Raw genomic sequence first — 57671 nt, 5'->3', positions numbered from 1 at the left:
TCTCTTCAGTCTTTCCGGTCTCGGGATCAAGTATCCCGAGAATCCCCGAATCCTGGTAGATGACAGAAAAGACAGCAGCATCCCGCACGTTTGCAACAAACCGCGATTGTGTTGACTCGGGAACTGTCCGTGGTATTCCTGTCTTCAGATCCAGGTATGTGAATGTCTTTCCCTCGCGATTGAGGATCTCTCCATAGGTATTGCGAACAGCGATAACATCTCCCCGTTGCAGTTTAGGGAGACGGACTGCGTAGGTGATCCGGTAGAGTTTCTGGCCGTTCTTCTCACCAATGAGTGTGGGATGGAGTGAGAATCTTCCACCGATCCGTCTTGTGATCTCACGTGAGATCTGCTCACCAATTGCCTGGGACCCAACTACTATGTCGAGACCTTCACGTCCCTCATCAAATCGCGTGATGAATGAGAGACGTTCTCCATCGTTCTGCATCTCGGTCTCGACCTGCACAGCGATCCGCTGGGACTCTTCCTGCTCCTCAACGGTTGCCTTTCTCCCTTCAGCCCGGATCTGGACTACTCCTTCGTAGTAGTTTCCATGTTGGCGGTTGCACCTGTCACAGGATTCATTCTGCCAGACGACCTCAAGTGAACAGTACCCTTTGAGTTCTTCATCGTACAGGGTGCCGTTAATCTCAAGATCGGCATAGGTACGGTTGATGCTGAGATGATCAAGTTTGACCAGAATGTTCGGTTTTTTTACATCCTGATGGAGTTTTACCGCTGATATTGCAGCATCCTCTTCAAGATCCTCCCGTTCCCGAGTACAGTCTCCCCATCCGGCTGATGTTTTGAGTGAGCCGCAGCCACCACACCTGACGATAAATACCCTGGGTTCACAGACAAACCAGGGTATCTCCCCGGTGAGACATTTTCCACAGAGGCTTCCGTCTTTTGAGGGACCTCCGCATTTTGGACATATTGCGTCGTGTAGATCCATAGTTCTAAAAAGAAATTAAAGAATAATTGCGTGGGGAACGCCGGCTATCATCCGGCACGATTCCCTCTCAACAAATCCGTGCCTGACTGCAAGGTCTATGCACCGCTCACCAAACATATTGATATTTCCACAATCATGAAGTGCTGCAAGAATTTCCTCTTCGGTTGCAAGGTGCTCACCGAAGAATGATGGACTGATTACCATGTTCAGGTCTCCTTCAGCCAGTGTGGTGCCAAGTAACTCCTGGTCGCAGATTCCTACGACCTCCTGACAGCCGGCTGACCGGTGAATCCTGATATACATCTGATATATATGAACCGGCTGATGACGTAAAGTCATTCCCTACCGGGACTTGATGGTTTCGTCTCCCGACAAAAAAGCATTCAAACGTACTGATACGTATATAACTGCAGATCTCACATGAGAGAGACAGCAGATCTCAAAACAATCTGGTGATGATACTATGGAAAATGTGGGTTTGGCTTTTATACAGAGTCGTCGTGAGAAGATTCTCTCAATTGCCTTCCTCCATGGCGCACATAACCTCCGGATATTCGGATCCTATGCTCGAGGCGATCAGAGATCAGATAGTGATCTTGATATTCTGGCGGATATCGATCCTGACCGAAGTCTGCTTGATCAGGCAGCTCTGATTCGGGAGTTACAGGAACTCCTGAATATGAATGTCGATCTAGTAGAACCTGCATGCCTTCATACGTTCATCAGAGAGTCAGTCCTTTCTGAGGCGATCCCTCTGTGAAAGATGATCGGTATTATCTTACCCTGATAGGGGAGTATATCGAAAAGATTAATGAATATACACAGGAGGGGCATGACCACTTTCTTCAGGATGAGAAAACTCAGGATGCCGTCATCAGAAAATTACAGATTCTAACCGAAACAACTCAGCGGCTATCTGATGATATTAAATCGATGGAACCTGCGATTCCCTGGCAGGATATTGCAGGATTGAGGAATATTCTGGTGCATCAGTACACTGATGTCAACGTTTCAAGGATCTGGTTGATCCTCAGGAACGATCTTCCCCGTTTATCTGAATTTGTAGATTGTGCTCTGGATATGCTGAACAAGGAATAAGAGAATACGGATCCAAGTCAGATCCTGATCTCAACCCCGTACACTTCTTCAGGGGTTTTCTGGTGTATCCTGAAAATATCCTCTTCAGAGATCTTCCCTGCCTGCAGGAGACTTGTTGTCTGTCTGGGAACCGAACGTGGTCCCATCACTGCTCCCGGGCGTTCATTCTCATCCATGTAGTCACTCTCCATGGTAAACTTCCTCTTCTGCTGACAGAGTTCAGGAATACTCTCATGTTTTGCGACCAGAGATGGCATGAGCGGGGTTTCTGGAGAACCAAAATGCTTGACAATTCGTGTGGCATCCATTCCCGCTGATCCTGCCATCTCAACAACGTCATCACATGGCCCGGTCTCCGCATGGATCTGTACGGCACACCCGAGTTCTCCACCAAGTGTGAGGGCATGGAAGAGGATCTGATTTGATGCATTCAGTATCTCGGGTGAGGTCTCATAGTGTGGCCTTCCGCTCTTCAGCCCCACTGCTCTTCCATCTTTCACATATGCTGCTGCGCAGTCGAGACCCTCTTTCATCACCAACGTTGCCTCCTCTAATGTGAGGCGGGGAGTCAGTGCCGTGATCTCGGCGGGATGAACACCGAGAAGTGGAAAGACAACGATTCCTTCTTCCTCGATCAGTTTTGCTATTGCCAGTGTCTCATCGAATACAGCAGCAAAATCCTCGCCTGAAGATGGATGAACATCGAGCGACCAGGACGGTTTAGTAACAAGGCAGATATGGGTCCCGCCTGATCGTTTGAAGTCCTTTATAGCATCAATCCCACGACCGTTTCTTGGATCGATGTGGATATGATCATCAAGAACTGGAAACTTCGGACTCTTCATCAATCCACTCTATCCGCATCATCGGATATTCACCTTCCCGTGAGAGCGATACATGGCAGGCAGCCTGGTTTACCCTGACCGTCATCTCCACATCAAGCATTAACCCTGCAAGTTCACTGTACCCGAACGAGTTCGGGATCATCGCTTCACGATCAAGACCCACCGTGATCTCGGTGACATACGGCTGCTGGATATGGGCATTCTCGATAGCCCGCTCAAGGGAACCGGCTGATTCACGTGAGACCGGTGTCCCCACCCACTGGTGATAGAGGGCTCCGAGCTTAATGCCAGCCTCGAACGCTGCACGCTCACGATCAGATATCATAAGGCCTCGCTGAACACCTGACCACAGGATTGATATTGAAAATCATGACCAACACTCAGTAATTGTTTCGATCATAACGATTGTATTCTCCGGTATATAACAAAGGATGACATGGCTGATGCCTGTCTGACCCGTCGGCCATCTGCATCAGTCTTTCTTAAATGAGTTTGATGACTCCCTGTTTGGGCTCCATCGCCTCTCCTGATCTGAGCATCGCCCTGATCTGCTTGTCAACATCATCCTTGTCAAAGCCCTGGCTCCGCACCCGCTCGATTACATCCTCAATGTGGGCACGACCGTTATCATCAGCAGTATCCCTGATAACCTGTTTGATGGTTCTGATCAGATCCCTCTTCCCCTTTGAAACCCCGGTTGCTACCATATCGATATCAAAAGAGCCGCTTGAAGGATCATAGGCTACCTGGCGCAGACAGGTGTCGATGATCCTGATCGTGCGGTCTGAATCGCTCTTTTCAATGACCGGTGATAGCCTGATCTTCGCACTCGATTCTGCAAGTCTGATGATGGCCTCAAGCTGACGGGCAGTGACCGGTACCGGCTTATTCGCATCTGCAAGGTCACGCAGTTTCATGTAATACTCGATCAACGCCTCTCTGGCCTCTGTCCCAAGCCTTGGGAAGCAGTTTCGCTTCGCATATGCCACATATTTTCTGAAGAGCGTGGGATCGATCTCTGGTGTGACCGGTTTTAACTGTTCAGCGATGTACTCGTCGGTCACGCCGTCGATCGGTGTCCGGCTGTGTTGTGCAATCAGTTCTCCCACGCTGTGGGCCTTGATCATATGCTCTGCGATAGCAAGGTCACGTTCATGTTCCGGCTTATCTGCGAGGACAAAGATCAGGTCAAAACGTGAGAGCAGAGATGGTGGCATGTTGATCTGCTCACCGATAGGTGCGAAGTCATCAAAACGCCCGTACTTCGGGTTTGCTGCACCGAGCAGAGCACACCGGGACTTGAGTGTGGCGGTGATGCCTGCCTTTGCGATCGAAATGGACTGCTGCTCCATAGCCTCGTGAAGGGCAGAGCGATCGTTCTTGTCCATCTTGTCCATCTCATCCACACAGGCTACACCCATATCTGCCAGCACGAGTGCTCCTGCTTCAAGTGTCCACCGACCATCACCGAACTCGTCCTTGACAGCCGTTGCAGTAAGGCCCGCAGCAGTCGATGACTGACCTGATGTGTAGATAGCACGGGGAGAGAGTTTTACCACGTACCTGAGCATCTGCGACTTTGCGATACCAGGATCACCGATGAGGAGGACGTGGATATCACCCCTGAGCCTCGTACCATCAGGCATCTCCTTGGCTATACCGCCAAAGAGCTGAAGAGCGATCGCCTCTTTCACATCATCCACGCCAAAGATTGTGGGAGCTATTGAGTGGGCGATCTTCCGGTAGATCATCGGGTCCTGAGAGAGTGCGATGATCTGTTTCTCATCCTCTTCGCTGATGTTGACCTCTTCAAACTCTTTCTCAGCAACCTCGATGGAATTGCACTCGATGTAGATATCAAAGATTGTGGATTTTGTTCCGTATGAGTTGCGCTGAATGGATCTGAGAATCCCATTAATCACAATTCTGTCCCCTGCCGTGACGATTCCGGTGATATCATCCACAGCATCAACATCGATCGTCTGAGGCTGCTCGCCTCCTCGAAGCCCTTCGGGCGACTCCTGGATACGAAGTTTCTGTGAATCAACGAATCGGGAGAAGCGTGGAATCAGTTCCAGTTTCTTCTGAGTACAGCCGTCTGCAGTACAGCCTTCAGGTTCGATGAACGGTCCATACCCCTGTGCCTTTACGGTCCTGTGCCCTGACGGGCACCTGAAGACAGCGAGTGTGATCCTGGGTCTGACTTCGGTGGTCTTGCGCAGGATGCCTTCAACGCTTATCATCTGTCCGATATGATCAGACCTGATCTCCCTGATTGCGATCTTGCGGGGAAGTGAGAGGAACCTGATATTGGCATCGGCGGGGTCCTTCTCCTTTTTTACTTTTATTAACCGGTGATTCTTAATTGCATCCCTGATATCGCCAATAACCTTGCCCGGGTTCTCCAGGAGTTCATCAGCCATCTGGGTCCCGGTTTTTCCGAAACTCTCGATATCGTGATAGTTAATATAGAGAGAGCGTCGGAAGGGGTACTCACGTGATATCTCGTCAAGTTCTTTCTTGTATCTGCTTTTCAGGAATTTATGCCAGTCAGCATCCCGGTCAGTTATCTCGATCTCGTCACTATTGTCTGCAGGGGTCATGATTGATGAAGGGTCCTATACTATTCGCTTGCATGGATGATAGTTGTTCATTGCTATGAAACAGCCAAAAGAGCGGTCTGTAAGATAATCAGGCAGGGATTATGCGGAACGCATCGGTGGGGATTATCAGTTCAAAGCATGCACCCTCTCCTTCTCTGCCGATCTCGGTTATTGATATATCAGTGATCGAGAGGATCTCACGTACCAGAAAGAGGCCAAGCCCTGTGTTTTTTCCATACCCCCGCATGAATATCTGTTCTTTCTCTTCGTCAGTAACTCCTGACCCATTATCGTTTACACACACTCGCAGGTTGTCTCCATCAGGCTCTGCAGAGAGGCTTATGCAGGTTACACCGCCGCCATGCCTGACTGAATTTTCAAAGAGGTTGTAGAATACCTTCTCGATCAGCGGATCTGCAAAGATCTCATATTTGAGAGCTTCCGGGGTGATGGTAAGATCGATTGCCTGTGACTTAGGAAAGACGATACCCTTCACCATGCTGAGGGGAGTCCAGACAGCTCCATAGGTCCCGAGTTCTTCATAGAGTTTTGTGAACTCGATCTGGTTAGCAAGTTTGGCAAAGAGATCCGTCTCCTTGTCAAGATACGTTTTAAACGCTGGATCAGGATTACCTATTATCGAAAGGTCGTGATACCCCCGAATCGCCATGAGGATATTCTTCATGTCATGCCGTGTGATAGAGGAGAGGAGGTTGAGCTTGGAATTTGCCTGTGAGAGTGCACCCTCAATTCGTTTTCGCTCGGTGATCTCATAACTCAGATCATCATTGGCTTTCTGAAGCGTATCATTGGTCTCGCTCAACTGCTCGATCTGTGCAGCAAGCCTGTCCTTGGTCTCTGCCAGTTCGTTGTTCTTCTGAATTGCTATCTCGTAGGTTGAGAGAAGTATGTTGAGAATCTGAAGACGGTTGGATGTTATAAAATGACGTTTCCCTGCAAAGTACACCTCGATACCGATGTTCATCGTCTCGCTCTGCTGAAGGAACCGGTTTGCGATGATGATCTCGATGCGGGAGAGAAGATACTGATTTTCGTACGGCTTGATGATAAAATTGTCAGCGCCGCATTCAAGACCCTGAATAACATCCTGGGGATCATAAAGCTGGGTCACCAGAATTACCGGGATGGATGATGTTCTTGGATCACTCTTTATCGCAAGACATAGGTCGTATCCGCTCATCCCTGGCATCACGATGTCGGTCAGGATGAGCGAGGGGCGTTGCCCGGCAAGGATCTGTAGTGCTTCCTCACCGTTATTTGCAACAAGGGCCAGGTATCCGGCAGACTCAAGCAGGTGCTGGAGCATTGTTGCCTGTGTTTTGCTATCTTCAACGATGAGGATAGAGACATCTGAGTGAGGGATGGATTCCATCAGTGTTTCTCCATTTACTGAATCACCGTCTTGGGAAGACGAACCTGAAATGTCGTTCCCATGCCTTTTCCAGGGCTTGAAACCGTAATACTTCCACCATAAAACATGACAATACGCTGGACAATCGAGAGACCGAGACCATGTGATGAGTGATCATGTCGTGAGGGATCAGCCTTGTAAAACTCCTCAAATACCCTGTTTGCCTCATCCTGTGTCAGTCCGATCCCGGTATCTGCGATTGTAACCGCCCAGAATTCGCCTTCATCAAAGACCCTGCAGGTAATGGTTCCCCCCCTGATATTGTACTTGATGGCATTGGAGATCAGGTTGTCAAAGATGGTTGTGACATGAAACGGAGAGATGTGAGCGATACATTCGGATGGGATGTGATTGTGAACAAGGAGATTAAACTGTTTTATAGAGAAGGCATACCCGTCTATCACTTCGTGAACAACACGGCTGAGTGAGATATCAGTCGTTTCCATGGAGAACGATTCCTGGTTGAGATGGGAGAGTTTGAGAATCTGTTCAACCAGCCCTTTCAGTACATTCACATCATTGACAAGAACATCCAGGATCTCTTTCAGTTCTGAGTCCTGTTCATGCTTCAGAACGTGGGGTAAAAGTGCAACCAGGGGAGTGAGCGGAGTCTTTAGATCATGCCCGATCTTGGTGATAAGTTCGTTCTTCTGCATGAGCAGATGTTCAACTGTGTCAGTTGTTCGTTGCAGTGCCATTGTCCGGTCAACGACAAGTTCTTCAAGGCTGCCGGTCAGCACATTCATCCGGTCTGTCGCCTGTTCAAGTTCCACATTCTTGGTGACCGCTGTTCCGTAGATCGAGAGAAGAATATTCAGGATGTCATTCCTGTCAGATCTTACTGTGTACTGATTCCCTTTGTACTGTATGTTGATACTACCGTTCTCATCTGCAGGAGTCTTCCGCGGATGAAGAACCGCATCGATACCGGCAAGTAGGCCGGTTGAGTCATATGGCTTTATGATAAAGTTGTTGGCTCCGCAGCTGATGCCCCGAATCACGTCCTCAGGGTCGTAGAGTTGTGTGACGAGGATCACTGGCAGGTGGGAAATGGCAGGATCAGAACGTATGGCCGAGCAGAGTTCGTACCCGTCCATCCCTGGCATTACGATATCGGTAAGGATCAGATCAGGCATCCGCTGTCTGACTGCAACGAGGGCAGCGGTTCCGCTCTCAACAACACCGGTCTCGTACCCAGCCTGGTTGAGCAGATAGCAGAGCATATCAGCCTGAGTTCTGCTGTCCTCTGCAATCAGAATATATCTCCTTGTATCGTTCATCTCTTCTCACCGCTATCCGGCCAGTACTCGGAGTTCCTGTGCGATCTCTTCAGGAGAGAGGACAAGCGATGCAGCACCGATCCGCATGGCCTCTCCCGGCATTCCGTACACTATAGAACTGGCGCGATCCTGAATAAGGGTTATTGCACCTCTCTTTCTCATCCCAAGCAGTTCCTGTGATCCATCTGTTCCCATACCTGTCAGAAGCACTCCCACTGCTGCAGGTCCGATGTTTCCTGCAACAGATCTGAACAGGTATGAGACTGAAGGGCGGAGATTATGTTCAGGCGGAGCATCTGCCTGGAGAATTCGCAGATCGCTTGACACCCCTGTCTGGATATTGTCAGGCGCCACGTATAAGACTCCAGGGAGAAGTTTCTCATTCTCCTCTGGAACTTTCACTCTGAACCCTGTTGATTCGGAGAGCCATTCTGCAAATCCATGGATGAATCCCGGTGACATATGCTGAACCAGAACCAGAGGCAGAGGAAACTTTGGATCCAGCAGGCGCAGTATCGTCTGGATCACCGGCGGGCCACCGGTAGAGGCACCGATAGCGATCAACCTCGGGGGAACGCCCTTCGGAATTATTGTAAGGTCTGGGATATTGTGTTTCTGGCGATGAGTTCTGGCTCTCCTGATCACCTTGATCTCAACATATGTTCTGATCGCGTTGATGATCTCCTGAGATTTAACAGGGAACTCCTGACTTGTCGGATGTGGAGGTTTTGGGAGGATCGCCAGTGCACCGGCTTCCATGACCCTGAATGAGGCTGCTATCTCGGCGAGATTATCAACACCGCTTATGATAATGATCGGGACCGGCGACTCCTCCATGATCTGCCTGGCAGCCTCAAACCCGTCCATTCCCGGCATGTTGATGTCCATCGTTATGATATCGGGAGTCAGGATCTTTGCAAGTCTGACTGCTTCTGTGCCATTAGAAGCTGTTCCGATCACTGATATGTCGGGTTCTGATTCGAGAATACCAGAAAGAAGATCGCGTGAGACCTTCGAGTCATCAACAACAAGGACGTGAATCATGGGGATGCTTCTACAGGATATGTCTGCTGATCACTTCAAGCAGGTTACTTTGATCAAAACTGCTTTTAACTAAGTACGCTGTAGCCCCGACCGTGATCCCGTGCTCACGGTCTTCTCTGGAGTCGAGTGACGTGACGAGAATAACCGGGATCTCTGCAAATGCAGGATCAGCCTTGATCTTCTCGGTAAGGACAAACCCATTCATCCGTGGCATGTCCACATCAGAGACAACGAGATCAACCGGCTTTTGTTTTAATTTGATGAGTGCATCAACTCCGTCAACCGCTGTCTCGACAAGGTATCCCGCCCCTTCCAGGATATTTTTAAGAAGCATACGAGATGTTATTGAATCCTCTGTCACCAGGATGCTCCGCTGCCCGGTTTGTTCCTCCTGTATCAGGGGTGGCTGGGGCAGATGTGGCATACCCATAATTGTAGCAGCCAGGTCTTCGCAGTTGATGACCGGAATAACGACTCCGTCACCGGTTATGGAAGCGCCACTGATATGCCTGATACGTTTCAACTGAGGGCCGAGATTCTTTACTACGATCTCCTGTGCTCCTGTCACCTCATCAACAAGTAGGCCGAACCTGACTCCGGCTGCGGATGTGACCATCAGGTGGAGTGGTTTTTCTTTAGAGATCCCTGAATCTGGAAGTCCGAGTATCTGGGCCAGGCTTACCACCGCCAAAGGTTCATCACCGGTCTCCACTACTGTCCTGTTCTCGATTGTCTTCAGATCATCAGACACAATTCGCATAGCCCGTTCAATTGAGCGGAGTGGAAGAAAGTACTGATGACGGCTTGTTGTAACTCCGATTCCCCTGAAGGTAGCGAGTGACAGCGGCAAGGTCAGCACGAATGATGTCCCGCCAGGCCCTGACTCAACCCTGACATTGCCACCGATCTGTTCTGTTTTTTCAAGCACAATAGCCAGGCCGAGTCCGCGGCCTGATACAGTTGAGACAGTTCTGCTTGTAGAAAGGCCTGATCTGAAGATCAGTCGGTTGATCTGATCAGGGAGGAGATCATCTGCCTCTTCCTTTGTGATGATCCCCCTGGAGATGGCAGTCGAGAGAATGGTCTTTTGCTCAAGTCCTCCTCCGTCGTCAGAGATGCGGATCTCAGCCTGGTGACCCCGGAGGTGGGAGACCGTAATCCTGATCTCTCCCCGGTCCGGTTTTCCCTTTTCTCTTCTTGCATCCGGCGATTCGATCCCGTGATCAATGCTGTTCCTGATGATATGGAGGATCGGGTCTTTGAGTTCTTCGAGTATTCTCCGGTCGATCTCTATATCAGCACCAGAAATGGTGACATCAACATTCTTCCCGTGTTCCCGTGCCAGGTCGCGTGCCGCACGGGGGTACATCTCAAGGATTGAAGAGGCTGGTACAAGGATGACCTGTTTTATCTCATCGATAAGTTCTGTGGTTGCGGTATCAAGGAGATAATGATCTCGTGCCGCTGCCCTGGATATTGAGGTCAGTTCCTTCTCAAGATTCTGGATGAACCCATGATTATAATCCAGAAATTCAGCGATGTGTTCGGATTCTGCTAACTGAAATCCTGACGCTTCAGCATCGGTACGCAGATGCTCGATATCGGTTGTGATCTGTGTCCATGCCCATCTCCATGCAAGAAAACTCTGAAGCAGATCACGGATGGAAGTTGAGCGCTGGCTGACTGCCAGGCGTGCACCCATCAGATCATCTGCCCTTGCAAAGAGTGTTTCAAGGCGATCTGATGAGATCTTGATAGTAGGACCTACCCTTAGCCCCCCGGATGGCTGGGCCTTTTCAGATACAGGTATCTTCTGCTCAAGTTCTGTGGCAGGTCTCACCTGTGTTGGTTCGATCGGACGAATAGTGGCATGGGGGATCGCAGGAGTTTTCTCTCCGGACTGCCCTGACTGATGATCTGTTCTGAATGGTTCAGCGGGTTTTTCGGGAGAAAGGGTATGGGATTTTGGATATTCCTGTCCTGATATCCCGGGGGAAGAGATCGGCCGGGCAGGTGCTGGTTCTGTCGAAGTACCTGCTGAAATACCTTTCAACTTTTTGATCAGATCAGCGGTCTTGACTCCTTTCTCCTGGGCCAGCAGTTGCTCAACTGCATGAATGACCTCATGAAAAAGATCGAACGAGTCTGGCGAGAGAGTGAGACTTCCTTTCTTCACCGCAGAGAAGACACTCTCCTGCTGCTGGCAGAGGGTCTCGATCTCCCTGAGCCCGACCGCCCTGGCAGCACCTTTCAGACTGTGAGTCTCCCTGAAGACCTGTTCTATAACCCGATCATACTCATCGCGAGGGGTTCCGCTCTGTTCTAGCAAAAGCAGACCTGAAGCTATGGCTTCCAGGTGCTCCTGAGCCTCTCCCCGGAATGTCTCAAGCAGCTGGGCCAGAAACTCGTCCCCGTTCAGAGCCATGCCAGCCTCATCAGAGTTTGAACCGCTCGGTGATCTGCTTCAGGGTAATCCCAAGGTCATGGAGATCCTTGGCAGTCTTCTCAACCTGTCTGGTCACTTCGAGGTTGTTCTGCGCAGCCATCCTGATGCTCTCCATGGCTGAGGAGATCTGATCCATTCCGACGACCTGCTCCTGGCTTGAGGCCGTGATCTGGATTGCAGCTTTTGCTGCCTCATTGACATTTTGTGCAAGGGCTGCGATAGCATCTCGTGCCTCACTACTCAGTTTCAGACCGGTTGCCACAGTCTTGGTTCCCTGTTCGGTAGAGATCACAGTCGAGCTGATCCCTCGCTGGATATCTGTGAGTATAGTTCTGATGTGGGTGGTTGCAAGTTTTGACTGCTCGGCAAGACTCTTGATTTCCTGTGCGACAACCCCAAATCCCCGTCCGTAATCTCCTGCCTTTGCTGCTTCTATCGATGCATTCACGGCGAGGAGATTGGACTGTTCTGCAATGTCAGTCACTGTCGCGATGATCTCGCCGATGGCCTGGCTCTGTTCACTGAGTTTGACAACGCTTCCTGCAATTGATTCCATCTGCTGCTGGATGTGGGTCATGCCTGCAAGGATCTCGTCTACCGACTCCTGACCTGCCTGGGCAACCTGACTCACTGCAACAGACTTATCTGATACGTTTCTTGCCTTTGCATTGGTAATCTCGGTGGTCTTTCTGACCTCCTCAACGGTGGCTGAGGTCTCGTTGACTGAAGTTGCTGTCTGAGCGGTACCTGATGAGAGTTCTGCAGTGACCGAGAGGATCTCACTTGAAGCTGCCGAGAGGACGTTGACTGATTCAAAGAGTTCCTCATTGATCATCTTCATCATGCGTGAGAGCTCGATTCCGATCTCATTGAGTGCGTTTTTGAACTCAACGAAGTCTCCCTTCACATCAAGAGTCTCGTTCATCCTGGCACTGAAGTTACCTGATGCAAACTCCTGGGAGACACGCATCGCTTCGTGGAGAGGCTCGACAACCGCATCAAGTGTTGAGTTCATTCCCTCCACTATCTTCCGGTAATCACCTGTATGACGTCCGGGATCAGCCCGTGCCAGAAGTTCTCCCCGCACTGCCATGTCGTTTAGGGAGCCGATATCGTCTATAAGAAGATTGATCGCCTCGATACATGTGTTCAGGTTATTCTTGAGTTCATTGAAGTCACCGCTGTATGGGTCGGTTATCAATGATGGGATCTCACCTTTGGCAATCCGGTCTATGTACTCGGCCGTGACATTGAGCGGTCCTATTACAGCATCAAGGGTGGCATTCACACCTTCTACGATCTTTCTAAAGTCTCCCCGGTGTTTTGATGCATCTGCCCTGATGCTGAGTTCTCCCCTGATGGCTGCCTCGCTCTGCATGCGGGAGTCTTCTATCAGAAGATTGATGGCAGTGACGCAGGTATTCAGGTTGTTTTTGAGTTCATTGAAGTCCCCGTTATATGATTCGGTGATGATTGGGGGCATATCTCCTTTGGCTATCCTGTCTACGTACTCGGCTGCGATGTTGAGCGGTCCTATGACTGCATCGAGGGTGGCATTGAATTCTGATATTATAACCCTGAAATCTCCTTCATGCTGGGCAGGGTCTGCCCGGACAGAAAGTTCGCCGTTCAGAGCCGTCCTAGTGAGAGTCCGGGTGTCGGTGATCATAGCAGTGATGGACTCTCCCATCCGGTTTAGTGCACTTCCCAGTGTTCCGATCTCATCTTCACGTCTGAATGAGACCCGTGCAGAACAGGTTCCCCTGCCGATCTGTTCTGCAACAGAGACTGCTTCTTCGAGTGGTGTGGTAATGCTCCGGGAGAGGTAAAGTCCGAATCCGAGTGAACCAACTGCTACGAAAAGAGTGACGATGATGAACACAATTGCCGAAAAAGTGGCAGTCGCGTTGCTGCTCATCCTGATGTTATCTGCCTCTCTGACTGAATTGTCGATCCTGGCATCGATGATACTAAGGATCTCGTTGCGAATCATAACCGGTCTCCCTGATGAAGAGAAAGTCTGTACTGCCTCACTCTGCTTCCCGGCATCAGCGGCCTGGATTGCTGGCTGGTAGGACTGATTCAGATCCTTAATGAGTCCTGATAATCTGTCGATATCTGCACTATTTGTGGGGTCTGTGTAATTTGCTTTGTAACTATTGATGGTGGTCTCCAGAAGTGTAAATGAACTTGAAAGGTTCTCTTTCAGTGCAGCCCGTTCTTCTGGGAAAAGAGTGTATCTGAGTATATTTGTCCTGATGGTTCCTATCTGGACATCGACCTGATCCAATGTATGAACTGGCAGAAGAGCCTGCTCATACATGATATCGTTATTTTTGGCGATGTCCTGCATGTTTACAACTCCGAAGATTGCAATGGCAACCATTATCAGGCAGACTGCCAGAAATCCTCCGACCAGTTTATACCCTATCCGGGTGTTATCAAACAATTTCATAGAAATTCACAGATTTTTCCGAATTTTTTCAGTCATCGGTGTTCATTCATCTCCTACCACCATCGCGGGGTCAGAGAGCAGGACGTTAGCATCTATGATCATCAGGGGTCCAGGTAGAACCCCTGTCAGATATACTGCTCCGGGTCCGCTGATCGTGGGAGGCGGCCTGCTTACCTGATCTGTATGTATCATCCTGGTTCTTACGATTGCATCTGCCAGTACTCCGAATGTCATCTCATCTCCTGATAGGACGATGATGCGGTTAAAGTCAGTCAGTCCCTTGGGAGGCATGCCGAGGACTGTTCTGAGATCAATGATCGAGAGTATTGATCCATGAAGGCTGATGATGCCAAGGATGAACGGGGGAGCTCCCGGAAGATACGTGATCTCTTTCAGTAGGGCAACCTCCCTGATATGCTCCATACCTATTGCATAGTGCTCGCCTGAGAGGAGGAACTCCAGTACTTCAACCCCGGATTCGTCTTCACGCTCCTCACTGATCGGAGCTGCAAGTTCACGTGCCCTCTGCACCAGGATCTCTGCGGCAGAAAGAGTGGAGACGATTTCACCTGAAGAGACAGGGTCGGAGTCGGTATTTTCATTCATCAGGGTGTCACCCCTGCAAGTAGTGTCCGGACCATCTCACGGACACGGACTGCCGGCATCCCATCGGTCTCATCCACCGGTGCATCATCTGTCATAGATGAGAGGAGATCAAGTGCAATCTGAAAATGTCGTCTTGCCTCGGGTTGCCTCCCCTGCGACCGCAGGGCCGTCCCGAGCATCAGGTGTGCAGGAATGTAATCTGGTTCAGCATAGAGTGCCTGCCTGAGTGACTGGATGGCTGCAGGGAGATCGCCCTGATCCTGTTGGATCACTGCACGTAGGTGATACGCTCCGGCATAGAGAGGATCGACTGAAAGGATTCTGTCGCACCATCCGAGTGCATGGTCTGGGTCACCCTGATCCGCATAGATCTTTGCCAGCATTCCCATTGTTGTAATAATCTTTGGGGATGGGGAATCTTCATCCAGAAGTAAGAGTTCAGCCTCGTTCAGTCTGCCTGCCTGGATCAACAGATCAGGGTTCACGTCTTCTGTCGTAGGGTTCCTGCTTGCGAGTGGGGTCTGCAGTTTTTGAGATCGTATTACTACAGGATTCAGGGGTTGAAGGGGGCTGCCGAGATCTTGGATTGAAGACTTCTTTTTATGTAGCGATTTTGCTCTGACAGAATCCGGGATACCCTCTCCGGGCATCTCGTCCTGATCAATTTCAATCCCGGTAACCGGAGGGGTTAGGATTGTGTGGGGAGTATCTTTCTTCTCATCCTCAGTTCCTTTTCTGAAGAGAAAGACAGAACTACGTTTTACCTGAATGAAGTGCGGGTGCTGTGCATAACTGATCTCCTGGGGACTGACAACAAGCCATCCTCCCTCAATGAGTGCGGAGTTAAGCCGGTCAACAACCCCGGAAGCAAGTTCTGATGAGAAGTACATCAGCACATTACGGCAGAGGATCAGGTCCATCGTCATAGTACCGGTCAGGGGAGAGGGATACCGGTCATTGATGAGATTCAGCCTGCTGAACCTGACCATCCTTCTTATCTGATCTGAAACCTGGAATCTGCCATCGATGGAGGGGAGGACATACCGATCGATCGGAACTGGTGACTCTTCCCTGAAAGACCACCGTGAGTATATTCCTTTCTCTGCCGCATGGAGGGAACTGGGATTTATATCTGACGCAAGGATTGTGACCTCCCAGTCATTGATGTCAGGGAGCAGGTAACTGATAAGGATAGCGAGTGAGTACGGCTCTTCTCCTGTACTACACGCGGCAGACCAGATACGCAGGTATTTTCCTGATACCCGGCGTGTTCTGATAAGGTTCGGGAGAAGGTTATCCCGAAGCTGCTGAAAGAGAAATTTATCCCTGAAGAAGTAGGTCTCGCCGATCGTGAGTTTTTTTATGAGTGCCTCTTCAACAGCAGAAGCCCGGGCTGGATCATTGAGTGCCTGAATACACGAGGCAGGATCAATGAGTCCGAGATCCTGGCATGCTGTAAAAAAACCCCTTTCAAGATCTGACATCCGGTCCGGTGCGTACGCAAATCCGATCCGCTCGTTGACAAACCTGTACACTCTCTGAAGATCATCTGAAGGAAGTGTTTCAGGCATCAGGCTTTGCCCCCTGTCTGCCTGTTGAGTACTGTCGATAGTGTTTCTTCTTCATCGGGAAGAAGAAATTGGTCCGGGTCAGTGATCAGAATCATTCCCTCAGCGGTCTTTACCAGTCCATGGACACCGGTCATTCCCGGGAGTACTGAGTCGGCGTCTATAAAATCTTCAGAAATATCCGATACTCCGATCACCTGATCCGCGATCAGGGCTGCCTTTCTCCTGGTGGTTGATGTAACAATGAGCAGGTCAGCAGGATCAGGAGATCTGTCAGGAAGCAGAAACCGGGCACGGAGAGAGAAGACAGGGATGATCGTCCCATGATAATTGATGATACCTGCTACTGCCTCCGGAGCTGCAGACACCCCGGTGATCTCAACCATCCTCACCACATGATCAGCAACCGGCACTGGAATGCCAAATTGCCTGCCAGCAACCATGAAGATGAGGAACTCTGCCATTTCTATCTATTGTGGTGTTTTTTCCTCCACATATAGATATATGGTACCGGTACGATGAATCGTCAGATCTCTTTACCGCAGATCACAAACTTTGCGATCAGGGACTGCATCTGTATATCACTTGATGCACCTTCCGAGAGTCTGAAGTCTGTCTCTCCCAGGTGATCGATCATCTTAACCTTCACACCCTCGGGAAGATCCCGTTTAATGAGGGCCCGGTAGAGCTGGCCGATGAGTTCCTGTGGAGAGATCCCCCTGTCATGAAGTAACTGATCCAGAACCCTGCCTGCACCCTCAAAATTACCAGACAGGCAGAGGAGAATAAGGTCCTCGATCTCATCCGGCCGTGCGGTTGCCGTAATCGCGTAGATCATGACAGGTTCGATCGCCCTCTCCAGGATTGCTGCACCCTGTAATGCGTTGATCGCTTTGCGCATATCACCCTGGGCAACATAAAAGATCGCGTCCACAACTTCAGAACTTACTTCAAGATTCTGGTCCGCAGAGATCCGCGAGACCATCTCGGTGATCGCAGCCTTCGAGAGAGGTCGGAACCGGTAGATGGCACATCTGCTCTGTATCGGATCGATTATTTTTGAGGAGTAGTTACAGGAGAGTATGAACCTGCAGGTCTGGGCGTAGGTCTCCATCGTTCTGCGCAGGGCAGACTGGGCATCATTGGTCAGGGCGTCAGCTTCGTCGAGGAAGAGGATCTTAAAGGAAGAATTGCCGAAGGGAGAGGTTCGTGCAAACTGCTTGATCTGGGTACGCACCACATCGATACCACGCTCATCTGACGCATTGAGCTCCCTGAAGTTCATCTGCCAGTCATCGCCGAAGAACTCCCGTGCCAGGGCAACAGCAGCGGTTGTCTTCCCTACACCCGCAGTTCCTGTGAACAGAAGGTGTGGCATCTCGCCCTTACTGACATAGGATCTCAGCCGCTCGATGATCTCGGGCTGACCAACAATATCAGCCAGTTTTCGCGGCCGGTATTTTTCTATCCATATTGCATGAGTCTCATCCATATCTGCGATCCTTTGGTTGTACTATTCAACGTCCTTCATAATAGAATCTCGATTTTTCACAATGATATGAGGCGCCGTCTCTTCACCTTTCAGAATCCTCATACATGACTCTCTGCTCAGGTACGAGTCTCCGTCTTCAGGGTCAAGGTCCATTGCACGTTCGAAACACTGTATAGCCTCAACATGATCTCCTGCATCACGGAGAGTGTGACCCCGCATATTCCAGACCTCTGCATTTTCAGAATCTGCCTCCAGAGAGAGGGCATAGAACTCATCGGCACGTGAGAACTCGGTCAGGTCAGCCCAGGCATTCCCAAGTGCAAACAATGCCCGTGGATCCTGATGACTGAACGCTTCAGATCGCTCAAGACAGATCCGTGCCTCATCCTCTCTATCAATATCCATCAGAACCATTCCCTTTCCGTAGAGATCCCAGAAGTTATCACCTTTCAGGGAGAGGGCGGTATCATACTCTCTGATCGCTGCATCCCATTCCCCAAGAAAGAGAAGTGCATGGATCTTTCCTTCCCTGGCAGCATGGTCAGAATTGTCAAGTGCAAGTGCCTTATCGTATGCGATACAGGCAGCCCGTCCCTCCCGGTCAGATTCTAAAGCATCACCAAGCAGACGCCAGCATTCAGGGTTGTCAGGTTCTATCCCGGTTGCCCGGGTCAGGCTTCGGGATGCATCATGAAACCTGGAGCATTCGATCTCTGATCGCCCCTGAATAATCCATGCATCATACCTGTCTTCAGTGAGGGATGTTGCCTGTCGTGATGCGATCAGTGCATCATCTGCATTACCAATATCCAGAAGGATCCTCGCACGTGACAGCCAGAGTTCTGCATCATCAGGTCTGATTATCAAAGCAGAGGTGTACCGCTCAAGTGCTTTTTCAGGATCGCCGAGGGTTTCGTATGCTTCCCCTGTAAGGCGGAGTATATGGATGTCATCTGGTCTCAACTGGTGAATCTGTTCAAGGAACCCTGCGGCATCTTCATGGAGTCCACGTTCAGCAGAGAGTCTGGCAAGACGATACAGGCATGAAACTCTTCCGGAATCACGGGTAAGTGCATCCTGCAGGATCGTGAAGGCAATATCCTGCCTGCCGGTTTCAACAGCCAGATCTGCATGAGCGAGATCCAGGTGGTCATCATCGGGGATAATCGACCTGCCTTTTTCAAGTAGTGCAATGGCTTCATCAGGCTTACCAGTGTGCCAGCCTTTTACTTTTGCTTCGAAGAGGTACCACACATGGTTTTTGGGATCCCTGAGGCGACATTCTGAACAGATGCTACAGATCTCTTCCCACTCTTCGAGTTGAAAGAGAGCCCTGACTTTCCCATCATATGCCTCAAGCGAGTCAGGTTTCACCTCAAGTACCTGGTTGAACGCTTCTATCGCTTCCTGCGGCCGGTCAGAAGATCCGAGTGCCCTCCCTAGATGAAGGGCAATGTCAGATTCAGATGGTGCAAGTCTGTGTGCCTCACGGAGACACACAATTGCCTCCTCAAATTCTCCCTGGATCGCCAGGACCAGTCCTTTAAGAAGGAATGGCATATGTCCCGGGTTCTCGAGTTTTGCAGCGACTGAGAAACAGCTGAGCGATCGCTCGTACTTTTCGGCTACCATCAGGGCCAGGCCCTTTTTGAGCCAGGGATATACGGCCTCCGGACTGATCCTGATCAGTTCATCATAGCAGGCTATCTCCCCGGTTCGATCACCCATCTGCTCAAGAACCCGGGCTCGATGATAGAGTACCTGCTGATCTTCAGGGCTGATCTCTAGAGCCCGGTCAAAGGATCTGAGTGCCTCTTTAAGTTCACCTTCCCGCTGGCAGCAGAGACCTATCTGATCCCAAATTGCAGGATTTTCAGGATCAAAAACTGAGCCATGCTGCAGTGCTTCTTTCGCTTCCCTGAACCGGCCCAGTCCGAACATCGTAACCCCGAGTTCAAACCAGGCTTCAGAAGAGAAGGGGTGAAGCCGGGTGGCCTGAGTAAATAACGTGAGAGCCCGGGTAAGTTCACCGGCCTGGGCCGCGATCATACCGAGCTGGAGATGCACCCCTGGCGTGTGGGGTGAGATCTGTATAAGTCTGTTGAAAACTGTTCGTGCTTCCTCCTGACGCCCTGCCATGCGGAGGGTGAACCCCTTGTTGAACAGAGCAAGTGGATCATCCTGTTCTTCTTCAAGGATCTGATCGATACATGAGATCGACTGCTCATACTCAGAACGTCTGGCATGTTCGACTGCCCGGAGCATTATCAGGTCTTTTTCCTGCTCATCCATAAACGAACCTGTTCTTTGATATCGGCGATCTGGCTGATTGCCGGGAATGGCAGGTCTCTGTAATTCAGCCTTCTCTGCTGAGAAAACAGTGTACTGCTGGTGTATTATGGTTGGACACAAAAAGAGAAAAAAGGTTAGTTCAGAGAACTGGTTGTGTTCCTCTTTTATGAGGAATTAAATTCTGACTGAGCTCGGGTCGGTGTAGCTCCTACCGACTGTGTTATGTTCAGACTTTCATCAGATGTGGAATTGAATTTCTCTGATGGAGTTGTGTTGTCCGCAGAACCACCAGCCTTGCTGGTGATCTGCTCTTTGAGCTGTTGTGCAACTTCGTAGGTTGAATCAAGTTCAAGGGCTTTTTCTACTGCTGTCATAGCCTCATCGTACTTGCCGAGGTTATATAATGCTCCGGCCTTGTTGTACCAGAGAACAGCCAGTGACTCGTCGAGTTTCAGACCAGCGTCAAATGCCTCTAATGCCTTGTCATCCTGTCCGATTTTCATCAGAGCCATACCTTTGGACATGTAGACACGTGGCTGCGGATCGATTGCGATCGCCTCGTCATATGCCTTGACTGCATCCTCGGTCTGGTTCAGGTTTCTGAGAATGGCTCCCTTGTTGTAGTAGTATTCAGAGGTATCCTTGTCAATCGAGATCGCCTGATCTACTGCCTTGAGTGCCTCATCGTACTTCTTGAGGTCATTGAGTGAGATACCGTATGCATTCCAGCCTGCACTGTTTGATGCGTTGAGTGCGACTGACTGGTTGAATGATGTTGCTGCAGCTTCAGAGTCTCCGTTCTGCGTATTGATCATACCAAGAATCCACCAGCCATTTGCCTGCATTTCTGGTGTGAAGGTGGCTGAGGTGAGGTTCAGGGCACGCTCAAGTGAGTTCTTTGTATCATCGAGTTTGAGCAGTTGATATTCATCGAGCCCTTTAAAGTACCAGGCATCTGCGAACTCCGGAGATATTTCAGTGAGTCTGGTGAATGATGCGACTGCATCCTCGAAAGATCCTGTGTCTCCCTGAACTCCTCCAAGATAATACCATGCATCGGTGAGATTGCTGTCGATGGTGGTTGCATTCTTGAGTCCTTCAATTGCAACATCATACTGCCTGTCCTTCAGGTCAACACGTGCCTTCCAGTATACTGCGCTTGCAAACTGACTCTTTAGGGATAGTGCCTTGTCAAGGGAGGTTCGTGCACCAGCAAGATCATTCTGATCAAACTGGATACGTCCTTTGTAGTACCAGGCGTTGTGGTTGGTGGGGTCTAGTTCGACGGCCTTGTCAAAATCCTTTGCAGCCTCTTCAAGGTTGCCGTTGTTATACTGGATAACTCCAAGCCGGTAGTAGACTTCAGCATCATTTGCAGTGGTGGTCTTGAACGGTTCTGCATAATCGCCCTTGATGCCAAGCAGCGTGTTGAAGGATGTCTCAGAGTCGTTTACTTTTCCAAGGTATCCTTCTACATCACCCTTTGCAAACCAGGCGTCTTTATAGTCAGGTCTTAGTTCGACTGCCTTGCTGTATGCTTCGAGTCCTTCCTCTAACTTAGCGTTGTCAGATTTCGAGATACCTAGCCAGTACCAGGCACGTTCATTCTTGGGGTCAGCCTGGGTGATCTCTTCAAATGTTTGTGCTGCGCCTTCGCTGTTTCCGGTGAGGAGATTTGCGATACCGTAGTTGATCTTGACTCCCACATCATCCTTGAGAGAAGACTGTGCCTTTTCTAGTGCAGTCAGAGCACCTGCTGCATCTGGTGGGACCATTGCGTACAGAAGTGTGTATCCGATCATTGCCCATGCGTCTGCATAGTTGGGGTTGACCGTGGTTGCATTCTGGTATGCATCATAGGCGTTTGAAAAGTTGCCGTTCTGCAGATATGAGCCACCCAGTTTGAACCATGCAGTGGCATCCTTAGGATCGAGTTCAACAACCTGTTTGAATGCGGAGATTGCATCTCCGTATTTCTCCTGTTGCAGGGACTGGTTACCCTTCTCAAACAACTCGGTTGTTGAGGTATTTTCGGCAGCGGAGACCCCTGCAGTGAAACAAAGCAGGAGCGCCAGTGCCATGATCGACGCTATTCCGCGGATCTTCATGCCTTATATGTCACCTGTCCAGTGCAGATATACTTTCTTATTACAGGGAACCAGGCAGGAAGGCGAAGGAATCAGGAGTTGTCAGAGGTCAAGATTCCATGCGGGTGAAAGACTGGATATGAGCTGATCGCACAGGTCAGGATCACCGTCCTGAAGGAGGTAGATCATAACTTTCTGGTTCTTTTTTGATGCTTCGAGGATACGGTGGTTAACCAGACAGTTCTCAGGTTCTGAACCTTCATAACATTTTCGCGGTGATATGGTACCATAATGTTGATTCATCCGCTGGACAAGGTTCTGACACCATCCAATGAACACGATCTTTCCACCTGCCACAAGAATGTAGATGCCTGATCGATCCCTGAATCTTCCCGGCATCCTGAACCTGCAGAAAGGACCTTCACCCCACTCGTGAACCATCAGACCATTTCTATTAGGAAACCGGTCCCATGGATTATACTCGGTGATCCCTCCCCGGGAGTTGCGATCAGGATCGATGGTCCAGACAAGTTCCGGATTCAGATGAAATTCATGTGATAGATCCTGCAGCGTCGGTTCATGTCCTGAGGCCATTACTTATCCATGGCGGGTGTCTGCTAAAGTTGTTTTCCTGTTGTAATATTTTATTGTGGATTTATCATGGAAACATAAACTAAACCTTCAGTGGTTGACAGGATTTATCAGGACAAACGGAGAATACTGTGTCAGGTGAGATAGTATGTGCTCTGTCGGCGGCCCAATGGACATGGAACTTGAAGAAAGGCTGAACGCAAAAACCTACAGGTGTAAGGATTGCCAGGGAACATTCAAGGGAATTGGAAAGAACATTATCTGCCCTTCCTGTGGTTCTGATAACGTTACAGAATCTTCATGATTGTACCTGTTTCAGGTGCCGGTCTCCTGATTCAGGCTTCAACATCTTTTCTTCTTATTGGGACTGTTAGTGAACCGTTCACGCTCTTTATCGAGACAAATTCTGACGAGTACTGTCAGTACCTGAAGACTGGTGATCTTGTTGTGATCTCGGCTCCAGAAGGTGGTGAACTTCGACAGGCCCGGATCCTGCTGGAACTGGTAGTTGCCTGGCATGTACCTCTGGTAGTACTCCCCTCCGGACATCCCGGTTCATGTCGGCTCAGGATGGTTGTATCTGCAGGTGATCAGATCGTGATGAGTTGTCGCATTGAACGGGGGACTCATCCGGAGCAGACCGTGATCTGTTCATCAGAAGAACTTGCAGGAATGGAACTCAGATCCCATCCTGAAGGTATAGAGATCCTTGGACTTCCCACCAATGTCCAACTTTTCACAGTCTCTCCTGATGGAATTCAGAACCTGATTGAGATGATTGAATCATGAGCAACTTCATAAAAATCGCATCGATGAGGAATATGAGATGAACGTTTACTCTCTGATTACTGTTTGTATAATTGTGTGTATTAGTATGGGCGCTGTTCTTGTATCAGCCGGTTCACCCTTGAATGGGACAGATCTACAAGGAAACGGATCGCCAGGTGATACCTCTGAATTTTCAGAGTCTGCCGGCATGAACGTCACTCTGAATCAGGTGTCAGCCGGTGTGATACCAAACGAGACATCTGTTATCGGTACGAAGTCTCCCAGGTCAAACCTGACCTTCTCCTCCATTATGAACTCCACCTCAAATATCACTGGTACCAATACGTCATCAGATCAGGTTTCAGAAGGGCAGGAGAACCAGAGTAGTAATCTCTCTGCAAATGCATCTCTCTCAAAGTATGATTCACTTGGTGATATCATCAGAGCAAAAGACTGGAAAGCTCTGGGTGAGTACCAGTGCAAAATAAAAGCTGAAAACTCAGCGTCGCTCGCTGAGTCAGGTATCAATACCGGCGATCAGGAGTCAAAATGGAACGGCTATTTCAACTACCGTGAACCGGTGGCGGTCTCATATCCCTGTTGTGGGTAAAAAAATCACTTTTTTTGAAATATAATTAGATTCTGGTCCTGGTTTATTCTACGGTTTCACGTTGGTACCAGACAAGGGTGGCTGCGATTACGTCATGAAGCCCCTGATGGTACCTGGTATATCCGATACATATGAATCCGGCAAATACTATTATCCCTGATATAAATTTAGAAAAATGCCGCAGGGTTGCACGTGCAAATGTAAGCGGTTTTCCATGCAGGTCTGATACAACCACCCGGCATGCTATCTTGCCGAGTGTTGCCTGATTTCGTGATGATTCAAGGGCTGCAAAGTAGATCCAGGGGATCAGAATAAAAACCACTAGGATGAATGTGGCAGCAGGCATCGGAATGAGTGAGTGTATTGATGCTCCATCATCTGTTACAACAGCTTGTCTGCGGATTATCATCAGAAGCATCCTCCATCCTTCGCCAAGTCCCAGGTATGCCGCGGCTATGGCACTGATTATACAGAGAATAAGCAGATCAATTATCGCAGCAGCGAGACGACGCCAGAATCCTGCAAGTTCCCTGCCTTGAGAACTGCCTCTGATAAGCTCTGCCCAGCCTGATGATGAGTATGTATCAGCCACGATAACGTATATGAGATAAATCAGGCATCAACCTATCGAAAAAAGAAGTGTCTTCTGATGAACTGTTACGTCTCTGATGACCTTCTTGTGAGTGAACGGATCATCAACGTCAGTATTACGCAGAAGCAGACAAAGATGAGAAGAACCGGCCAGAAGAGTGGGGCAGGGGAATCAGAGGCGAGTTGGGCAATAATATTGAGTGGGTTTCCTGGAAATGCCAGCGTGAGCAGAAGAAGGATTACTGCTGCGGTTGAGAAGATGAACTGTGCCTTTGTACGGTCCCGGTAATACATTGCAAAGACGGCTGCGACCAGGATAAGTGCAGATGATACAAAGATCACCTGAAGCAGGATCTCTGGAAGTGAACCTATCCTGATCCGATTTAGAACAAGCAACACAAGCCACAGGCCAGATTCTGCGGGGACAAGAACAATACAGGCAGCGATCTTTCCCCAGACGATCTCGTTCATTGAAGCCGGGGTGGTACGCAGGGTATCGATCGTCTGTTGCTGGTACTCTTCGGTGATGAGATCGATAACCAGGCCTGCTGATATGATCGCAGGCATGAAGAGAAGGAGCGGTATCAGCAGAGCATAGATGAACTCGTAGAAAGTATTCGTGTTGACCGCTCTGGCGGAGGTGAGGGTGACTGGATGCTTTGTTATACGATCACTTCTGATATCACGAAGGATATCTTCGTACTTCAGAAAAACTTCCTTGAGTTTTACTTCGATGACAGCAGACTGAATATCATTTTTTATTGTATACAAAGTCAGGCTGACAGGGTCTTTACTCTCCGGTAGGATTTCTGATGTCCAGATTACTGCAGCGAGTTTTCGTTCTTTCAGTGCACCAAGTGCTACAGAGAGGTTCATCGGGTAGGGTCTGAATGAAGGATTTTCATCAATCAGCCTGGTCAGGATCGTATCATTGCCTACCACTCCTACTCCGAATTTGACTCCTGAAACGCTTCCGTATAACGATGGATCGTACATCGCAGAGAGACCGACCATCAGGAATGAGGAGAAGAGCGCAATAAAGAGCTGCAGAAGGATAGCAAGAAGGATAGTCTTCTCGTTTGCTAGTCCGCGTAGTTCCTTTTTGGTAATTGCCCAGGTCCTTTGCAGGTTCACCATACCCACCCCCTGAGCATATAGAGATTATAGATCAGATGAACAGCTGTTGCAAGAGCCAGTCCGAATGGCAATGCTTTTGGTCCCTTGTACAGAACCGAGGCCCCGGTGATACAGACTCCTGCCATATGGAGCAGGAACGGCATCCAGAGCATACCAATACTCAGAAACAGGGCTGCCCCGAATACAGAGTCTGATATCTGTGAGATGGTGACAAATAGCAGCAATTTTTCTCCGAATAAAAATCCCAGTGCGATGAGGGCAGAAGCTATTACCAGTATACGGGCATTCAGAAACCCTGGCATCGCTGTGATCAATGCAATGATACCTGCTCCTTTTGCCATCTCTTCGGTCCAGGCTGCAAGCAGCATGATCAGAATCAGTGAGAAGGGCATCGGGAGGTTGAAGAAGAGTACCAGGTACATCATCTGTGCCATGAGGACGAAGGGTATACTGATCAGGCCGATGAGAAAAAGGGAGAACCACCAGTGACGCGGCTGCACTAGTCCGGCAAGGTAGAGTCTGATTTTTGATATCATACCGGACTCTGTAAAGAGCTGCTCCTCCCTGAAGTTCCTGATACATATGAGAAAGAGGATGAGACTTGTCAGGTAGTACAGAGAGGTTGCGTACAGGTAATCCATCAGTGTGTACCCTGTTCCCTGCAGCACGTACACAACAAGAGTGACCGGAGAGAGAAGGCTCACAATATGGACATTTGCAAACAGGCTCGGGAAGAAGAGATAGGATGTGGCGATGGTTGAGAAGAAGATCGAGATAAACGAGAGTTCTTTATAACTGCGTGCAACCATCCCGATGAAGAGGGCAAATGCAAGGAAGAAGAGAATTACCGGGATGAGCGGCAGGATGGCCATGATGTCTGCCTGTACTGCAAGCAGGATTGCAGAGGCCAGCAACACCATGCCGATAGCATAAGGCAGCATCTTTCCGAATATGAGGACTGCCGGTTTTATCGGTGCAGCGACAAGCGCTTCTCCCTGCCTGAGGGTCCTCTCGTTCATGATACTCATCATGAAGAACTGGGATGTGAAGTAGAGCGGAAATATAAAGACAAAGATGAAGATGATGGTGTCGAACGGGAGGGGCGGAGAGAGCAGGGAGGGAACTTTGTATGGTATCTGGGTTGAGTCACTCTTTGAAAAAATCCCTGTGTACCTGCTCACCTGCTCCTGGTCTTTGCTCATCTGGTTGGCGAGAGTTAACCTAAGGTCTTCAGAGTCTGCGGGAACAGATAAGACAGGAGGAGCCACATCCTCTACCGGGAGATCAGGTTCAGGAGGCTCATTCTGTGCCTGCCCGGGAACACCTATCTGCTGGCCGCTCTGGGTTGCGAGAAAGTTCAGTTCGCTCGGTACATATTCGTTCTGAATCCAGAGAGGATACGCAGCGAAGAGATCATCCTGCTGCTGATATATCCTGTCAGAGTAGGCCTGATAATCGCGTTCAAAACTCTTCTGTGCAGCTCTGCCTTTCTCTCCTGATGATCGCAAAATTGTGCCGGTCTGGATCTTGAGATCAAGGCCGATGTTCTGTGGGGGGACTCCCTGAAACCCGCTTGTATCATGTACCGTGTATCTGGGATCTCCTCCGATGATCTCAAGGTATGCCGGACTGTCAATTCCGATCCGGTACAGTCCGTCCTGCAGATGCATCCCGTGTTGTGCAGTAAATCCACTCACCAGGACCAGAAGAATCACGAGTATCACCGATATCGGGAGCAGATCCCTGCTCATCGTGGTGAAGAAACGTCTGACCTCCCAGCATGAGAGAGTTACGAGCTGATGCAGCATCTGCATAGTGGTGAGTGATTGAACGCCACGATATATCAATCATCAGTCAGTGTGGTCGTGTATCTTTTATGGTATGCAGGGTACAGGAGAAAGAAGCATGATCGAGGCGTCACATCTCTCCAGGAGATACGGTGAGGTTACTGTTCTTCATGATGTATCCTTCACCTGTGAAGAGGGGCAGATCCTGGGAATTATCGGGCATAATGGAGCAGGTAAGACCACCCTGCTTAAGATCCTCTCTGGCCTGATAATGCCGGATTCGGGGAGCCTCACCATTGGCGGGGTTGATGTTCTTGCAGATCCCATGCAGATCAAGTGTCAGCTCGGGTATCTGCCTGAAGAGTCACGCCTGTATGAGACGATGCTGGTTCCTGATTATCTCCGTTTTTTTGGTGAGATCTACGGACTTGACCGGGTAACCATCGACGCCAGAGCAGGGATATTGCTTACCCAGTTGTCATTAAATCCTGATGGCAAACGGATCGGCAATCTCTCCAAGGGAATGAAACGCAAGGTTGCGATCGCCCGGACACTTATCCATGATCCTGCCATCCTCATCTATGATGAACCAGGATCAGGTCTTGACCCGATGACCAGTCGGTTCATAATAGAATATCTGAAAGAACTGCGCAAGCAGGGGAAGACGATCATCCTCTCTGCCCACAACCTCAATCAGGTTGAGGAGATATGCGACATGGTGATGATATTAAAACGGGGAGATGTGGTTATCAGGGGAACAATGCCTGAGCTCCGTGAGCAGTTCGGTTCTATCAGATATGAAGTCTGGTATCTCCTTCCTGACGAAAGTTCCATGATACTACCTGAAGGAACTGAAAAGAGTGGAAATCTCTGGGTGTCAACGGTTCGATCAGTTCCAGATCTCAATGTCCTGACCTCGGAGATCACCGGACATGACGGTGTCGTCCAACGTATCGAGTCCAAGTATCCATCCCTTGAAGAGATATTGATGAAGATCGGAAAATAGGAAGAAAAATTAGGTTATCAAAAAGTCCTTTGCGGATATTTTTGACAAAAAGAGGTTACCTGGAGTTTATTTTTTCTCGTATATTTTCACAGCATCTTCAACCGATGCATCCTGCACCGTGATTGCGTAGATGGCATTACACATCCGTACAGCTTCATCGAGGCTTTTCTGGTGAATGTTGCGACCTGTTGCGTTTCCTGCACATCCGCCGATATGGATCTGTTCCCAGAGTTGCTTCAGGAATATTTCTCCATCAACGCTGGAACCTCCTGCGCAGACAACCCTGGTTCTTCCCGCTGCCATTGTTGCCTCTTTCATCAGTTCGACAGATGAGGCCCCCTCTTTCTTTGGTGGGTTGACCTTGACAAAATCAGAACCCAGGCATGCTGCAATTCCCGCTGCCCCTGCGATCAGGTGCGGATCCTTCTCATCCTTGACTGCCTTTCCTCTGGGGTATATCCAGAGTACAGTGACAAGACCGTTCTGGTGTGCTTCAAAGACTGCATTTGCAGCTGCCGTAAGCATCTCTGTTTCAGCCTCAGATCCAAGATATATTGTGTATCCGATTCCGACGATCTTCAGACCGCTGGTTTTTCTGAATCTGACCACCTGCTCAATAGTGGTCAAAAGGCCTGATGATGGCTCCTGCTGAGAAGTTCCGACAAGGTTTGTCTTTGAGTTCAGTTTTACAAGATATGGAACATCGGGATAGTCTGCCCCATATCGCGCAATGAGACCGAGCTGGGTGGCAAAACATCCGATCTTTGCTTTTGCAGCAATACGGAAGAGGTGCTCGGGATCGTTGTCGTCCTCGTGAATCCCCTCACCATAAAAGTCTGCGTTCAGGTGTTCAATCTTCTGATCCCCGGCAAAGAGCATGAGCCTGCCTGTATCATGAGTAATAGTTTTAAAATTGCTGGTATAGGTTTTCTGTTGATCTTTTGGTACATCCAGAGGTACAGAAACGGATTTACTCATGCAATCTCACTCACAGTTGATGCAGATAAATTTTCCCAAACGTTATGGCTTGACACGGTTCTCAAAAGAGAAGATGTTGAAATTCGAATCGTGTCAGGCCTAAGGCATATTGGCTTTATTTACCTGACCTGAATCACTTTCTCTTCGCTGTTTCGCAGACGGGTCCGCATCCAGGTGACAGCATCCATCCGGTTCTTGAAGGCTGCAATATTTATCTGCTCCCCATCTTTCATCAGAGCTTTCAGTACAGCCTTCTCCACGATAACCTGACCCTTTACCTCCCGGGTCATCTCCACAACCTGGAATTTTGCGATAAAATCCAGGTTAAGCAGTTGCGATCCGGTATCCAACCATTTGGGCATGTATGTATTATGAAAGCCTGCAGACCGCAGTTCGCATCGTGTTATTTCACTCTTTGCGCTTCTGATCGAGAACCCCGGAGATGTATTCGGTTGCCTTTCTGGCAGTCTCCTCAAGCGTTCCCATGATCTCTGCACCTGCCTGATCCATACTTCTGCCGATATGTTTCCGGCCTTCCTCTGTGGTCAGCAGGTCACGACCCACAGCAAGGAGATCATCAAGGCCTCTCCCAAATGAAGCCTTTGCTACTGCCAGTCTTTCGGTGAGATCATCCCCTGATACAGAAGCAGATGCCTGCCCGGAAGGTTCTTCCACCCATCGCCCCTTCTCAAAACGGCCCCCCATCATTATGTAGTATTCTTTTCTTCATGGATTTATCAACTCTTTTGTTTCTCCTCCGGGATCTGATGGCCTGTTGCGCACCCGCGGTTAGAGAACCATAACCTCAATAATTATATAAATGGCTTCTTCCTGCTCATGATGAGCAGATCTTCTCCGGAACGGTATTTGATATTATATAAGGAATGATATTACTCAATGAACACCCTGCTGATATTTTTTATCATCATCATCCTGATCTCTGTGATTGGGATAAAATTCCGTGTACCTCCATTTATCACCCTTGTTGGTGGTGCGGTGGCATTCGGGTTTGCAGTCGGGGGTGATCCGGATGCGGTGTTTACCCAGGTTGCAATGGGTTGTGCCAGTGTTTTTAATAGTCTGGGTATTCCTATCCTTGCCGGTTCAGTCATTGCAAAATACCTTGTTGAACAGGGATACATTCAGCAGATTGTATCTGATATACGGAAAGTACTGAAAAGCCCGTTGTCACTATCAGGGTTTGCCGGATATATTATTGGAATCCCATCAACATGCCCAATCACGGCTTTTATGATCCTCTCTCCCGTGCTCTCCCATCTTGCGCCTGATAAGAGGCGCCAGAACAGCCTTATGTATCTGGTAGCTCTTGGGAGTGCACTTGGGGTTGCCTTTGTGTATCCAACCCCGGTGACGTTCCCTCTCTTTGATACATTCGGGCCAAAACATCTGTCTCCGCTGACTTTTGATATGGTTACAATTACGCTCTCGGTATTTTTCCTGGTTCTGTTTATCTGGTGGACAAGATGGAGAACCCCGAAAGCGACTGAAGAAATGTCTGCGGTGCAGAACAACCATGAAACACCTTACACATCCGGAGAAACGTCCGAAACAGATGAGGTAACCAAATCTGAAGGTGCTGAATGGGGGCTTGAAGGAAGTGGGTATTCTGATCAACAGCACCTGCAGCCTGGATGTGAGACTGATTCGGGTCTCTGTAGTGGAAGATTCCACCCCAAGGCATGGGCACCGTTTCTGGTGATCTTTGCTGCGATCCCGGTTGGTCTATTCCTTCTCCATCTCTCGCACTTCACGCTGGTTCAGTTCATCATGTTTGCAGGGATGATAACAGCGGTGATGGTAGCTCTTCCTGAAAACAGGTGGACCGGATTTGTGTCAGGAGCAAAGCATGCAGGAGTTGTAATCTTTGATATCTGTGGGGCCGGAGCACTCGGATATGTGATAACGCAGAGCACCTTTGCCCAGGATTCACTGCAAGTATTAGCAAGCCATGTACCCCTGATTCTAATCCCGTTTATTATGGCTGCTCTTATCCAGACTGCACAGGGGTCGCGTATCGTTACCTCAATACTTACCGCGCAGATAATTGCAACCACTGGTATTCCTCCGATGATGAACCCGCTGGCACTCTTCCTGATGATCATCGCCGGTGCAGGGGTCATCTGTTTTGTAACAGATCCATACTTCTGGCTGCTTCACCGGACAACCGGGGATGATGTGAAGACCGTCTTCAAGAGATATACCGTTCCCCAGGCGGTCTTCGGGATCTGTACATACATGGTTGCGTTTGCGATTCAGTACTTCTATTCCTGATTTTTTTTGGAAGGATAGCGGTTTTTTATTCTGAAAAAAACTGTTCCAGTGTACACTGCTTCGGATCATGGTACACAAGGCCGGAGAGCCTGATCCCAATCAGCCGTACCGGCTTTCCGGTCCAGAACTCTTCTGTCAAAGACCTAACTGCTTTTTTTATCACCATAAGATTGTCATCAGCATGTGGTAGTGAGACTGATCTGGTGCAGGTGATAAACCCGGTGTACCGTATGCGAATCCCGACAGTTTTCGTCCTGGCATGTGCCCTGAGAAGTTCGGCATGAAGTGAACATGCAAGAGTCTCAAGAGTTTCTGATATCAGGTCAGGATCATCGGTATCCTCTGCAAAGGTTGTCTCCCTTCCGATAGACTGACGCGGCCCCTGATCTTTGAGTCCGAATGTATCGAGGCCTGATGCGATCTCCCGAACCCGTACTGCCCATCCCCCGAATATCTCCTGAAGGATCTGAATATCGGCTTCTGCCAGATCGCGGAATGTGGTCATTCCCTGAGATTCAAGATGTGCAAATGACTTTCGGCCTATCCCTGGTATCTTTGCAACCGAAAGGGGAAGGATAACCTGTTTCAGTTCTTCAGGATGAATGACAGTCAGCCCGTCAGGTTTCTGCAGGTCTGATGCTATCTTCGCGTATGACCGGGCCGGTGCGATACCTATTGAACAACCCAGCCCCTCACGTTCCCGCAGGACATTTTTGATGTTCCTTGCCTTCTCTTCAGCCAGATCATAAGAACCACAGTCAGAAAAGTCAAGATACGCCTCATCGATGCTCACCTGCTCGAGGCGAGGGGTACACTCCTGCAGGATCTCCATAATCCTGGCTGAAACAATACTGTATTTTCCACTTGGGCGGATGTATACCGCATGGGGGCAAAGGTGCCATGCCTGTGATATTGGCATTCCAGAATGGAGTCCGTATCGTCGTGCTTCATACGAACATGTACTGATGACTCCGCGACCTCTTCCTTCCTGAGGATCAGACCCGACTACAACCGGTTTGCCAGCCAGAGAGGGATCATCGCGAACCTCAACTGAGGCATAGAATGAGTCCATGTCAAGATGGGCGATGATCTGATTATGCATGAGGTTGTCTGATCATATCACCGGGTGATACCCGATTATCTTTCCGGCAGAAAATCAGTGATCACCCATCATGATTTCTGGAAGATTTCCTTCTGGTGAAAGTGAACTGATTATTAAAATTCGCATCAGAATGCATGAAGTGCTGTTTCTATTACGTTAACCCTTTATTTTTATATCTTAATAAAATTAGGAAATACTTTCGCCCTGTTTCTTAAAGGTTCATATGTCACTCTTGATGAGATATATGTGTGCAACGCCACAGGCCGGGCGCACACGTCACCAGAATCAGCACTCCAAACCCCCCCACGAAATATTTCTGATCCATCCTGAACCCGGCTGCAGGCTGCACACAAAACCCCCCTTCTTTTCTTGATACATTCTTACCCGATGTAGCATTAGTATCAGATTACCTCTTCAGCATTCAGAGCAAACATGTATTAAATCGCTTTGTTAAGGCTTCGTTTTAATAACCAGTTAATGCAGGTGACTATTATGGAACAGGCAGAACATTCCGGGTGTGCCCCGGACAAATGTGAATCATGTACCGGTTGCGGTGGCAGTATTGAGTCGATCACTCTCAAGGTTGAATGGCGTCACAAGGATACTCCTGAAGAGAAGGTGCACGAAATTGAGGAGATCATTTATGCACTTGCAAGGGACCTTGCAGTCTCCGGAGTTGAACTGGTCTTCTTCAACAATACATTCAGTCCCGAAATTGTATCAGGCTCATCTGAATTTTTTATCAACACAAAGCCTCTTGCAAGTCTTACCCCTGTATCTGCTGACACACCAGTTTCAAGGGAAGTACTCAGGAAAGGGATCTTTCAGGCTCTTCTTCAGAATATCTGAACCTCTGTTTTTCACAACGCTTATCTGATCGGGTTGCCTATGGAGAGACATACGCAGGAGATATTATGGACAGGCGGCTGATCACTGAAAAGGATGGGTACGAACTGCTCACCAGGTACGGTATACCGGTTCCGGCATACCGGTTTGTGACCACCCATGAGGAGGCAGCAGTTGCTGCTGCAAGTATCGGTTTCCCCGTTGTTGTAAAGGTTGTCTCAGAACAGATTGTCCATAAAACTGATGCAGGAGGCGTTGTCCTGCATATCTCCTGTCCTGAAGCCCTTCAGGAGGCTCTTTTAGGAATTGATCAGAAGGTTGCTGCATACGACTCCCTTGCCGTAATCAGCGGATATCTTATTGAACAGGAGATGAAACCCGGGACAGAACTCCTCATCGGAGGAAAAACAGATCCTGCATTCGGAAAGGTGCTCACTGTCGGAATGGGTGGCATTCTCGTTGAACTTCTTCATGACTTTTCAATGAGGGTTCTGCCTGTTGATACTGTTGAATACAGACGAATGATTCATGAGATGACTGGATACCGGCTCATATCCGGGTACCGTGGGCACCGCCCGCTAGACGAGCAGGCACTTCTGGATATAGTTGAAAAGGTCGGCAGGCTCTTTCTTGAGGATGAGAGGATCATAGAATTTGATATCAATCCTCTCATACTCTGGGAAGGTGGGGCCTGTGCGGTTGATGCCCGATTTTTTATTAAAACAGCACCTGTTGAGCCCAGAACTGCCGCACAGATCCTGCCTCCAGTTCCTGATCTTCTTCATCCGTCATCTATTGCGGTGGTGGGAGCTTCCCGGACCCCGGGAAAAGTCGGGTATGCTGTCTTTCGAAATCTTCTGAACTTCCAGGGCGAACTCTACCCGGTCAATCCAAGCGCCGAGGATATTCTTGGCAAGAAAGTATACCCCACCATCAGTTCCATCCCTGGTCCGGTTGAGATGGTGGTTATTGCAACACCAGCCGAGTATGTTCCCGGTATCGTCAAGGAATCGGGGGAGAAGGGTGTCAAGTCTGCAGTAATCCTGACAGCAGGATTTAAAGAGACCGGGGATGCTGGCAGGATCCTGGAAGACGAACTCCTGAAGGTTGCCAGGGAGACCGGGATCAGAATCGTGGGCCCGAACTGCCTGGGTATCATCATTCCCCCACTTGATCTGAACGCAACTTTTGATGTCCAGTCCCCTCTTTCAGGACAGATCGGATTTATATCTCAAAGTGGTGCGATCATCACAACTGTTCTTGACTGGTCAATATCCCGCCGCATCGGTTTCTCATCGGTAATCAGCGTAGGTAACCAGACCGACATGGGATTTCTAGAGTATCTGCAGGTACTTGACCAGGATCCTCATACCTATGCCGTCATCTTGTATGTCGAAGAGATCCGGGATGGGCAGGCATTTCTACAGTATGCCGAAAGTATGCGGGGAAGAAAGCCGGTCATCGCACTGAAGTCAGGCTCCTCGGTAAGGGGTCGGGAGGCTGCCTCATCGCACACAGGTTCTCTTGCCGGGAGTTATGAAACATACATTGCAGCCTTTAAACAGAGCGGGGTGATCCCGGCATATTCACTTGCTGAAGCTTTTGATGTTGCCCGCCTTGTGGTATCTGAAGGATATCCGAAGGGGCGGAGAACGATCATTCTTACTAATGCAGGAGGGTTTGGTGTTCTTGCCTCAGACTATGCAGAAAAAAGCAGTATGGAGATGATCAATCTGCCTGAGCAGGTCGTTGAAGAACTGAATAAAATTCTGCCTGAGTCATGGTCTCATAAAAACCCGGTGGATCTACTTGGGGATAGCAATGCCTCCCGTTTCGCCAGGGTTTTTGATGTGATGATCAAGTACCAGCAGCTCTGGGATATTGCTGTGGTAATTACGGCACCGGTAGCTATGATGGATCCAAAGAACCTTGCCCATGAGATGATCAGGCTCTCCCGGTTCACCCATAGCATGGTGGTGGGCTGCCTTCTCGGCGGTGATTCGATGAAGTCTGCAATTGACATGCTGGGCGAGGCTCATATTCCAAATTATCAGGATCTTCAGGATGCGTTCAGGACTGTCGGAGCGATCCTGGAGTCATGTAATCTAGATGATATGAAAGAATCATCTCCATAATATTCAACAAAAGTACCAAAAAAGTCTGACCAGAATTCAGAATCAGGTAGTTATGCCCATCTTCTGGGCAAGTTCATCATACTCGCTCTTTATTTTTGTCCTGAATGCCTGAAAATCTTCAGGGCCGTATGATTCAGGATCCTGTTCACCTGATGATGTTCCATACCGATCCTCAAGAAGACGCATTAGTCTTGCAGATACATCATTGGCTCGATGAAGGGTGATGAAGCGATCAATCTCGCTTTCGCTATATCCGGCAGTCCGTGCTGTATCTATAACTGACTGGATTGAATTCAATTTTTCAAGGATCTCATTAATAAAACCGACACACCGTTTCGGGGTGATTGGTTTCATGATATAATCCTCGATATAATAAGAGAACTGTTCTGCCTCTTTGAATGTCAGGTTTTTTCCGGTCTGCATAATAACCGGAATTTTGCGGAAGTCCTGGTCTGCCTTGATGTGATGGAGGGTTTCCCACCCGTCCATCGGTTCCATCATCATATCAAGAAGAATGAGGTCAGGTCTGTATGCATCCTTCAGTAGATCCAGACATTCTCTGCCTCCGAGTACACCTTCAGTAGAAAATCCGTACTTTTTGAGGCCGATAACAAAAAGCTCGTTGAGAGCAGGTTCATCATCAACAATCAGGATTGCTACCGACATGGTTTCCTCTTCGATCAATCTTATTTGGCCTTGCCCCTTGATTAAATCTGTGGGATCAGGGGTATGAGAATATCAGATCCGTGATTGAAGACACTGCTCAAATCTACTTAGGATCTCGGGCATATTCCGTCTTCCATAGCCAATCCTGAAATGAGGAGTTTCTACATGGAACACCGATCCCGGAAGCAGAAGAACCCCCTGATCATCACGCACCTTGTCACAGAAAGATTCGATTGATGCATCTGTCGCAAGTCTGGGAAATGCTGTGGACCCGGCAGTCGGAGCAGACCAGGTTATCTGATCGGCATATGTTTTGAAAAAGGTGTGAAGAATGCTCATATTGTCATGGATGATCGCAAGGTTTCTTCTGATGATCTGTTCCTTCTGCCTCAGTGCAACTGTTGCAAGATATTCTGAAGGACCGCTGTTACAGATTGTTGTATAATCTTTGAATGCCTGGAATTTCTTCCTGAACTCATCATTCCGGGATGCTGCCCAGCCTATTCGCAGACCTGCAAGGCCGAGCGATTTGGACATAACACCTATTGAGAGGGCTGATTCATTAAGATCTGCCATCGGTTTGAGCCCCTTACTCGTATCATGTTCAATCCCCCTGTATACCTCATCTGATACGATGAATATCGAGTGATCGGCGCAGATCTCTTCTATAGCGTGCCAATCTGATTTTGAAAACTGGTATCCGGTTGGGTTGTGGGGCGAATTTATCACCAGTGCCTTTGTCTTCGGGGTGATATGTTCATGAAGGGCTTCGATATCAAGATGCCATGCTCCGTTCTTCTCTGCCATCTGCCAGGGAGATACGTGGCAACCCAGAGATTTTGGGATTTCGTGAAGAGATTGATAGGAAGGCATCTGAACAATGACATGGTCTCCTGGTTTGAGCAGAGTGTGCATTGTAATGAAGATCGTCTCTTCAGCGCCAGATGTGACGATTACTTCATCGTCATCTACTAATTCATACCATGCCGAAATCTCTTCACGAAGTTCAGGAGATCCAGGGGCCTCTGTGTAGCCTAGTTTAAAGGTTTGAAACTCTTGTGCAGATCCTTCTTCGAGTGCAAACAGTTCCTGAACTGAAAGTGTTTCACAGTCAGAGGAGCAGAGCAGGTATGGCGCGGAAAATTCATATTGTGCCATGTACCGCTCGAGTCTGAAATCCCTGATATCCATAAGAGATATTTGATATCAGGGTGTAAATCGATTCTGGAATTAATTAGAGTTACGCTGATGTTTGGTGCTCTCTTCTATGTCTGAACATTCTTGTAATACTGGTAACAAGCACGGCAACTGCAAGGCCATTATAAAAAACCCTGATTATGGGACTCTGGAATGTCGAGCCGATAAGATTTGCATGAATGATGGCGAGGAGAAGAGCCGGGTACACAAGCCGGTGAATAATCTTCCACCTGGTGCCAATTTTTATCCTGAAGAGTCCTGCAAAAAAGGCAGCATAGATGATGATGAGTGCAACCCTTCCTCCATTTACAAAGAAGAGATATGGTGACGAGAGATCGGGGATAAGGGTTGAAGGATCTGTAGAGAGGATCAGGAATAGTATTGGATGCAGAGTTATGAGCAGGAGTCCTGATAATGCAAAAAGATGGTGGACTGGTAAAAATGGTTGTCCCAACAGTTTCCTGAGTTCAGGTTTGAAGAGGTTCATTATCACTGAACATGATAACGAGAGAAACCCCCATAGTCCGGCTATGCGAAGAATTGTATAGAGAAGCTCTCCCCCCTTATCAGCATCGATCACGATCAATGCGATGCATATGTAGATTGCTACACATGAAAAGTACAGCAGAATCCTGGTTGGAACCCTCATAGCAGAAGATATGAATCAGGGAGATATGAGGGTTATGCCAGGTCCTGAATTATCTCCAGATCTGTCTCCCGGTTGACAATTTGATCAGTTTGCCCTTACCCGCCTGATATCACTGGTTGAACTCTGATACCCTTCATCTCCACCAAAGTATGTCTTGACTTTGTACTCTCCGCGGTCATAAGGAGTAAAGGAGATAGAATATTTTCCAGACGAATCAGTTGTCGCGGTTCCGTATGTCTCCCAGATCAGGTAATCAGAGTCCTCCTCTTCTGAGCAGAAGTCGCAGCCATATGGCGGTATTGCGACCAGGTATTTTATCTGCCTCTCTGGAACACCTTTCCCTTTTGAGTCACGCAAAAAACCAAAGAGGTTAACATCTTCACCCACACTCACCGGTGCACCATATGAGTTCAGGGTGTTGCTTGTTGAAAGCGAGATAGCACGGGGTGAAACTACAATGTCAGATGATGCACTGATCTCATCACTGTACCTGACTGATATAGTCCACGTACCGGTAACATCGGTCGGAATCGAATACGTGAATGTTCCATCATCTTTTACCGGTACCTGCGTGAATGCATCAAACTTGCTCTTTTGTGGTGCTTTTAAGATAAGTATGGCAGAACCTGGATTCAATCCCAGAATAGCTTTGTCAACCGTTGCGTGCAGAATGATTGGATCGCCTACTTCTATACTTGCTGACTCCGGAATTAGTGAAATATAGGGAGATCCAATCTGATTATTCTGGGTATTATTGATAGCAGTATTTACCACCGTATTTACGGTTCCGGTTGTACTGACATTTGCTGCCGAACTGACCGCTATCAGGCTTGCAATAAGAAGCAGGCTTAACAGGATGAATTGTTGAATATGTAATCGTGAATGCATTTTTTCCTCAACCAACACGTATAGGATCATCTCTGTTCTAATCTCATAATGTATCTGATCACTGGTTTACCATTAACCTCAGTTTTCGGTTCTAAAAATCTATTGTGAATCAGATATATTAAAAACACATGACCACTGATATTATTCATAATTCTGGAGATGGTTGGATTAGTCCTGTAGAGAATACCCCTGATGCTAATGCCACGCCCGAATCAGGGAGCATGAATTATGAGCGTCCGGACGGAACAGTAGAGACTATCCGCGTTCGGTTGCCAAAAAAGAATAATCGGGAACAGTTTGGTCTTGCAGAGTTGATGATGGGTGCAAATCACATCAGGATCCGTTGTTTTGACGGAGTCACCCGCATGGGCAGGATCAAGGGGAAGATCAAGAAACGTGCCTGGATCAGGGAGGGCGACATTGTAATCATAACTCCATGGAGTTTCCAGGACGAAAAATGCGACATCTCATACCGCTACACACCGCCACAGCGTGACTGGTTAAAGCGGAATAAATATATCTAATCTTTTTTCTTTTGTGCTTTGTTCTAACCTTACTGTTACGAACATTACGAATTAACTGTCAGGAAGCCGTGGTATCGTACTAATATAAAATTGAGAGAAAAATATGATATTAAAAAGAGTTCAGATGCGAGGAGCCGGATTTGAACCGGCGAACGACTTCTCGACTAGGCCCTGAACCTAGCTCCTTTGACCTGGCTCGGAGATCCTCGCGCTATTACAAGTGGACTCTTCTCTTTATTATAACTTTTGAAATAATAGGGGTGAGATGATATTAATGCAGATTATTGTGACTGCTGATATCGCTTCATTTCTCGGTCCCGAAGCTCGGCACGCTTGATCTTCCCTGACAGTGTTTTGGGAAGTTCTTCCATATATTCGATAAGCCGTGGATATTTGTATGGAGCAGTCACGCGTTTCACATGCTTCTGGATCTCTTTCGTCAGCTGATCTGACGGTTCGTACCCAGGCTTGAGCACGACAAATGCTTTAACCAGCATTCCCCTGAGTGGGTCAGGTGATCCGACAACTGCAGACTCCTGAACAGCCGTATGCTCCTGGAGAGCACTTTCAACCTCGAACGGGCCGATACGATAGCCTGAGCTTTTGATGACGTCATCGTTCCGGCCAACAAACCAGAAGTACCCGTCATCATCCATGTACGCTTTGTCACCGGTATAGTAGAACCCGTTCTGGAATGACTCTGCATTTGCTTCAGGGTTGTCAAGATACTCGGTTACAAGCCCGACCGGACGTGGATTGAGTCCGATTGCAATCCGGCCCTCAACGCCGGGCTCCACCTGTTTGCCTTCATCATCATGAAGTTCAATATGCCAGCCTGGGGAGGGTTTTCCCATGGATCCGGGTTTGTGGGTCATACAGGGAAATGTTGCAATACATGCACATGTCTCACTCTGCCCATATCCTTCATAGATTGGAAGTCCTGTCTCTTCTTTCCATATCCTGATAACCTCCGGATTCAGGGGCTCTCCTGCCGAAATACAATGTCTGAGTGAGCGGAGATCATACTTGGCCAGGTCTGCGATGATCAGCATCCGGTAGATTGTTGGAGGGCAGCAGAATGTTGAGATCTCATATTTTTCGATCAGGGGCAGCAGCTCGGTAGCTTTGAACTTGCCCCTTGCATCATAAATAAAAAGACATGCTCCTTCTATCCACTGACCGAATATCTTCCCCCAGGCACATTTAGCCCACCCTGTATCTGATGATGTGAAGTGAAGATCATTGGAGTTGAGATCCTGCCAGAGCCGTGCAGTAACAATATGACCCAGAGGATACCCGTGGTTGTGAAGCACCATCTTCGGCTCTCCCGTGGTTCCCGAGGTGAAGTATATGAGCATCGGGTCAGAAGAGTGGGTCTTCTGCAGTACTGGCATGCTGATTGCAGATCGTGAGACCGGAGCTGGATACAGAAGTTCGTACTTGTAACTGATCCAGTTTGGAAGTTCTCCGTCTATCAGCATCCTGTGCTTAAGCGATGGACAGAACCTGCAGATCTTCTCCACCTTGTCAGAGTTCTCCATGTCGGTGACAAGCATGCTGAACTTTCCGGCATTGACACGATACTGGAGATCCTTGGCGGTAAGCATCGTAGGTGACGGACAGACAACTGCACCGAGTTTGATCAGTGCGATGACAAAGATCCACCACTCCGGAACCCGGTGAAGCATGAGCATGACATGGTCACCTTTCTTGACCCCGTACTTGATCAGAATATTGGCTGCTTCGACCGAGAGGTTACGCAGATCACGGAAGGTGTACTTCTTCTCCTGCCCCTCCTGGTTCACCCATATCATTGCAAGTTTGTTTCGATCTACTTCAGCCCAGTGGTCGATGACATCAAAGCCGAAGTTGTAAAATTCAGGAACATCAATCCTAAAATCACGAACCGTATCCTCGTATGAGGTCATCCGGTGTGGAATCTCCTGCTTCATACCTTCCCATAGGTAGGTGGAGAGCAGTTAAGATACTATCAGGATGGTGTACAAAGGAACCATGGTGAGTATATGAATCAATATAAATAGCCGCTTTAGATCAAATGTCTGGTAATTCAGGTAAAATCGGATGATATGGGCTTTATTTGATGATAATTACCATTAGTATTATGATATGGCAGATCACATCATATCTGCAATGGAAGAGAAACAATACGAATCCCTGAAGATCGAAAATATTGTTGCTTCAGGGGCAATCGCTGACTCTATTGATCTTGAGGTGATCTCCAATAATATCGAGAACTGTGAACTCAATACCAAGCGTTTTCCCGGGGCAGTGTACCGGATGGAGAACCCCAAGATCGCTTCCCTTATATTCTCCTCTGGTAAAGTAGTCCTGACTGGTATCAGAGATAACCAGTCACTCGAGGTTGGGCTCAAACTTATTATCGGTAAGATGAAAGAAGCGGGCATTGCCTGTTATGATGAACCACGGGTTGCAGTCACCAACATCGTCTGTTCATATGATATTGGGAACAAGATCAACCTCAACAAAGTGGTTATGACCCTCAGTCTCGAAAATATTGAGTACGAGCCTGAACAGTTCCCGGGTCTTGTATATCGTATTGCAGACCCGAAGATCGTTGCACTCCTCTTCTCTTCCGGAAAGATCATTCTGACCGGAGGGAAAAATATGGAAGATATTAAGCGTGGGTTAGCCTTCCTTGAGCAGAAACTTGGCAGTATAATGTGACCGGCATAGCCGGATGATACCCTATCTTTTTTTATGACTGCCAGAACCTGTGAGTTCTGATAAAATTTCTTTCAGCTTTAAGGATCTCACGATACAGTGCATCCCCATCAGTCCAGGTTGCAAGGATTCGTGATGCGGTATCAGGGCCGACCCCTTTGGCTGCAAGAACCAGCACTGCCTTCTTCCCGCTTGACAGAACAATGTTTGCGTTTCTTATCAGGCGGCGTTCTATCTCCTTCTCCTGTGTATCTTTGTTCTTCTTGTTCGCCAGGTTGTACTGCTCCTCTTCGTATGGTTTGAGTGCTGCAATGAGTTTTGCATTGCAATGTCCGCATACCGGGTGATCAGGAACACGGTCTACCACGGTCCTGACTTTCCATTTCCTACAGTTCATACAGGCGAGGATCACTTCCTGCTTTGCAAGCCTGTGTTTGATTGTGGCGATGACAGCCTGATCCGCTGTAGGTGGTGGGATCTGGTCCCGGTGTGAAAAGATCCCTGAAGCACCGATCATACTTGGAGGACCCAGTACCAGACTGATGGTGCCGTCTTTTATAGCGGTAACGATCTCTGCTGCATGGGTTACGTCCATGTACCTGGAGAAGAGTTCCCGATATGTTTCTGCCTGAATTGCAGGCATTGAGAGGAGTTCTCCTAGCCTGTGCATACTCAGGCGTTCAAAATCAGCGTCAGCATCTATTGCACCAAACTTTTTTGCGATCTGCACAAGTTTCCACTTAAAGAGAGACGTTCGTTTCAATGCAACTTCGAGGATGGCTCGGAGGTGTTCAGGTTCAAGTCCTGTTATGATCGTCTGTACATCACCTGCCACAACTTCTCTTGGAAGTCTAAGCAGGATCCGGTATGCATCAAGTTCTATGCCGACTGTCGTTCCCCAACGGGCAGAGGTCAGGATCGAGATGACCCGACCGAATGCCTCGTTGGTCTGGTGTCCGGCACACAGGTTGATCACAACACCCTCCGGGATCTGTTCGAGGGTGATGATCTGGTCAGTAGGAATAATCCCCCTGTTGTTCTCAACCGCAGAAAGGTAAGCCTCTGCATACCTGGTTACCGCCGGGTCAGATGAGTAATCACTGAACATCCGGGTTCGTCTGAGTGCCCCAACCTCTCGAGCGACGTCGAACGGCACCGGGATCTGTTCACCTTCCCATGATGGAAGTTCACCCTCAGCATTTTTTGCAGGCTCGACAGTGATCTTTCCCTCTTCCATCTCAAGTACTCGCCAGAGATGACCCCGGGCGATGAAGACTGCACCAGTGTGCAGGTAGGTGACCACAAACGATTCGTCAAGAGAGCCGACGTTCCGCCTTGAGACCATATCATAGATCGGGAACTTGCGTTCATCAGGGATCATCGAGAGGTTGTTGGAGAGGTATTTGCGAGCTCTTCCAGTTGTGATAACCCTGCTTCCATCCCTTCTCAAAATATAATGTTCAGCAAGCTGTGAGATTATCGTGGGAACAACGGATTCAGCATCCAGACTGATGACTGCTCCCGAAAGGATTGAGATGATATCATCAGTCTGGATCTCGCCGTACTCCACCGCCATTGCTGCTATCTGGTTTGCAATTGCATCTCCTGCCTGATAGGTAGGTACCACCTCTTCCACCTGACCAGCCAGTGCCCTCTTTGTGATCACCAGTGATTCAGCAAGGTCGTCAAACCCGCTTGCGATGATAGTCCCCCGGGAAACTTTTCCGATCTGGTGGCCAGCTCTGCCGACCCTTTGCACGAGCCTGCTCACCTCTCGGGGAGAACCAAACTGGATGACATGATCCACGTGACCGATATCAATCCCGAGTTCCATCGAGGAGGTGCAGATAAGTGCTCTGATCTCACCCCTCTTGAACCGCTCTTCTGCTTCTATCCTGACATCCCGGGAGAGAGAGCCATGATGGACATCTATTCCTCCGTCTTTGAGAAGGTTCAGCCCTAATGATTCTGCTGTGGCACGGGTGTTGACAAAGATGAGTGTCGGCGGTCCTTTTTTTATGTGATTTCGGATGAGGTCGACCTGATCCTCGAACTTCTCGCTGGTGAGTTCTACTTTGATCGCGATATGTTTGGTAACCGGGACCTCGACAATAGTGAAGGGTCGTTTTCCGGTCATGAACCGTGCAACCTCTTCAGGATTTCCAACCGTTGCCGAGAGTCCGATACGTTGGAACTCACCAGCGTACCTTACCAGACGTTCCAGGGCAATACTCATCTGTGCTCCCCGTTTCGTTCCAGCGAGATCATGAATCTCATCGAGGATCACGAACCTGACCTGTTTCAGATGTTCACGCAGGCGCTTGCCCATATATATTGCCTGGAGGGTTTCAGGAGTGGTTACCAGGAGGTCAGGTGGTGAGAGTGTCTGTTTTCTTCGTTCACTCTGGGTTGTATCACCATGCCTGACACCCACCGTGAATCCGAGTCTGTTGCACCACCACTCCATCCTCATGAGAATATCACGGTTCAGTGACCTGAGCGGTGTAATATATAATGTAGTAAATCCCTTTCCACAGCCTGCGCCTGCAGAGAGCATCTGGTTAAAGACCGGGATCATTGCACTCTCTGTCTTTCCCGTACCTGTCGGGGCGATCAGAAGAAGGTGCTCCCCTGCCAGGACCCGGGGTATGGCACGTTCCTGGACCTCAGAGAATTCATCAAATCCACGTTCCGCAATGCATGCGGTTATTCGGGGATCAAGTACAGCCCGGGTGCTCATGTCTGATTACAGAGGAGAGTTCACCACCGTATGTGCCATCAGCAAGGAGGCACTCGGCGGTCTCGATCACAACTGCACGCGAGAGAGGGGAGAACGGGGATCTGAACGTCTTCTCGATCCCGTATCCTGAGAACTCGTTGAATGCAGGAACCATCAGGATTCGGGTCTTTGTATCATCTGACTGTGGAGAATCAAAGACTTCGTTACGTAATTCTGCCAGAACATAGCAGGGAGATCTGAGAGCAATCCCCACTTCATCAGTAAGGGATGCAACAGGGTGATGATGCCCGGTCAGGATCAGATGCCCGGCGAGAGACGGGTCCGGTCGGGTGTGCCCGTGCATTACTCCGACACCATCAAGGATTGAACCTTCTTTTGGAAGAAGTTCTTCGGGTTTCAGGAATTCCTCGATCCCGGGATCATGGTTTCCCGGGGTCACTCTGATCGTGGTATGTTTTCTAAGATTAGAAAAGAGGGATGGAAGTTCACGAAATTCCTGCCATGAGGTACCCGGAACCCGGTGTTTTACATCCCCAAGCATCAGAAGGATATCAGGTGATATCTCCTGCACCAGGTCACTCAGACGATCAATTCTTTCTTTCCCTCTGCTCTGAAGATGGACGCCATGAAGCCTCAAATCTGACTCGATACCCATGTGGATATCTGCCACTACAAGAATTCGCTGCTCCCCGGTGATCTGGATTGCCGGTCCTGAGGGAAAGTATTCAGTCTCCATGAACCTCTCAAAGGATCTTGATAAAACCTGAAGAGGGCTGGTACAACTCGTCCTCGGCAATCAGGGCTCTGATTGTATCGAGCAGGAGAGACTCGGAGATCTTCTCCTTCTGTGCAAATCCTGTCAGTTCCTGTACTGATACTCCTCGTGGACCCGAATGCTGCCTGATGAGTTGCACCACCTGCTCACTGACATTTTGTTCTTCAGTCGAATCCCTGCCTGAATCTTCGGTCTGGTCTGGAGCAACTTTGACCTGACCTGTAGCCCGTTCAACAACTCCTGCAAGAACTTTTAGTTGTCGTGTACTGGTCCCATACCTGGTCATGAGCCTGCGTTCCTCTTCACCCGGGGTTTCCCCGGCGAGGAGTTCTGCAAGCCGTTTCAATCTTTTGAGCGTGAGGAGTGATGTTCGAAGAATCCACTGGTCGCGAGCCTGCCGATCTGACTGGTGGATAGTATCAAGTATCAGTCTGAACCCGGATTCTCCCGGTGTGGAATCCGTTTCAATAGTTGCAGTTACCGAGACAAAAGTCGGTGTGGTGAATGTATCCAGAACCGCTATCAGGTCAGGTGTTCGAGATCTGATTGCAAAAACAAAAACACCGGTAGGATCTGCAACCCTGATGAACCACCCGGGTTTTCCGGTTCTGTTGATCTCTGTCAATGCTCCGCAGCAGTACAATCTGGATATATGTGCTCCGGAAGGAGTGATGAGTTCTACTGACCTGCTCTCTTTTCTCCTGACTACGAGGTCGGTCTGCTGAATCTCAAGGGCAAACACCCTGCTGCAGGTTTGAATTGTTGGGACAGACGATTCTGGATTTTTCATAAATTATGAGTTGAATTGCAGGTCTCTACTGCAATGATATTGCTTAGTTCATTCTCCCTGAGCAGATACATATCTTAGTGGCATCTCCCTCATGTATCGCTGATCATCTTTGCAATTTCTATATGAAACAGATATTTTCTCTTTCTCAATAATGAAAGAGGTGTTGAATACTAAAATCTGCGCTACTATATAATCCTAAAAATATTTTCGATCGTTAATATCGTATTTTGACTTCGGATATTTCGATTTGACGTTACATCTGCTCTAATTTCCAACAATTATATATATGTTCTGGATAAAACCAGTGGTTAAGTATCGCGGGAAAGCCGGGGGCATCATTGATACCTCAGGTGAAGTCAACTGCGTATACCGTATGTTCTGACGCGGGTTATTCATATGATGGGGAATGTTAAGCCAGTTTGGTACCTCGTTCTGACCATTCTTCTCGTTGCAGGTATGCTCCCTGCAGCAGTTATGGCAGAGGGAGGAAACAAAACGGCAGGGGAGGCTGTCATTGCCTCGATGCCCATTTTGTTCATTCCGAATGAAGGGCAGTTTGAAGATAATGTATCGTATCAGGCTCAGTCGTCACCTGATCAGGTGATCACGGTATTCAAAAATGGTATTGAATTCAGCCCCGCTGGCAACAATACAACGACAGTTAAACCAGTCTTTGTAAAACTTGTCGGAGCTGAAAACAGTACCAGTATCATCGGGTTAAACCCGGTGAATGGAACCGCGAACTATTATTATGGTTCTGACTCATCAGCCTGGAAAAACGGGATCAACCTGACTACTGAAGTCCAGTATACAGAGCTCTATCCGGGTATTGCCCTGAATTTGTCAGGGAAAGGAGGAAACCTGAAGAGTGAGTACGTGGTTCAGGCGGGAGCTGATCCGGCTGTAATTAAATTAGAATACTCAGGTCAGGAGTCTCTTTCCCTGAATCAGTCAGGAGATCTGATCATCAAGACTGCCGGACGTGATATTGTAGATCAGGCACCTGTTGCGTATCAGGTGATCAATGGATCTAAAGTTAATGTTGACTGTTCATACAAGATCGGAGCAGAAAACACAGTAACATTCACGCTGGGATCTTACAACAAGGAAGAGACACTGGTCATCGACCCGGTTTTGAGATATTCACTGTACTTTGGTGGAGAGGGTCGTGATCAGGGTAACTGTATTGCTGTTGACAATGATGGATATGCATACTTTATCGGGACAACCTGGTCTGACCACCTGAAGTACCTCAAAAACCAGACAATGACCTCTGGTGTGAGTGCACAAGGACTTGCTCCGGGGAGTGTCCAGCCATATTACGGTGGTGGCGACAAGGATGCATTCATCATCAAGATCAATCCTGACGGGACCGATCTCGTATATATCTCCTATATCGGAGGCAGCGGTACTGACGAAGGAACCGGTCTTGTCATCGATAAAGAAGGCAATGCCTATATCGGTGGTGGCACAAACTCCGCTGATTTCCCTGTCAAGAGTGCATTTAGAAACAAGATCTCAGGCGGCTATGATGCATGGGTAGCCAAGCTTGACCCAAGTGGTAAAGATCTAGTCTTCTCCACCTACGTTGGTGGAACATCTGATGACTTCGCGTACGGGATTGCGATAGATGATAAAAAGGATGTTTTCATTACCGGTGAGACCAAGTCCTGGGATTATCCTGTTGTAAACAGATACCAGTTATCCCCGTTCGGTGGCCTGAGTGACGCCTTTATCACCAAGCTGGTTCCTGAGGGCAACTCTATCGCGTACTCCAACTTTATCGGTGGGAGTGCAAACGAAGCCGGAAGTGCGGTAACCATCGATCCGAATGGGTACGCATGTATCGTCGGACAGACTGAATCACCCAACTTCCAGGTTATCAAACCGTACCAATCCAAGTTGAAAGGAACATTCAACGCATTTGTCACAAAGTTTGATCCTGAAGGAAAATACCCTGCAGCCTATTCCACCTACCTTGGAGGAAACAACTGGGATGATGGAAAAGGTATCATTGCACATCCCGATGGATCACTTACTGTTGTCGGTTCAACAAAATCATCTGACTTCCCGACTGTAAATCCGATTCAACCACAGTTAAAAGGACTTCAGGATGGGTTTATTGCAACCCTGACTGCTGATGGATCAGCATTAAACCAGAGTACATACTTCGGAGGTTCAATGGTTGATTCCATCAGTGCAGTTGCTCAGGATGCCACCAACAATATCTATATTGTCGGAACCTCCGATTCACCGGATCTTCCGGCTACCCTGGCATACCAGTCCAAACTGGGTGGCAAATCTGATCTGATGCTGACCAAGTTCAATCCAATCATCAGCCAGATCGAATACTGTACCTACCTCGGTGGGTCAGATATTGATGAAGGCAGAGGGGTTGCAGTCACGGGAGAAGGAGATGCGTATATGACCGGATATACCACCTCAATAAACTTCCCCAAGGTCTGGCCGTACCAGCAGAACTATGGTGATGGTGATCGCGATGCATTCGTTGCAGTAATCTCCAACCACGATATGATCCCGGTGACCGACTTTGTCGGTGTTCCGACCGAAGGAGACGCCCCGCTGACTGTGCAGTTTACTGACACCTCACTTGGTATTCCAACCTCATGGGCATGGGACTTTGGAGACGGTTGCAACTCTTCAGAGCGTAACCCCGTTCACATCTATGAGAAGCCAGGTGTCTACACAGTCTCACTCACTGCAGCCAACATCGTATCCACTCAAAAGAAGACAAAAGAAAACTACATTACCGTTCGCGAACCGGTGAAACCACCGGTTGCAGACTTTAATGCAAACCCGCAGTCCGGTGTTATCCCGCTCAGTGTCTGCTTCACTGACCTGACAACCAACCAGCCTACCTCATGGTCATGGGTCTTTGGTGATGGTGGAACCTCACAGGAGCAGAACCCGACTCATGTATATACGGTGGCAGGAACCTACACCGTTAATCTGACTGCAAGCAACAGAGCAGGTTCATCCTCAAAGGAGAAACCGCAGTTTATCAATGCACTGCCGGATGTCATCAAGCCGGTAGCAGACTTTAATGCAAATCCGACAACCGGTAATGCACCACTGCTGGTTAACTTCACTGATCTCTCAAAGAATAACCCAACAGCATGGAGATGGGACTTTGGAGATGGGCAGACGGCAAACCAGCAGAACCCGACCCATCTCTTCACCAATCCGGGTGTCTATTCAGTCACCCTGAACGTGAGCAATACTGCAGGATCAGACCAGATAACCAAGCCGAATCTGATTAATGCTACAAAGGCCGGAAGTGCACCTGTTGCACAGTTCAGAGGAAATCCGACCGTAGGAGTTGCACCGCTCACTGTGAGCTTTACCGACCTGTCAGGTGGTAATCCGACCAAGTGGGTATGGAACTTTGGAGACGGTTCAACCTCTGAAGAACAGCACCCGGTCCATGTGTATCAGGCAGTAGGCGAGTACACGGTAACCCTGACTGCCAAGAACGAGTTTGGAGAGAACACGAAAGTGCAGGAGAAGTACATTCATGTCCTCGAGAAACCGGTTCCACTCAAGGCAGCCTTTATGGGTGAGCCGACATCCGGTATTGCACCACTGAATGTCAAGTTCACTGATCTCTCTACCGGAAACCCAACCGGATGGCTCTGGAACTTTGGTGACGGTACCAATGGAACCGACAAGAACCCGAACCATGTCTACACCCAGCCCGGTGATTACACAGTCCTCCTGACAGCGATCAGGGGCGATGACCGTTCAACAGAGATCAGGTACAATTATATCCACGTCGACCCGGCTGGAAAACCACCAGTACCGGACTTTGTGGCCTCACCAGTGAACGGCAAAGCACCGCTGACTGTCTGTTTCACAGATCTCTCATCCAACAATCCGACTGCATGGAAGTGGGACTTCGGAGACGGGCAGGCCGCAGTCGAGCAGAACCCGACTCACGTCTTCCAGACACCTGGAACATACACGGTATGCCTTGAAGCATCCAACGCATTCGGATCAGCAAAGGCATGTAAACAGAACCTTGTAACTGTTACAGAAGCCAAAGAACCAGCGTTTTTCTACGGTCACATCACCGTTGAAGGGGATCAGGCTCCATGTGACACGATCGTCGAAGCACGGGGTAACGGTATAGAGACTGGTATTGCAGGAAATCCAACAAAAACTGTTGAAGTAGGAAACTACGGTATTCCAGACCCATTGAAGGTACAGGGAACCATCAAGAATGGTGAACTGGTAACCTTCTGGGTAAAGACTCCGGGATCAGCAGAATTTGTAAAGGCTGAATGCTACGACCTCTATGGAAAGGCAAACTGGACCGACTCGTATCCGTTCCGTGGTGGCGAGAAGACCCGGCTTGACCTCCGTGTCGGTGGAGAAGGTATTCCACCAATGCCGGTTCTTCCACACGAGTTCTTTGGAGAAGTGACCTTCAACGGCCAGCCACTTCCGGTTGGATCAACCATCTCCGTGAAGGGCGACAACATCATCGAAGGACATGTTGGCAATCCGCTTCCAGTCACCTCACCCGGTGTCTACGGATTTGAGAAACTACAGCGTCTTGTTGCCCAGGGAGATCTGAAAGGTGGACAGCCACTCACCTTCTGGGTCACTCCGACAGGAACTAACGAGGCTATCCAGGCACAGGTTAGGGATGTAGAGTCAGGCGGAGACTGGGCAAGTTCATACCCATACTTTGAGGGTGGACTGACCCGGCTCTCACTGCGTGCTGACGGAGGAAAACCTCCGGTTCCCACAACTCCTATGACCGTGTCCGGAACCGTTATGATCTTTGATCATCCAGCACCATGCGGATCGCTTGTCACTGCTGATGGAAGCGGAGTAAAGATTGGTATTGAGAATAACCCGGTTCAGGTGAACGTGGCAGGCAAGTATGGTGATCAGGCCAAACTTACTATCCAGGGAGATATTCCTGGTGGTTCACCAATATCGTTCAAGATCTATGATGCACAGACCGGCCAGGAGCATGTGGCAGAAGTGAAGGATCAGAACGGCCAGTGGGTTAAATCATATCCATTCACAGCCGGCAGTGATGTCGTTCTTGATCTTCGTACCACTGGTATTATTCCAATGGCAGTGAATTCATCATAACCAACTCCTCTTTTTTGTCTCTTCTTTTCCAGCGTTTCTGATATTTTTTATCGCCTCTCACCTCAGTGTTGAAAAACATTTTCAATATGTAATGCAAACTTTACTTTGTAGAATTACCTACAAATTACTCCGTTATTACCCTAACTTAATCGAATATCAGGTGAATGCATGAACGAAGAGATCCTTGCGCTTACAAAGGAAGCTAAACAATACGCAGACCTCCTCATTCCACTCCGGGATGAGATCTCGCGGGTAATCGTCGGTCAGTGTGAAATCGTCGATCGTCTTGTTATTTCTTTAGTTGCTGACGGTCATGTCCTGCTGGAAGGAGTTCCGGGGATAGCAAAAACACTGCTTATCAAAACATTGGCTCAGGGTATTGATGCGTCATTCTCACGAATCCAGTTCACTCCGGATCTGCTTCCTGCGGATATCACCGGTACAAAAATATTCAATCAGCAGAGTTCATCATTTTCAACTGTCAAAGGCCCTATCTTCAGCCAGTTTGTTTTGGCAGATGAGATAAACCGTGCACCTCCAAAGGTTCAGTCTGCATTACTTGAAGCCATGCAGGAACGACAGGTTACAATTCAGGGAGAAACCTTCAAACTCCCATCACCATTCTTCGTACTTGCAACCGAGAACCCGATTGAACATGAAGGAACTTATCCGCTCCCAGAAGCCCAGATGGATCGGTTCATGTTCAAGATCATCATGGGTTATCCTTCAAAAGCAGAGGAGGTAACAATCCTTGATCGGTTTACTGAAGGGATAAAGATCACACCACAACCGGTCATCACAGCTGATACGATTCTCTCACTTCAGCAGTTCCTTCCAAGAGTGTATGCAGATGTGGAGATCAAGAATTATGTTACATCGATTGTAGATGCAACCAGGAATTCTGAATGCTATGGTCTTCAGCTGGCCGATTACATTGCTTATGGAGCCTCACCTCGTGCAACAATTTTCCTGGTGCTTGGAGCAAAAGCACATGCTCTGCTCCGTGGACGAGGGTACGTGGTTCCGGAAGATGTAAAGGCGATTGCTGCTGAGGTTCTGCGTCACCGTATCATTCTCACATATCAGGCAGAAGCAGACGGAGTGACAACCGATTCTGTCATCATACAGATTCTCAAGAGTGTTCCGGTACCCTGAAGGAGGAGTGAACAGATGCCAGCATGGGAAGACCCTGTTGAACTGGTCAGGCTCATCCGCTCGGTTGATCTTATCACGCGGGCACGGGTGACCGGTCAGAAGGCAGGTGTTCACATCTCGCTCTTTAAAGGGCAGGGAATAGAGTTCTCTGAAATCAGGGAATATATACCTGGGGATGATATCAGGGCTATTGACTGGAAGGTCACTGCCAGGTACGGTATTCCATATGTTAAGGAGTTTACTGAAGAGCGGGATCAGACTTTTTATTTTGTAATCGATCTTTCTGGTTCGCATTCCTTCGGTAGCAAAATGAGTAAGTACCGGATGATGCTGGAGATCTATGCGAGCCTGGTGTTTGCAGCGGTACGATATCATGATCGGGCCGGGCTGATCATAGTAACAGATCAGGTTGAACGATTTATTCCCGCACGAAGTGGCAGGGCTCATGCTGTCCACCTCATTCATGAGGTTATTAACCATGAACCACAGAGTTCCGGATCAGACATCAGGCCTGCACTTCATCATATCCTTACCCGTCTTCGGAGAATGGCTTCAGTCATTCTTATTTCAGACTTCTACATGCCTGATTTTTCCCGTGAACTCGGTCAGCTCAGGCAACACCACGAAGTGTATGCAATCAGGGTATCAGACCCACGAGAGTCGGATCTTCCAGACGTGGGTCTTATTGAACTTGAGGATGCAGAAACCGGCGAACAGATTCTCATTGATACATCAGATGAGCAGTTCCGGTTAGATTATCTGAGGGCAGTTGAAGAAGTGGAAAAGAGGACTGCTGGAATCTTCAAAAAATGTCATGTACCAATGGAACTGGTCAGAACATCTGATGACTGGTTTAGTCCTCTGCAGCGCCTCTTTGCAGATACACCTATGGCGGGGGCACGGTAATGGCAGGATTTTATCATCCTGAATGGCTTGCTTTGTTGCTCGCACTTCCTGCCATATATTTCTGGTATCTTCGTGAAACCAGGAGAAAAAAACAGGAAGCTATGGTCTTCTCCCATATCGGGTTCATGAAGACTGCTCTTGCCGGTAGAACAGGTTCGTCAAGGCCCCGGATACTTCTCTTTATTGCACTTGCTGCCCTCGGCTGTATCATCATCGGGCTTGCTGATCCCCACATTCCTCTCGAGCAGGCAAAGGAGGGGGTCAATGTCATCCTCGTTATGGATGACTCCGGAAGTATGCAGGCGACCGATTACAAACCTACCAGGCTTGAGGCAGCCAAAAATTCAGCCGGTCAACTGATTCGCCAACTTGATGACAAGGATTATGTCGGTGTAATCACGTTTGAATCAGGAGCAACGAGTGCAGCATACCTCTCTCCTGATAAGGATCGGGTTCTTGGCAAATTGAAGTCTATCGAGCAGAAAGATGGAGCAACCGCTATCGGTGACGGGCTTGCTCTTGGTATCGATATGGCTGAGTCGATTCCAAACCGGAAAAAGGTAGTAATCCTTCTCTCTGATGGAGTTAATAACGCTGGTATAATATCACCGGATCAGGCAACCCAGTTTGCAAAAGATAAGAATATACAGGTATTTACTGTCGGTCTAGGATCTGATCAACGTGTCATACTCGGGTATGACTGGTTTGGAAATCCGCAATACGCTGATCTGGATGAAGATGCTCTGAAGAAGATCGCATCAGAGACCGGAGGAAAGTACTACAAATCAGTCAGCGACCGGACACTCTCGGAGATCTATACAAACCTGAATAAAGAGATCAAACGTGAAAAAGAGGAGACCAGTATTAAGGACTGGTTCTTTGTTATCGCCATGATTCTTATGATATCCGAAATTGTGCTCAGATACGGAAGACGGAGGATCATTCAATGAAGTACATAGTTGCAGCCATCTTCATTCTGGTTACCTTTGCTGCATATCCTGCTCTTGCCAGTGATGTCACTCTAAAATCCAGTCAGAGTGAATATACCTTTCCGGCTGGAGAAGAGGCAAGGGTTCCGTTTGTTGTTGAGAGTTCATTTCCAAAGACCAATGTAGGAACACTGGAGTACACGCTGACCAGAAAACAATCCCAGGGAGGAGTGTCATTTTCCCAGTCCAGCTCTCATTCACAGTCATTTCCTATCAGTCCCGGGAGCTCACAGAATGCAATAACTTTGAGTTCAGATGATCCTGCAGTCTTTGAAGTGATCCTGGCAATGCATTACCGTGATAGCGGTAAGGATTATGTCTCAACTCTCCCGCCATTCAATGTGCAGTTTGTACCTAATAAGTCACAGCAGCAGGGTCCACAAGGATCTTCACAGACATCACAGTCGACTGGTAATGCTGATTCACCGTTAACCTCCAGTACACGTGAAGAAAAACCAGAGGGTCAGAGTCAGAGTTCTGATCCCTTTGATGAGATGGATCGGCAGATGAATGCGATGCAGCAGCAGAATCAGCAGCTTATGCAGCAGATGCTCTCGAGTCAGGGGGCGTCATCAGGTTCCGGTAGCCGCTCACAGCCACAGAATGCTCAGCAAGCATTGCAGAATAATCAGATGAATGCTGAGTCCTCAGCTCTTCAGAAACAACTGGCACAGGAGACGAACCAGAACAAGAAGGATCAACAGGACCTTGCTGATAAGATGCATCAGGATCCAATGCTGAACCAGGTGAATCAGGATCTGAAAAAGGCTGGCTACCAGCAGAAAGATGGAAGTATATCTACAGAGAGGAAGGGAGAAGGGACTGTATCTGCTCAATATAAAAATGAGAAAAACCAGGAACTATCGTTACAAGGCGATATTAGAAATGATACACTAGAAAAACTTACAGCAAGTTCGAATGAGTCACTCCCTGTCCCTTCATCATTAGCTGACGATCCCAGGTACCAGGCAACTACAAAAAATCTTCAACAGGCTGGTTTCAATCAGACCGGTGGCACACAGACGATAACACCGAACGAAACCAAAATTGATGAGCAATACAACACTCCAAGTGGAACGAACGCCACGATCTCCTCGGTCATCAGGAATGGCACTGTCGAATCGGTGACAGTTAAGAAAGAAGATGAGGCCCCTCTGGGATGGTACATCGGGATCATCCTGCTGATTATCCTGATCTCTCTCTGTTGCTGGGCAGGATACCGGTATTACCAGAAACAGAATATCCAACCGGATGAAGAACCTCCAGTTACTGTAGAACCTGTTGACATCAGGAAAGTAACTGAAGAATACCTGACAATGGCTGAAGCAGCTATCAAAGATGGAAGGATTAAAGATGCCTATGTCAGTTCAGGTCAGGCACTCAGGTTCTTTATCTCCCATACCAGGGGCTCCGGGTCAGCCGATACAACCGAAGAGATTCTCACACTCGCCCGGAAGAAAGGGATAGACACCGGGATGATCTCCCGGATCCTTGATCGTTGTATGATGGTTGAGTATGCCCGAAGTGAGGGTTCATCAGATGAGGCGATTGGTTTTATCGGTGATATCAGATCATTTGTCTCTGAAAATCTTCCAGACGAATAAGTCGCATACTGTTCACCTTTTTTCTATCAATTTTTCAATTTTTTTCTTTTTGAACCATCAGATATATTGCACGTAAGACTGAGACCTTCAATCTGTAACGATATGTCTGAAGATTATTCACGCTGTCAGGTATGTGCAAACTCATCAATCGATATGCAAATTCCGGGGTGCTACCTGTCTATAGCCTGCAGCGAACATGCAGAAAAAAGCATTTTGCCCATGGTACCGGGTGAGAAAAAAGAGTGGGGTTCCTGCAATTCCTGGCGGTTTGTTGGAGGGGAAAAATAAGAAATGGGAGAGATTCGTCAGCTGGCCGTGGTTATCATTGCCGCTGTTATCATTGGAGTATCCGGATTCTGGTTGGGCGGACTAATTGCCTCATTATTTGAAGGTGACCTGGTTGTAACTGATTATCATTGCTCCTGGTCATATGATGGAAGCCTGAATGAGTCATACCAGTATGCAGTAAAATCAGATGGTGCTTACCGGAGTCTGAACCGGGTGTTCAATATTCCTGTCAGTTTTGGTTTGTCAGGAACTACACCTGTTCAACTGATTCAATCAACAGTTCCACCTGGTGCCTACTCATACCTGAAGGATTACACCGGAACAGTCCATATGGACGGAGCCGGTAAAGCTGATCAGGATCTTATCAGGAATCATGCCAGCGATAATGAAGCCGGTGCGTTCAAACCTGATTACTATACAACCGGAACCTGGCCAGTTACATACTCGTGGATCATCTCCCCGCCGGTTGAGCGTGGAACAGATGCCGATCATATCAATATCGATCTGGCAACAGATCATGTTCCATACAAATCTGTTACAATCACGATCCCCGCTGATCGGGTAAAGCAGGTTTTTCCTCACCCGGCAGGGATGAGAGTGACAAAGACCGGTGACTCGTATGTA

The 57671-nt window shown here is 48.6% G+C and carries 49 protein-coding genes and 1 tRNA gene (2 of these 50 running past the window's edge); 17 read left to right on the top strand and 33 right to left on the bottom strand.

The features are described 5' to 3' along the window. Together ACHZA2_RS18040 and ACHZA2_RS18035 are read right to left on the bottom strand one after the other, a co-directional pair. A protein-coding gene (locus ACHZA2_RS18040; RefSeq protein ID WP_319580872.1) for a 60S ribosomal export protein NMD3 crosses the window boundary here: on the bottom strand, positions 1-955 show its 5' portion. 83 nt of this gene lie to the left of the window's left edge; the window shows 955 of its 1038 coding nt (coding positions 1-955); its start codon is at positions 953-955; the stop codon falls past the left edge of the window. A gap of 15 nt (positions 956-970) precedes the next feature. Further along, positions 971-1258, bottom strand: coding sequence for a DUF424 domain-containing protein (locus ACHZA2_RS18035; protein ID WP_319537517.1), 288 nt, complete (start codon positions 1256-1258; stop codon positions 971-973). 175 nt (positions 1259-1433) lie between these two features. On the opposite strand from ACHZA2_RS18035, the gene ACHZA2_RS18030 reads away from it, so the two are divergent. Both ACHZA2_RS18030 and ACHZA2_RS18025 read left to right on the top strand, forming a co-directional pair. Next, positions 1434-1715: a nucleotidyltransferase family protein gene (locus ACHZA2_RS18030; RefSeq protein WP_394698629.1), complete on the top strand. Its 282-nt coding sequence runs from the start codon at positions 1434-1436 to the stop codon at positions 1713-1715. Beyond that, a complete protein-coding gene (locus tag ACHZA2_RS18025; protein ID WP_319537519.1) occupies positions 1712-2053 on the top strand; it encodes a HepT-like ribonuclease domain-containing protein in 342 nt (113 codons plus the stop codon). The genes ACHZA2_RS18030 and ACHZA2_RS18025 overlap by 4 nt, the downstream gene beginning before the upstream one ends. A gap of 17 nt (positions 2054-2070) precedes the next feature. On the opposite strand, the gene ACHZA2_RS18020 is transcribed toward ACHZA2_RS18025, so the two are convergent. The 15 genes from ACHZA2_RS18020 to ACHZA2_RS17950 form a co-directional block, all read right to left on the bottom strand. Beyond that, positions 2071-2898: a TatD family hydrolase gene (locus tag ACHZA2_RS18020; protein WP_319580869.1), complete on the bottom strand. Its 828-nt coding sequence runs from the start codon at positions 2896-2898 to the stop codon at positions 2071-2073. Further along, positions 2870-3223 (bottom strand): dihydroneopterin aldolase family protein, encoded by a 354-nt coding sequence (locus ACHZA2_RS18015; RefSeq protein WP_319537521.1) that lies wholly within the window; start codon positions 3221-3223, stop codon positions 2870-2872. Before ACHZA2_RS18015 ends, ACHZA2_RS18020 begins: the two co-directional genes overlap by 29 nt. 157 nt (positions 3224-3380) lie before the next feature. Further along, on the bottom strand, positions 3381-5501 hold the full coding sequence (locus ACHZA2_RS18010) for a minichromosome maintenance protein MCM (RefSeq protein WP_319537522.1): 2121 nt from the start codon (positions 5499-5501) through the stop codon (positions 3381-3383). Positions 5502-5589: 88 nt separating this feature from the next. Further along, positions 5590-6894 (bottom strand): response regulator, encoded by a 1305-nt coding sequence (locus ACHZA2_RS18005; RefSeq protein ID WP_319580868.1) that lies wholly within the window; start codon positions 6892-6894, stop codon positions 5590-5592. A gap of 14 nt (positions 6895-6908) precedes the next feature. Further along, positions 6909-8213: a hybrid sensor histidine kinase/response regulator gene (locus ACHZA2_RS18000; protein ID WP_319580867.1), complete on the bottom strand. Its 1305-nt coding sequence runs from the start codon at positions 8211-8213 to the stop codon at positions 6909-6911. Between the two features lie 12 nt (positions 8214-8225). Continuing rightward, positions 8226-9257: a chemotaxis-specific protein-glutamate methyltransferase CheB gene (gene cheB / locus ACHZA2_RS17995; RefSeq protein ID WP_319580866.1), complete on the bottom strand. Its 1032-nt coding sequence runs from the start codon at positions 9255-9257 to the stop codon at positions 8226-8228. Between the two features lie 10 nt (positions 9258-9267). After that, positions 9268-11682 carry a response regulator gene (locus ACHZA2_RS17990; RefSeq protein ID WP_319580865.1) on the bottom strand — a complete coding sequence of 805 codons (2415 nt, stop codon included), beginning with the start codon at positions 11680-11682 and terminating at the stop codon, positions 9268-9270. Between the two features lie 10 nt (positions 11683-11692). After that, positions 11693-14158, bottom strand: coding sequence for a methyl-accepting chemotaxis protein (locus tag ACHZA2_RS17985; protein WP_319580864.1), 2466 nt, complete (start codon positions 14156-14158; stop codon positions 11693-11695). A 42-nt stretch (positions 14159-14200) separates the two neighbouring features. After that, positions 14201-14764: a chemotaxis protein CheW gene (locus ACHZA2_RS17980; protein ID WP_319580863.1), complete on the bottom strand. Its 564-nt coding sequence runs from the start codon at positions 14762-14764 to the stop codon at positions 14201-14203. Then, the gene (locus ACHZA2_RS17975; RefSeq protein ID WP_319580862.1) at positions 14764-16335 is read right to left on the bottom strand and encodes a CheR family methyltransferase; all 1572 of its coding nucleotides are present in this window, start codon (positions 16333-16335) and stop codon (positions 14764-14766) included. Before ACHZA2_RS17975 ends, ACHZA2_RS17980 begins: the two co-directional genes overlap by 1 nt. Further along, positions 16335-16796, bottom strand: a complete 462-nt coding sequence (locus ACHZA2_RS17970) for a chemotaxis protein CheW (protein ID WP_319580861.1) — start codon at positions 16794-16796, stop codon at positions 16335-16337. Before ACHZA2_RS17970 ends, ACHZA2_RS17975 begins: the two co-directional genes overlap by 1 nt. A gap of 62 nt (positions 16797-16858) precedes the next feature. Continuing rightward, positions 16859-17824: a replication factor C small subunit gene (locus tag ACHZA2_RS17965; protein ID WP_319580860.1), complete on the bottom strand. Its 966-nt coding sequence runs from the start codon at positions 17822-17824 to the stop codon at positions 16859-16861. A 21-nt stretch (positions 17825-17845) separates the two neighbouring features. Continuing rightward, positions 17846-20116 carry a tetratricopeptide repeat protein gene (locus ACHZA2_RS17960; RefSeq protein ID WP_319580859.1) on the bottom strand — a complete coding sequence of 757 codons (2271 nt, stop codon included), beginning with the start codon at positions 20114-20116 and terminating at the stop codon, positions 17846-17848. Between the two features lie 164 nt (positions 20117-20280). Continuing rightward, entirely contained in the window at positions 20281-22224 is a 1944-nt protein-coding gene (locus ACHZA2_RS17955; RefSeq protein ID WP_319580858.1) for a tetratricopeptide repeat protein, read from the bottom strand. 81 nt (positions 22225-22305) lie between these two features. Further along, on the bottom strand, positions 22306-22797 hold the full coding sequence (locus ACHZA2_RS17950) for a hypothetical protein (RefSeq protein WP_319580857.1): 492 nt from the start codon (positions 22795-22797) through the stop codon (positions 22306-22308). Between the two features lie 172 nt (positions 22798-22969). On the opposite strand from ACHZA2_RS17950, the gene ACHZA2_RS17945 reads away from it, so the two are divergent. The 3 genes from ACHZA2_RS17945 to ACHZA2_RS17935 are packed head-to-tail and all read left to right on the top strand — an operon-like array spanning position 22970 to position 24172. Then, complete coding sequence (locus ACHZA2_RS17945) at positions 22970-23098, top strand: hypothetical protein (protein ID WP_319580856.1); 129 nt, start codon at positions 22970-22972, stop codon at positions 23096-23098. After that, positions 23095-23583: an alpha/beta hydrolase gene (locus ACHZA2_RS17940; protein WP_319580855.1), complete on the top strand. Its 489-nt coding sequence runs from the start codon at positions 23095-23097 to the stop codon at positions 23581-23583. Before ACHZA2_RS17945 ends, ACHZA2_RS17940 begins: the two co-directional genes overlap by 4 nt. Positions 23584-23620: 37 nt before the next feature. Then, on the top strand, positions 23621-24172 hold the full coding sequence (locus ACHZA2_RS17935; protein WP_394698628.1) for a hypothetical protein: 552 nt from the start codon (positions 23621-23623) through the stop codon (positions 24170-24172). A gap of 43 nt (positions 24173-24215) precedes the next feature. Here the strand turns inward: ACHZA2_RS17935 and ACHZA2_RS17930 are convergent, their stop codons facing one another. From ACHZA2_RS17930 to ACHZA2_RS17920, 3 genes are all read right to left on the bottom strand, one after another. Beyond that, positions 24216-24764: an RDD family protein gene (locus tag ACHZA2_RS17930; protein ID WP_319580853.1), complete on the bottom strand. Its 549-nt coding sequence runs from the start codon at positions 24762-24764 to the stop codon at positions 24216-24218. A gap of 65 nt (positions 24765-24829) precedes the next feature. After that, positions 24830-25900, bottom strand: coding sequence for an ABC transporter permease subunit (locus ACHZA2_RS17925; RefSeq protein ID WP_319580852.1), 1071 nt, complete (start codon positions 25898-25900; stop codon positions 24830-24832). Next, the gene (locus ACHZA2_RS17920; RefSeq protein WP_319580851.1) at positions 25894-27714 is read right to left on the bottom strand and encodes an ABC transporter permease; all 1821 of its coding nucleotides are present in this window, start codon (positions 27712-27714) and stop codon (positions 25894-25896) included. The genes ACHZA2_RS17925 and ACHZA2_RS17920 overlap by 7 nt, the downstream gene beginning before the upstream one ends. A gap of 91 nt (positions 27715-27805) precedes the next feature. Here ACHZA2_RS17920 and ACHZA2_RS17915 point away from each other — a divergent pair, with 91 nt between their 5' ends. Further along, positions 27806-28693: an ABC transporter ATP-binding protein gene (locus ACHZA2_RS17915; protein WP_319580850.1), complete on the top strand. Its 888-nt coding sequence runs from the start codon at positions 27806-27808 to the stop codon at positions 28691-28693. A 66-nt stretch (positions 28694-28759) separates the two neighbouring features. Here the strand turns inward: ACHZA2_RS17915 and ACHZA2_RS17910 are convergent, their stop codons facing one another. The 3 genes from ACHZA2_RS17910 to ACHZA2_RS17900 all read right to left on the bottom strand — a co-directional run bounded on the left by ACHZA2_RS17910 (position 28760) and on the right by ACHZA2_RS17900 (position 30379). Further along, on the bottom strand, positions 28760-29671 hold the full coding sequence (locus tag ACHZA2_RS17910; protein ID WP_319580849.1) for an aldolase: 912 nt from the start codon (positions 29669-29671) through the stop codon (positions 28760-28762). Between the two features lie 119 nt (positions 29672-29790). Beyond that, entirely contained in the window at positions 29791-30033 is a 243-nt protein-coding gene (locus ACHZA2_RS17905; protein WP_319580848.1) for a hypothetical protein, read from the bottom strand. 46 nt (positions 30034-30079) lie between these two features. Further along, the gene (locus ACHZA2_RS17900) at positions 30080-30379 is read right to left on the bottom strand and encodes a hypothetical protein (RefSeq protein WP_319537544.1); all 300 of its coding nucleotides are present in this window, start codon (positions 30377-30379) and stop codon (positions 30080-30082) included. A gap of 189 nt (positions 30380-30568) precedes the next feature. Between ACHZA2_RS17900 and ACHZA2_RS17895 the strand changes: the two genes are divergently transcribed. Next, a complete protein-coding gene (locus tag ACHZA2_RS17895) occupies positions 30569-31963 on the top strand; it encodes a hypothetical protein (RefSeq protein WP_319580847.1) in 1395 nt (464 codons plus the stop codon). Between the two features lie 25 nt (positions 31964-31988). Here the strand turns inward: ACHZA2_RS17895 and dinB are convergent, their stop codons facing one another. Continuing rightward, positions 31989-33065 (bottom strand): DNA polymerase IV, encoded by a 1077-nt coding sequence (dinB, locus tag ACHZA2_RS17890; RefSeq protein WP_319580846.1) that lies wholly within the window; start codon positions 33063-33065, stop codon positions 31989-31991. Positions 33066-33557: 492 nt separating this feature from the next. Here dinB and ACHZA2_RS17885 point away from each other — a divergent pair, with 492 nt between their 5' ends. Both ACHZA2_RS17885 and ACHZA2_RS17880 read left to right on the top strand, forming a co-directional pair. Beyond that, complete coding sequence (locus ACHZA2_RS17885) at positions 33558-33914, top strand: hypothetical protein (protein WP_319537547.1); 357 nt, start codon at positions 33558-33560, stop codon at positions 33912-33914. 65 nt (positions 33915-33979) lie between these two features. Further along, positions 33980-36046, top strand: a complete 2067-nt coding sequence (locus ACHZA2_RS17880) for an acetate--CoA ligase family protein (protein WP_319580845.1) — start codon at positions 33980-33982, stop codon at positions 36044-36046. A gap of 42 nt (positions 36047-36088) precedes the next feature. Here the strand turns inward: ACHZA2_RS17880 and ACHZA2_RS17875 are convergent, their stop codons facing one another. The 4 genes from ACHZA2_RS17875 to ACHZA2_RS17860 all read right to left on the bottom strand — a co-directional run bounded on the left by ACHZA2_RS17875 (position 36089) and on the right by ACHZA2_RS17860 (position 39446). Beyond that, the gene (locus ACHZA2_RS17875; protein ID WP_319580844.1) at positions 36089-36712 is read right to left on the bottom strand and encodes a response regulator; all 624 of its coding nucleotides are present in this window, start codon (positions 36710-36712) and stop codon (positions 36089-36091) included. A gap of 72 nt (positions 36713-36784) precedes the next feature. Next, positions 36785-37903 (bottom strand): aminotransferase class I/II-fold pyridoxal phosphate-dependent enzyme, encoded by a 1119-nt coding sequence (locus tag ACHZA2_RS17870; protein ID WP_319580843.1) that lies wholly within the window; start codon positions 37901-37903, stop codon positions 36785-36787. A gap of 49 nt (positions 37904-37952) precedes the next feature. Continuing rightward, positions 37953-38558 carry a ferric reductase-like transmembrane domain-containing protein gene (locus ACHZA2_RS17865; protein WP_319580842.1) on the bottom strand — a complete coding sequence of 202 codons (606 nt, stop codon included), beginning with the start codon at positions 38556-38558 and terminating at the stop codon, positions 37953-37955. Between the two features lie 84 nt (positions 38559-38642). Then, positions 38643-39446, bottom strand: a complete 804-nt coding sequence (locus tag ACHZA2_RS17860; protein WP_319580841.1) for a hypothetical protein — start codon at positions 39444-39446, stop codon at positions 38643-38645. 221 nt (positions 39447-39667) lie between these two features. Here ACHZA2_RS17860 and eif1A point away from each other — a divergent pair, with 221 nt between their 5' ends. Continuing rightward, on the top strand, positions 39668-39970 hold the full coding sequence (gene eif1A, locus ACHZA2_RS17855; RefSeq protein ID WP_319537553.1) for a translation initiation factor eIF-1A: 303 nt from the start codon (positions 39668-39670) through the stop codon (positions 39968-39970). 125 nt (positions 39971-40095) lie between these two features. Here eif1A and ACHZA2_RS17850 read toward each other — a convergent pair. After that, positions 40096-40180: transfer RNA gene (locus tag ACHZA2_RS17850), tRNA-Leu, on the bottom strand. A 71-nt stretch (positions 40181-40251) separates the two neighbouring features. Then, complete coding sequence (locus ACHZA2_RS17845) at positions 40252-41922, bottom strand: AMP-binding protein (RefSeq protein ID WP_319580840.1); 1671 nt, start codon at positions 41920-41922, stop codon at positions 40252-40254. 199 nt (positions 41923-42121) lie between these two features. Here ACHZA2_RS17845 and ACHZA2_RS17840 point away from each other — a divergent pair, with 199 nt between their 5' ends. Further along, positions 42122-42676, top strand: coding sequence for a TATA-box-binding protein (locus tag ACHZA2_RS17840; protein ID WP_319540875.1), 555 nt, complete (start codon positions 42122-42124; stop codon positions 42674-42676). A gap of 31 nt (positions 42677-42707) precedes the next feature. On the opposite strand, the gene ACHZA2_RS17835 is transcribed toward ACHZA2_RS17840, so the two are convergent. From ACHZA2_RS17835 to ACHZA2_RS17825, 3 genes are read right to left on the bottom strand one after another with little or no spacing between them, the layout of a single operon-like run. Continuing rightward, a complete protein-coding gene (locus tag ACHZA2_RS17835) occupies positions 42708-45413 on the bottom strand; it encodes a DEAD/DEAH box helicase (RefSeq protein ID WP_319580839.1) in 2706 nt (901 codons plus the stop codon). Then, positions 45391-46149, bottom strand: a complete 759-nt coding sequence (locus tag ACHZA2_RS17830; RefSeq protein ID WP_319580838.1) for a metallophosphoesterase — start codon at positions 46147-46149, stop codon at positions 45391-45393. The genes ACHZA2_RS17835 and ACHZA2_RS17830 overlap by 23 nt, the downstream gene beginning before the upstream one ends. A gap of 7 nt (positions 46150-46156) precedes the next feature. Next, the gene (locus ACHZA2_RS17825) at positions 46157-46978 is read right to left on the bottom strand and encodes a hypothetical protein (protein WP_319580837.1); all 822 of its coding nucleotides are present in this window, start codon (positions 46976-46978) and stop codon (positions 46157-46159) included. A gap of 396 nt (positions 46979-47374) precedes the next feature. Here ACHZA2_RS17825 and ACHZA2_RS17820 point away from each other — a divergent pair, with 396 nt between their 5' ends. The 6 genes from ACHZA2_RS17820 to ACHZA2_RS17795 all read left to right on the top strand — a co-directional run. After that, positions 47375-52105, top strand: coding sequence for a PKD domain-containing protein (locus ACHZA2_RS17820; protein ID WP_319580836.1), 4731 nt, complete (start codon positions 47375-47377; stop codon positions 52103-52105). Positions 52106-52273: 168 nt separating this feature from the next. Beyond that, entirely contained in the window at positions 52274-53260 is a 987-nt protein-coding gene (locus ACHZA2_RS17815; RefSeq protein WP_319580835.1) for a MoxR family ATPase, read from the top strand. Positions 53261-53275: 15 nt separating this feature from the next. Further along, the gene (locus ACHZA2_RS17810) at positions 53276-54166 is read left to right on the top strand and encodes a DUF58 domain-containing protein (RefSeq protein ID WP_319580834.1); all 891 of its coding nucleotides are present in this window, start codon (positions 53276-53278) and stop codon (positions 54164-54166) included. Then, entirely contained in the window at positions 54166-55116 is a 951-nt protein-coding gene (locus tag ACHZA2_RS17805) for a VWA domain-containing protein (protein ID WP_319580833.1), read from the top strand. The genes ACHZA2_RS17810 and ACHZA2_RS17805 overlap by 1 nt, the downstream gene beginning before the upstream one ends. After that, complete coding sequence (locus ACHZA2_RS17800; protein ID WP_319580832.1) at positions 55113-56759, top strand: hypothetical protein; 1647 nt, start codon at positions 55113-55115, stop codon at positions 56757-56759. Before ACHZA2_RS17805 ends, ACHZA2_RS17800 begins: the two co-directional genes overlap by 4 nt. Before the next feature lie 291 nt (positions 56760-57050). Next, on the top strand, positions 57051-57671 hold the beginning of the coding sequence (locus ACHZA2_RS17795) for a DUF2207 domain-containing protein (RefSeq protein ID WP_319580831.1). Its footprint extends 1209 nt past the window's final position; only the first 621 of its 1830 coding nucleotides appear in the window; it begins with the start codon at positions 57051-57053; its stop codon lies off the right edge, out of view.

The sequence above is a fragment of the uncultured Methanospirillum sp. genome (assembly GCF_963668415.2).
Classification (GTDB): Archaea; Halobacteriota; Methanomicrobia; order Methanomicrobiales; family Methanospirillaceae; genus Methanospirillum.
This window is presented reverse-complemented; position numbering and strand designations above follow the sequence as displayed.

Bases quoted from the DNA above. Each gene is read 5' to 3' on its own strand.
- ACHZA2_RS18015 (WP_319537521.1), bottom strand. From the start codon at position 3,223: ATGATATCTGATCGTGAGCGTGCAGCGTTCGAGGCTGGCATTAAGCTC.
- ACHZA2_RS17940 (WP_319580855.1), top strand. From the start codon at position 23,095: ATGATTGTACCTGTTTCAGGTGCCGGTCTCCTGATTCAGGCTTCAACA.
- ACHZA2_RS17920 (WP_319580851.1), bottom strand. From the start codon at position 27,714: ATGCAGATGCTGCATCAGCTCGTAACTCTCTCATGCTGGGAGGTCAGA.
- dinB (WP_319580846.1), bottom strand. From the start codon at position 33,065: ATGCATAATCAGATCATCGCCCATCTTGACATGGACTCATTCTATGCC.
- ACHZA2_RS17830 (WP_319580838.1), bottom strand. From the start codon at position 46,149: ATGGAGACTGAATACTTTCCCTCAGGACCGGCAATCCAGATCACCGGG.
- ACHZA2_RS17960 (WP_319580859.1), bottom strand. From the start codon at position 20,116: ATGGATGAGCAGGAAAAAGACCTGATAATGCTCCGGGCAGTCGAACAT.
- ACHZA2_RS17810 (WP_319580834.1), top strand. From the start codon at position 53,276: ATGCCAGCATGGGAAGACCCTGTTGAACTGGTCAGGCTCATCCGCTCG.
- ACHZA2_RS17815 (WP_319580835.1), top strand. From the start codon at position 52,274: ATGAACGAAGAGATCCTTGCGCTTACAAAGGAAGCTAAACAATACGCA.
- ACHZA2_RS17875 (WP_319580844.1), bottom strand. From the start codon at position 36,712: ATGTCGGTAGCAATCCTGATTGTTGATGATGAACCTGCTCTCAACGAG.
- ACHZA2_RS17980 (WP_319580863.1), bottom strand. From the start codon at position 14,764: ATGAATGAAAATACCGACTCCGACCCTGTCTCTTCAGGTGAAATCGTC.
- ACHZA2_RS17925 (WP_319580852.1), bottom strand. From the start codon at position 25,900: ATGGTGAACCTGCAAAGGACCTGGGCAATTACCAAAAAGGAACTACGC.
- ACHZA2_RS17835 (WP_319580839.1), bottom strand. From the start codon at position 45,413: ATGAGCACCCGGGCTGTACTTGATCCCCGAATAACCGCATGCATTGCG.
- ACHZA2_RS17910 (WP_319580849.1), bottom strand. From the start codon at position 29,671: ATGAGTAAATCCGTTTCTGTACCTCTGGATGTACCAAAAGATCAACAG.
- ACHZA2_RS18035 (WP_319537517.1), bottom strand. From the start codon at position 1,258: ATGTATATCAGGATTCACCGGTCAGCCGGCTGTCAGGAGGTCGTAGGA.
- ACHZA2_RS17950 (WP_319580857.1), bottom strand. From the start codon at position 22,797: ATGGCCTCAGGACATGAACCGACGCTGCAGGATCTATCACATGAATTT.
- ACHZA2_RS17965 (WP_319580860.1), bottom strand. From the start codon at position 17,824: ATGGATGAGACTCATGCAATATGGATAGAAAAATACCGGCCGCGAAAA.
- ACHZA2_RS17860 (WP_319580841.1), bottom strand. From the start codon at position 39,446: ATGCATTCACGATTACATATTCAACAATTCATCCTGTTAAGCCTGCTT.
- ACHZA2_RS17895 (WP_319580847.1), top strand. From the start codon at position 30,569: ATGAACACCCTGCTGATATTTTTTATCATCATCATCCTGATCTCTGTG.
- ACHZA2_RS17880 (WP_319580845.1), top strand. From the start codon at position 33,980: ATGGACAGGCGGCTGATCACTGAAAAGGATGGGTACGAACTGCTCACC.
- ACHZA2_RS18020 (WP_319580869.1), bottom strand. From the start codon at position 2,898: ATGAAGAGTCCGAAGTTTCCAGTTCTTGATGATCATATCCACATCGAT.
- ACHZA2_RS17885 (WP_319537547.1), top strand. From the start codon at position 33,558: ATGGAACAGGCAGAACATTCCGGGTGTGCCCCGGACAAATGTGAATCA.
- ACHZA2_RS17970 (WP_319580861.1), bottom strand. From the start codon at position 16,796: ATGGCAGAGTTCCTCATCTTCATGGTTGCTGGCAGGCAATTTGGCATT.
- ACHZA2_RS17805 (WP_319580833.1), top strand. From the start codon at position 54,166: ATGGCAGGATTTTATCATCCTGAATGGCTTGCTTTGTTGCTCGCACTT.
- ACHZA2_RS17905 (WP_319580848.1), bottom strand. From the start codon at position 30,033: ATGCCCAAATGGTTGGATACCGGATCGCAACTGCTTAACCTGGATTTT.
- ACHZA2_RS17800 (WP_319580832.1), top strand. From the start codon at position 55,113: ATGAAGTACATAGTTGCAGCCATCTTCATTCTGGTTACCTTTGCTGCA.
- ACHZA2_RS17870 (WP_319580843.1), bottom strand. From the start codon at position 37,903: ATGGATATCAGGGATTTCAGACTCGAGCGGTACATGGCACAATATGAA.
- ACHZA2_RS18010 (WP_319537522.1), bottom strand. From the start codon at position 5,501: ATGACCCCTGCAGACAATAGTGACGAGATCGAGATAACTGACCGGGAT.
- ACHZA2_RS17935 (WP_394698628.1), top strand. From the start codon at position 23,621: ATGAACGTTTACTCTCTGATTACTGTTTGTATAATTGTGTGTATTAGT.
- eif1A (WP_319537553.1), top strand. From the start codon at position 39,668: ATGAATTATGAGCGTCCGGACGGAACAGTAGAGACTATCCGCGTTCGG.
- ACHZA2_RS17845 (WP_319580840.1), bottom strand. From the start codon at position 41,922: ATGAAGCAGGAGATTCCACACCGGATGACCTCATACGAGGATACGGTT.
- ACHZA2_RS17825 (WP_319580837.1), bottom strand. From the start codon at position 46,978: ATGAAAAATCCAGAATCGTCTGTCCCAACAATTCAAACCTGCAGCAGG.
- ACHZA2_RS17840 (WP_319540875.1), top strand. From the start codon at position 42,122: ATGGAAGAGAAACAATACGAATCCCTGAAGATCGAAAATATTGTTGCT.
- ACHZA2_RS18005 (WP_319580868.1), bottom strand. From the start codon at position 6,894: ATGGAATCCATCCCTCACTCAGATGTCTCTATCCTCATCGTTGAAGAT.
- ACHZA2_RS17820 (WP_319580836.1), top strand. From the start codon at position 47,375: ATGATGGGGAATGTTAAGCCAGTTTGGTACCTCGTTCTGACCATTCTT.
- ACHZA2_RS17900 (WP_319537544.1), bottom strand. From the start codon at position 30,379: ATGATGGGGGGCCGTTTTGAGAAGGGGCGATGGGTGGAAGAACCTTCC.
- ACHZA2_RS17865 (WP_319580842.1), bottom strand. From the start codon at position 38,558: ATGAGGGTTCCAACCAGGATTCTGCTGTACTTTTCATGTGTAGCAATC.
- ACHZA2_RS17975 (WP_319580862.1), bottom strand. From the start codon at position 16,335: ATGCCTGAAACACTTCCTTCAGATGATCTTCAGAGAGTGTACAGGTTT.
- ACHZA2_RS17915 (WP_319580850.1), top strand. From the start codon at position 27,806: ATGATCGAGGCGTCACATCTCTCCAGGAGATACGGTGAGGTTACTGTT.
- ACHZA2_RS18000 (WP_319580867.1), bottom strand. From the start codon at position 8,213: ATGAACGATACAAGGAGATATATTCTGATTGCAGAGGACAGCAGAACT.
- ACHZA2_RS17955 (WP_319580858.1), bottom strand. From the start codon at position 22,224: ATGAAGATCCGCGGAATAGCGTCGATCATGGCACTGGCGCTCCTGCTT.
- ACHZA2_RS17985 (WP_319580864.1), bottom strand. From the start codon at position 14,158: ATGAAATTGTTTGATAACACCCGGATAGGGTATAAACTGGTCGGAGGA.
- cheB (WP_319580866.1), bottom strand. From the start codon at position 9,257: ATGATTCACGTCCTTGTTGTTGATGACTCGAAGGTCTCACGCGATCTT.
- ACHZA2_RS17945 (WP_319580856.1), top strand. From the start codon at position 22,970: ATGGAACTTGAAGAAAGGCTGAACGCAAAAACCTACAGGTGTAAGGAT.
- ACHZA2_RS17990 (WP_319580865.1), bottom strand. From the start codon at position 11,682: ATGGCTCTGAACGGGGACGAGTTTCTGGCCCAGCTGCTTGAGACATTC.